The sequence below is a fragment of the Pseudomonas sp. FME51 genome, assembly GCF_014897305.1.
On the sequence record NZ_JABUYN010000006.1, the window covers coordinates 115343 to 173013 of the forward strand.

Consider the following 57671-nt stretch of genomic DNA (forward strand, 5'->3'; position numbering starts at 1 on the left):
TTGCCAGCGGGGTCGTTTTCATCGGTCAGAGTGCCACCGCGCCAGCTCTGCACCTGATCACCATCGGCGGGCTGGGCACCCTGTCTACCGGGGTGATGCTGCGGCTGTATTTCCAGCGCAGCAGCAAAACACCGCCAAGTACCGGCTGGATCTGGAGCATTACCGGGTTGATCGCCACCGCCGCAATACTGCGTTATATCAGCGGCCCGGCGGCCTTTGCCCAGCCGCTGTTACTGAGCCTGGCCGCGGCCAGCTGGACGCTGGCCTATCTGGCCCTGGCGGTGAAAATGCTCAGGCTGGGCCGCACCCTCTGACCCCAGTCAGTCCGCTGCGCCAGGCGTTTCGGCGCGGGTCCAGGTAGAGGTACGGCCAAAAATGGGCGCGCCGACAAAGCCGCGCAGCTTGAGCACGTCAACCCCATCCAGGGTGATCTTGCCCTGATAGGTCTTACCGCTTTCCGGATCGTATACCTTGCCGTTGTCCCAGGTCTTGCCGTCGCCGGTCGGCTCCATATCCCACAGAATGCGCAAACCCTGCACCGGGCGATCACGCAGGGTCTCGTCGGGGTTGTGCTGATCCAACTTGGGTTGTCCGCTGCTGTCCATGGGCTCGGCCAGCCACACCAGCTCGCCACACAGCTTGTCGCCACAGGGGCTGACTTGCACCTGCCCCTGGTTGTCTTCGGTATTCCATAACCCAACCGGCTGCGCCAGCGCCTGAGTCGAACCCAGCACTCCGGCAACCATGACGGACGCGCCCAGAATCTGCAGTAGACCTTTCATGAATCGGTTCCTTTGCTGTCGAACGGCCATTCTACGACAGGATGACCAGCCGGTTGGGCAACTCATTGCGCTCATGGGTGGCCGGCACCACCTGACGCAGCTCCGCACCACAGGCCTCAATGCAGACCAGAAAGCCCTCCAGCGTTTTTCCCTGGCGCACATGGGTGGTGAAGTCGGCGATGATCGACTCCCAGACGCTGTCATCGATCCGTTGGGAGATGCCCCGGTCCACGATGATTTCCACATAGCGCTCAGCTTCGGAAACGAAGATCAGCATGCCCGTCGCATCGCTGGTGTGGTGCAGCCCCAACTCGATGAACTGCCGGTGCGCCAGGTTGCTGGCCCGCCAGTGCCGCACCGCGCGCGGAATCAACCGGGTAGTAACACCCGGACTGCGAAACACCAGCGCCAGCACGATGAAGGTCAGCCACTGGGCCAGCAACAGCCAGCCGCTGCTCAACCAGCCGGTCAGCACCACCACAATACCCGGCAGCAATAACGCCGCCAGCCCGGCCCACAGCAGTGGAATGTAATGGTAGTCATCCGCTTGCGCGGCCAGCACCGTCACCACCTCGGCATCGGTATGCTGCTCGATGCGGTCGATGGCTTCCGCGACCTGTTGCTGTTGTTCCTGCGTGAGAAGTGTCATTGCCTGTCCCTTGTCTGCATCACCAGCCACCCGAAGCGCCGCCGCCACCAAAACCGCCACCACCGCCGCCGAAACCACCCCCGCCACCGCCCATGCCGCCACCGCGGCCCATACCACCGAGCAGGGCGCCGGCCAGCACTGCGCGACCGAAACGTCCCCGGCCGCCACGACCACCACCGATGAGAAACAGGATGATCATGAAAAAGAAAGTCAGGCCACCGATCAGGGGCGCCGGAGGACGATCACCCGTCGCCCCGGTCGACGAGCGCAATGGGTCGCCGCCCAGCACCTGAATCATGGCTTGGGTGCCGGCAACGATCCCACCCTCGAAGTCACCCCGGCGAAACGCCGGAGTCAGAATCTGATTGATGATGATCGAGGACTGGGCATCAGTCAGGCGCCCTTCCAGCCCATAACCGACCTCGATCCGCATGCGCCGGTCATCCCGGGCGACAATCAGCAGCGCGCCATTGTCCTCGCCCTGCTGACCTATGCCCCACTCGCGGCCCAGTTGTACACCGAACTCCTCAATGCTGCGCCCCTGCAGATCGGGCACCGTGACCACCACCACCTGCTCGGTGGTGGCCTGTTCATGGCCGGCCAGCATCTGGGTCAATTGCGCTTCCACCGGCGCGCTGAGCAGCTCCGCCTGGTCAACCACCCGGCCAGTCAAGGTCGGCAGTGTCAGTTCCGCGGATGCCTGCTGAGCCGATGCACCCGCAGCCCAGCACAGCGCCCCCAGCGCCAGCAGCCGGAACCACCTCATTCGAACTGCACCTGCGGCGCCTGCTCGGCGTTCTCCGTGGTGGCTTCGAAGTTTTCCCGGATCGGCATATCGCTGTACATCAGGCTATGCCAGATTCTGCCCGGGAAAGTGCGGATCTCGGTGTTGTATTGCTGCACGGCACCGATGTAATCGCGGCGGGCCACGGCGATGCGGTTTTCCGTGCCTTCGAGCTGCGACTGCAGCGCCAGAAAGTTCTGGTTGGATTTGAGATCAGGGTAGCGCTCGGATACCGCCATCAACCGGCTCAGTGCACCGGTCAGCTGCGCCTGAGCCTGTTCGAAGGCTTGCATCTTGGCCGGGTCATCCAGGTCATCCACCGACACCTGAATTGACGTTGCGCGCGCCCGCGCCTCGACTACGGCGGTTAGCGTCTCCTGTTCCTGCCGGGCAAAGCCCTTCACCGTTTCCACCAGGTTGGGGATCAGGTCGGCACGGCGCTGATACTGGTTCTCCACCTGCGCCCAGGCGGACTTCACCTGTTCGTCATAACGGGGGATATTGTTGATGCCACAACCGGCCACCAGGCTGCTGAGCAGCACCAGAACAGCTACCTGCCAGATACCGCGAAATGATGTAGAAACCATGTTCTTTTCCATCCATTGACGTTGTACAAGTGACATGCAGGCGATACGGGAGTTCAGTACCGCCTCAACCCGGTTTCACCACCCACTCCGGATCTTCAAACTCACCGATGGGGCGGATTTCGCAGAAGGGGGCCGCGCTCTTGATGATCGCCGCGACTGTCGGATCATGCCGCCCTTCCATCGCATCCCGCTGCGCTTTGCTGTCCCAGCTGGCGATCGCAATCAGGGTATCAGAATCGTCGATCTTGCGATGCAGCTCGGTCCCGCGCGCGCCCGGTGCCTGCTGGATGATTTCACTCGCCCGCACCCAGGCATCGGCGTAGTCCTCGGCCCGATAGCCCTCCTTGATGTGAACTTCGAAAATATATTTCATGCTGCACTCCAACTGAACTCGCCCTGCAAGTGTAGGCATACCCAGCAATCCATGCTCGACTCTGCGCAGAAGCTGCTAATCTGTCGAAGCAGTACAACCATAATGCGCAAGGAGATACACATGGGTTTTTTCAGCAAGATCCTGAACAAGTTGGGCATGGGCTCTGCCGAGGCAGCACCGGCCGACTCCACCGCTGCGCAAGCACAGGCAGCAGAGGTACCGGCAACCGCGCCAGCATCGGCCAGCGTTCAACCCGTCTCACAGGTGGATGTAATGGCTAAACTGGAGCAGCAGGCCGCCGCCAACCCACAGAAGCTGAACTGGAAAACTTCCATTGTCGACCTGCTGAAACTGCTGGATATCGACAGCAGCCTTGCCGCACGCAAGGAGTTAGCTGCCGAACTGGGTTGCCCGGCGGAGCTGATGGGCGACTCGGCGCAGATGAACATGTGGCTACATAAGGAAGTATTGAAAAAAATTGCCGCAAATGGCGGAAATATTCCGGCTGAATTGCTGAACTGATAAACATCCGTTATACGAGGAGCATGACAATGGGTTGGATAATTTCTCTGATCATTGGCGGTATCGTTGGCTGGCTGGCCAGCATCATCATGAAAACCAATGCCCAGATGGGCATCATTGCCAACGTGCTGGTGGGTATCGTCGGCTCCTGGCTCGGCTTCTGGATCGCCGGCCTGCTGGGCCTGGCCGGAGACGGCTTGATCATCCGGCTCATCATCGGCATCGCCGGCGCGGTGCTGCTGATCTTCATCCTCAGGGCGCTTGGCTTCTTCAAACGAGCCTGACTCCCAACTCACACGCGGGCTTGGCATAACACCCAGCCCGCGCTCGCCTTTCGGGGTGTAGCGCCCTGGTCCGCAATCGGGCCCGCCTGTGGCCCCGCGACAACCCAACCCATCCCATCTGATGACCTACCCCCGCCAAACAGGTACAATTACCGGCTTTGACCCGTTTACCAATAGAAGCCGAGTCCCATGTCCAGCAACGCCAATTCCCGCCAGATCCTCGTTACCAGCGCCCTGCCCTATGCCAACGGTTCGATCCATCTGGGGCACATGCTTGAATATATTCAGACCGACATCTGGGTACGCTTCCAGAAGCTGCGCGGTAACCAGTGCGTGTATGTCTGCGCGGACGATGCCCATGGCTCGGCGATCATGTTGCGGGCCGAGAAGGAAGGCATTACCCCCGAGCAGTTGATCGACAACGTCAAGGCGGAACATACCGCCGACTTCGCCGACTTCATGGTGGACTTCGACAACTATCATTCGACTCACTCGGATGAGAACCGCGAACTGTCCGAGCTGATCTACAACCGACTCAATGCCGCCGGCCACATCAATACCCGTTCAGTCACTCAGTACTTCGACCCGGAAAAGGGCATGTTCCTGGCCGACCGCTTCATCAAGGGCACCTGCCCCAAGTGCGCGGCAGAAGATCAGTACGGCGACAACTGCGAAAAGTGCGGCGCCACCTACGAGCCCACCGAGCTGAAGAACCCGCGCTCGGCCATCTCCGGCGCCACGCCGATCCTGAAGGACTCCAAGCACTTCTTCTTCGCCCTGCCCGCCTTCCAGGACATGCTCAAGGAATGGACCCGCAGCGGCACCTTGCAGGACGCCGTGGCCAACAAGATCGCCGAATGGCTGGACTCGGGGCTGCAAGAGTGGGACATCAGCCGTGATGCGCCCTACTTCGGCTTCGAGATTCCCGGTGAGCCGGGCAAGTATTTCTACGTCTGGCTGGATGCGCCGGTCGGCTACATGGCCAGCTTCAAGAACCTCTGCGCCCGTCGCCCGGAACTGGATTTCGATACCTTCTGGGGCAAGGATTCCACCGCCGAGCTGTATCACTTCATCGGCAAGGACATCATCAACTTCCATACGCTGTTCTGGCCCGCGATGCTCGAAGGCGCCGGTTTCCGCAAGCCGACTGCGGTCAACGTGCATGGCTATCTCACCGTCAATGGCCAGAAGATGTCCAAATCCCGCGGCACCTTCATCAAGGCGCGCACCTACCTGGATCACCTGTCGCCGGAATACCTGCGCTACTACTACGCTGCCAAACTGGGCCGCGGCGTCGAAGATCTGGACCTGAACCTGGAAGACTTCGTGCAGAAGGTCAATTCCGATCTGGTCGGCAAGGTGGTCAACATCGCCAGCCGCTGCGCGGGCTTCATCCACAAGGGCAACGTCGGCGTGATGGTCGCGGCCAACCCCGCACCGGAACTGACTGACGCTTTCATCAGCGCCACCCCGTCCATTGCCGAGGCCTACGAAAAACGCGACTTCTCCCGTGCCATGCGAGAAATCATGGCCCTGGCCGACAAGGCCAACGCCTGGATCGCCGACAAGGCCCCCTGGGCGCTGAACAAGCAGGACGGCAAGCAGGACGAAGTGCAGGCGATCTGCTCGCTGGGCATCAACCTGTTCCGCCAGCTGGTCATCCTGCTCAAACCGGTGTTGCCGACCCTCGCCGCCGATGCCGAAGCCTTCCTGAATGTCGAGCCGCTGTGCTGGGATGACTTGGGCAGCATGCTTGCCGACCATCAGCTCAACGCCTTCAAGCCCCTGCTGACCCGCATCGAGCCGGCCAAGATCGAGGCCATGGTCGAGTCGTCCAAGGAAGATCTGGCGGCAGCTGCCACCGATACCGGCACTGCCCCCACTGGCAATGGCGAGCTGGAAAAAGACCCGCTGGCTGACGAGATCGACTTCAACACCTTCGCTGCGGTCGACCTGCGCGTGGCATTGATCGAGAAGGCCGAATTCGTGGAAGGGGCGGACAAACTGCTGCGCCTGACGTTGAACATCGGCGATGCTACCCGCAACGTGTTCTCCGGCATCAAGAGCGCCTACCCTGATCCGAGCAAGCTCGAAGGTCGGCTGACCTTGTATGTGGCCAACCTGGCGGCGCGCAAGATGAAATTCGGGGTATCCGAGGGCATGGTGTTGGCGGCCGGACCGGGCGGGAAAGAGATCTATCTGCTGAGCCCGGACGAAGGGGCCAAGCCGGGCCAGCGGGTACGCTAGAACGGGACCACCCATGACTGAATTCATCCTGATCCTGCTCAGCACCATCCTGGTAAACAACTTCGTGCTGGTGCAGTTCCTCGGGCTGTGTCCCTTCATGGGTGTTTCCGGCAAGCTGGAAACCGCCATCGGCATGTCCATGGCCACCACCTTCGTGCTGACCCTGGCCTCAATCCTCAGCTATCTGACCTACCAGTACATCCTGCTGCCCTTCGAGCTGGAATTCCTGCGCACCATTTCCTTCATCCTGGTGATCGCCGTGGTGGTGCAGTTCACTGAGATGGTGGTGCACAAGACCAGCCCGCTACTGTACCGGGTGCTGGGCATCTTTCTGCCACTGATCACCACCAACTGCGCGGTGCTGGGTGTCGCCTTGCTGAACACCAACCGTACCGAGCAGACCTTCCTCAAGGCTGCCACCTACGGCCTGGGCGCGGCGCTGGGCTTTTCCATGGTGCTGATCCTGTTCGCCGGGCTGCGTGAGCGGCTGGCCATTGCCGATGTACCCGCTCCCTTCCGTGGCGCGGCCATCGGCATGATCACTGCCGGACTCATGTCCCTGGCCTTCATGGGTTTCACCGGGCTGATCAGGATCTGAGCATGTCGATCATCCTTACCGCTGTGCTTATCCTGCTGGTACTCGCGCTGATCTTCGGCGCGCTGCTGGGCTATGCCGCGATCCGCTTCCGGGTCGAGGGCGATCCCATTGTCGAGCAGATCAACGCCCTGCTGCCCCAGACCCAATGCGGCCAATGCGGCCACCCCGGTTGCAAACCCTACGCCGAAGCCATCGCCAACGGCGAACCGATCAACAAATGCCCGCCGGGCGGTGAAACCACCATCCAGGCCCTGGCCGACCTGCTCGATGTGGAAGCCCTGCCACTGGATGGCGAACACGGCGAAGAAAAGCCACGCACTGTGGCGTTCATCCGCGAGGCCGAATGCATCGGCTGCACCAAGTGCATCCAGGCCTGCCCGGTGGATGCCATCCTGGGCTCGGCCAAGCATATGCACACCGTTATCGTTGATGAATGCACCGGTTGCGATCTGTGTGTGGAGCCCTGCCCGGTGGATTGCATCGACATGCTGCCCGTCGCCGTCACCCCGCAGAACTGGGGCTGGGACTTCCCGCACCCGGCGCACCAGCTGATTGCCACCGATGCTCAGCGAGGCGCTGCCTGATGACTGCCCAACCGCGCACCTGGGATATCCCCGGCGGCATTCACCCGCCGCAGAACAAGGCGCAATCCACCGCCCGCGGACTGGAGCACATGCCGTTGCCAGCCCGACTGATACTGCCGCTACTGCAGCACATCGGCAACCGGGCCGTCCCCGTGGTGCAGGTCGGTGAGCGAGTGCTCAAGGGCCAACTGATCGCCGAGGCCAACGGGCCGATCAGTTGCCCGGTGCATGCGCCGACCTCCGGCATCGTCCGCGCCATCGAGCCCGCACCCTACCCGCACGCCTCAGGGCTGGCCGAACTGGCGATCATGCTGGAAAGCGACGGGCAGGATGAGTGGACCGAATTACAGCCGCTGCCCGATTACCGCAAGCTGCAGCCCCTCGAACTGCTCGAGCGTATCCGCGCGGCCGGCATCAGCGGCCTCGGCGGTGCGGGTTTCCCCACGGCAGCCAAACTCGCCTCGCGCCCGGATCACCACATCGACACCCTGATCATCAACGGCACCGAGTGCGAGCCCTATATCACCGCCGACGACATGACCATGCGCCACCGGGCGCCACAAGTCGTGGCTGGTATCGACGTACTGATGCACATCATCAAGCCGGATCAGGTGCTGATCGGTATCGAGGACAACAAGCCCGAGGCCATCGCCGCCATGCGCGAGGCGGTGGGCGATCGGCCGATGCAGGTGGTGGTGTTCCCCACCAAATACCCATCGGGCGGCGAAAAGCAGTTGATCCAGATCCTCACCGGCAAGGAAGTACCCAGCGGCGGCCTGCCGGCGGAAATCGGCATCCTCTGCCAGAACATCGGCACCGCCCTGGCCGTGCATGATGCCGTGTTGCTCGGCCAGCCCATGATCAGCCGCATCACCACCCTGACTGGCGATGCACTGGAGCGCCAGACCAACGTTGAAGCGCTGATCGGCACCCCCATAGCGGAGCTGTTGGCCTTTGCCGGCCTGCGTCAGGAGCGGCTGTACCGCCTGGTCATCGGCGGCCCGATGATGGGCTTTGCCCTGCTCGACAGCAGCGCGCCCATCATCAGGACCAGCAACTGCCTGCTGGCCGGCACCATCGACGAGCTGCCCCCACCGCCGCCAGCGCTACCCTGCATCCGCTGCGGTCTGTGTGCCGAAGCCTGTCCAGCGGAGCTGCTGCCCCAGCAACTGCACTGGTTCGCCATAGGCAAGGATTACGAGCAGCTGCAGCGCCAGAATCTGTTCGACTGCATCGAATGCGGTGCCTGCGCCTATGTCTGTCCCAGCAGCATCCCGTTGGTACAGTATTTCCGCGCCGGCAAGTCGGATATTCGCACCATCGAACTGCAACAGACCCGCGCAGAACACTCCCGGCAACGCTTCGAGCAGCGTCATGAGCGACTGGAACGTGAGGCTGAACAGAGGGAACTGGAGCGCCAGGCACGCGCCGAGAAGGCCGCCCGCGCAAAAGCCGCCCGGGAAGCACAGGCAGCTCAGCAGCAGACCGAACAGAACGAGCAAACCACCGAACCCAAGCCCGCCGAGCCGGATCTGGCACGCATCCAGTCGCGCAAGGTCAGCACCCTGAGCGCCGAGCAGAAACAGCTGAAAATCGCTGCTGCCACCGCCCGTATGGCATTGCAACGGGCGCAGAAGCAGTTGGCCGCCAACCCGGACAACGCCGATCTGCAGGCGCAGATCCCAGCCTTGGAGCAGGCCTTCGCCCAGGCGCAACAGGCGTTCGATGAGCAGATGTCCGACCAGGAGAAACAGTAATGGCGACCCCCATGAGTTCGCCTCACGCCCAGGGCAGCAACCGCACCCGGACCATCATGCTCCAGGTACTGGGTGCGACCCTGCCGGGTATCGCACTGATGACCTGGTTCTTCGGCTGGGGCACGCTGATCAATATCCTGCTGGCCAGCGCCTGCGCCATCGGCTTCGAGGCCGCCATACTGCGGTTGCGTCGCCGTCCGGTCGGCTTCTACCTCAACGACGGCAGCGCTCTGGTCACCGCCTGGCTGCTGGCCCTGGCCCTGCCGCCCTACTCGCCCTGGTGGCTGGTACTGGTCGCCACCGGTTTTGCCATCACCTTCGGCAAGCACCTGTATGGCGGTCTCGGCCAGAACCCGTTCAATCCGGCCATGCTCGGCTACGCCATGGTACTGGTGTCCTTCCCCATGGAGATGACCAGCTGGCCAGTATGGCGCGGCGTCGAACAACTGCAACCGGCGTTCTCCCCCACCCTGGGTCTGATCGAAGGGCTGCAGCGCGTATTCACACCCGGCAGTGTGCCGGCAGATGGCTGGGCCACCGCCACCGCGCTCGACCTGCTGAAGAACAATACTGCACTGACCATGGCCGAGCTGCAGCAAGCACAGCCGGCCTTCGGCAGCATGGCCGGTCGCGCCTGGGAATGGGTCGCCCTCGCCTATCTGGCCGGCGGCCTGTATCTGCTCTACAAGCGCATCTACAGTTGGCACGCACCGGTGGGTATGCTCAGTGGGCTGGCAGTAATGAGTCTGCTGTTCTGGAACGGCTCCGGCTCCGGCTCCAATGGCTCGCCGCTGTTTCACCTGCTGGGCGGCGCGACCATGCTCGGCGCATTCTTCATCGCCACTGATCCGGTCTCCAGCGCCACCAGCAACCGCGGGCGTCTGATATTCGGCATCGGCATCGGCGTGCTGGTCTACGTGATCCGCGTGTGGGGCAACTATCCCGATGCGGTGGCCTTCGCCGTGCTGCTGATGAACCTCTGCGCGCCGACCATCGATTACTACACCACGCCGCGCACCTACGGCCACCGCAAGGCCAAGCGCGGCCTGGGCAAGGGAGCGGAATGACATGGATTCTGTAACGACGCCCAGTCGCTCGGTACTGCGCAACAGCTTAATTCTCGGCCTGTTCGCCATCTTCACCGTCGGCCTGATCGCCGTGATCCAGCAGAGCACCGAGCAACGGATCATCGCCGAGCAACAGCGCATGCAGATGCGCGCCCTGAATGAGATACTGCCGGACGACCAGCATGACAACGAACTGCTGGACGATGCTTTCAGTCTCGATGATCGCACCCATCTGGGCCTGCCCGGCCCCACTACTGCCTGGCGTGCTCGACAGGCTGGCCAGGTGTCGGCGGTAATCCTGCCAGTGGTGACCATGGACGGCTACAGCGGCCGCATCGACCTGCTGGTGGGCATTCGCGCCGATGGCGAGCTGGCCGGCGTGCGGGTGGTCAATCACCGGGAAACCCCCGGCTTGGGCGACAAGCTGGAACTGGCCAAGACCGACTGGATTCTCAGCTTCAACGGCAAGAGCCTGACCTTGCCCGCGCCTGAGGGCTGGGCGGTGCGCAAGGATGGCGGCGACTTCGACCAGTTCACTGGCGCCACCATCACCCCGCGCGCCGTGGTGCAGGCGGTACACAAGGCGCTCATTTATTTCAGCGAGCACCGCGACACCTTGCTGCAACTGACGCCAGAGGAGCCTGCCCATGGCTGACAAGAAGCTCTCCGAACTGACCGCCGATGGCCTCTGGCACAACAACCCCGGGCTGGTACAGCTGCTCGGGCTCTGCCCTTTGCTCGGCGTCAGCAGCACTGCAGTCAACGCCCTGGGCCTCGGCATCGCCACCATTCTGGTACTGGTCAGCTCCAACGTCGCCGTATCACTGATCCGCAGCGCGGTGACCGACGCCGTGCGCCTGCCCGCCTTCGTCATGATCATCGCCTCGGTCACCACCTGCATCGAGCTGCTGATGCAGGCCTACACCTATGAACTGTTCCTGATTCTCGGCATCTTCATTCCGCTGATCGTCACCAACTGCGTCATCCTGGGCCGCGCCGACGGCTTCGCCGCGAAGAACCCGGTCCTGCCCTCAGCGGTCGACGGTTTCATGATGGGCCTGGGCTTCGCCCTGGTGCTGCTGGTACTGGGCATGCTGCGCGAGCTGATCGGCCAGGGCACCTTGTTCGCCGACATGCACCTGCTGCTCGGCCCGATTGCCGCCGACTGGACCCTGGTGGTCTTCCCCAATTACAAGGAAGTGCTGTTCGTCATCCTGCCGCCCGGCGCCTTCCTGGTCATGGGGCTGCTGATTGCCCTGAAGAATGTCATCGATGCGCAGATCAAGGCCCGCGCCGCCACCCGGGACGACACACCCGTGGCCGCCGGCAGCAAGCGCGTGCGCGTTACCGGAACCATCAACTGATCATGAACAAAGAAAAACGCTACGAAATCTTCCGCCGCCTGCGCGAGGATAATCCGCACCCGACCACCGAGCTGAATTTCAACTCGCCGTTCGAATTGCTGATCGCCGTCATCCTCTCGGCCCAGTCCACCGATGTCGGCGTCAACAAGGCCACCGACAAGCTGTTCCCGGTGGCCAATACCCCCGAGGCGATCTACGCGCTGGGTGTCGAGGGCCTGTCGGGCTACATCAAGACCATCGGCCTATTCAATAGCAAGGCCAGAAACGTCATCGAAACCTGTCGCATGCTGGTCGAACTGCATGGCAGCCAGGTACCCGATAGCCGCGAAGCACTCGAGGCATTGCCCGGCGTCGGCCGCAAGACCGCCAACGTGGTGCTCAACACCGCGTTCGGCCATCCGGTCATGGCCGTGGACACGCATATCTTCCGCGTCAGCAACCGCACTGGTATCGCGCCAGGCAAGACGGTACTGGAGGTTGAGAAAAAGCTGATGCGCCATGTGCCCCGGGAGTTTCTGGTTGATGCGCACCACTGGCTGATCCTGCATGGGCGTTATGTATGTCGAGCCAGAACCCCGCAGTGCGGTAGCTGCAGAATAGAAGACCTCTGTGAATACCGGCACAAAACATCAGACTGATATAAAAAATCTATTTCCGCTTATCCTCTACTCCCGCTATAAGGTGCGCCCATGGCATCTTCAATAGTGGAGTGGAGTTATGGCCAAAGCAAAAACCGATATTGAACTTGATGATGATTTCGTCGCTGAAGATGATGACGCGCCTGAAACCGAAACATCGAATAATAAAGCCAGCCTTACCAGGCGCCGACAAATCGACAACATGCTCGAAGAACGACGGCTGCAGAAGCAGTTGTCGGAATATGATTTCGACCTCGATTGACTGATTGAAACTTCTGATCAGGCCAATTGACAGGGTTTGGTTCAGAGTAAGGCATGGCGCACGTAGGATAGCGGAACAGCAATGAGTCCCGTCTGGAGTGCGCCATGACCAAAACCTTCACCTTCGCAGTAATGCATTTCGCCATCGCTTTCGGTGTGGTCTATGCCATGACCGGCAGCATGCTGCTCGGTGGTGCCGTGGCGCTGATCGAACCAGCCGTAAACACCATCGCATTTCACTTCCATGAAAAATTCTGGAAACGCCTGGAACGGCGCCGGGTAGTTCAGCCCGGTCTCAATCTGCCACCGGTATTTCGAGCATAAACTGGCACAATGCCGTGCTGCGAGGAACTAAACACCGCCGACTTGGGTATAGTTCATGAAGCCAACCGGGAATGTGCTCATGAATCGATGCCTGCTGTACTGCCTTATGATGTTTCCCCTGCTGGGTAACATCGCCCATGCGGATGATTTCGTCTACCCCATAGAGAATGCTTTCCTGGCGACCATTGCCGGTACGCCTGCCGCTCTCGCAGCGCCGGTGCCCGCTGAGGTCGATGTTCGTCAAACCGATCTTGCAGTCACTGTTATACCCGAACGCAAACTGCCGCCGGTACTATCGCGCTATCGCCAGCTGCATTACCGCCTGGCCTGGCAGAACGAGCCCGCGCCGCTGGTGTTTCTCATCGCCGGGACAGGGTCGGGCTATGACAGCCCCAACCTGAACTACCTGAAGCGGGTGTTCTGGCAGGCGGGTATGCATGTCATCGTGCTGTCTTCACCAACCAACCACGACTTCATCGCTGCTGCCTCGCGCAGCGGCTTGCCAGGTCTGGGCCTCAGTGATGCTCGAGACCTGCATAGCGCCATGTCGATTGCGGCGGAACATGCCCAAGACAGCAAGAACCTGGCTATCACCGAATATCGCCTCGCCGGCTTCAGTCTCGGCGCACTCAACGCAGCCTTCGTCGCTCATCTGGATCAGGACCTGCAGCAATTCGATTTCACCCGCACTCTGCTGCTCAACCCCCCCGTGGACCTCTACGCATCGGTCAGACGCCTGGACGCATTGTCACGCACTCAAATCGATGGCGTCAGCAGTGGTAACAGCTTCTATGAGCATATATTCCAGAAGTTGGCTCGCCACTTCGAGAGCGGCGTGACCGACATCGAGAGCAGTCTTTTCGCAGATATCCAGCATTCTGACAATGCGCTGACCGATCCGGAACTGGCCATGTTGATCGGCGCGGTATTTCGCTTCGCCGCAGCCGATCTCAACTTCATGGCCGATGTCATCACCGAGGGCGGACGCTATGCACCTGTGGGTAAAGAGCTCAAGGTCAGCACTTCGCTCACGCCTTATCTGCGCCGCGCGCTGTTCTGTGACTTCGGTTGCTATCTGAAAACCCAGCTGTGGCCGGTATGGAGTAGCAATAACGAAGGTAAAACCATGGAAGACATGGCTTGGGACACCAGTCTTTACAGCATCGGTTCCTTTCTCAAAAACGATCCGAATATCGCTGCCCTGACCAATGCTGACGATTTCATTCTCACCGAGGAAAACTATCAGTTCATCGCCGATACCTTCGGTGAACGCGCCTTCCTGTATCCCCGCGGCGGCCATGGCGGCAACCTGCAGCACCGGGATGTGGTCACGCAGATACTGACATTCATGGGAGGGAACGCACAATGACCCGACTCAGCACCGGCCTGTTTGCCGCCTGCACGCTGCTGGCCAACGCAGCAACTCACGCCCAGCCCACCGATCCGATACCTGAATATCACGACGCGCTGGAGAACCTGACCCTCAGCACCGAAGGCACCAACTACCAGTTCGAACGCTCCAGCCTGGAGGCATTGAAAATCCACGACCCAATTGAAGGTTTCAACCGGCGGGTCTATCGTTTCAATGGTCAGTTCGACGATTATGTCTACCTGCCGGTGGTGGACGCTTATGAGTGGGCGACCCCGCGTTTCGTACGCACCGGGGTCTCCAACGTCTTCGCCAACCTAGCCGACGTGCCGAACCTGGCCAACAGTCTGGCCCAGGGCAAACTGCAGAAAGGCGCACGAACTACCGCCCGGCTGCTGTTCAATACCACCCTTGGTGTGCTCGGCCTGTTCGACGTGGCCAAGGCCATGGGTCTGCCCCAGGAGCCGGAAGACTTCGGCCAGACCCTGGGCTTTTATGGGGTACCCACCGGGCCTTACCTAGTCCTGCCTCTGCTCGGCCCTTCAACCCTACGAGATGCGTCTGGCAAAGCAGTGGATTGGTCCATTGAGGATGCTGCAGAGTTTCTCGACAACCGTCACTACATGAACCAGAACCCCTGGTCCTACGGCCTCTACGCCATCAACCTGCGCTACATCAACGACTTCCGCTACGGCTCACTGGACAGCCCGTTCGAATATGATCAGATCCGCTACTTCTACATCAAATTGCGGGAGTTGCAGATTCGCCAATAACATCACACCCGAAAGATGATGTGTTCTTCCCAGTCATCCTCAGCCACACTGCCCTCAGCCAGCATACGCCCGGCCTGGGAAATACCGGATTTGTGGACCGCCTGGGGATCACCACACATCAGGTGATGCCATGGTGGCAGATCCTCACCCTCGGCTACCAACCGATAGCCGCAGGTGGGTGGCAACCAGGCAAACTCCTCGGCCGTGGCCGGGGTCAGTTGCACGCAGTCGGGTACCTGCTTGCGGCGGTTGGGGTAGTCGCTGCAACGACAAGTCTTCAGATCCAGCAGCTTGCAGGCCACCCGGGTGTAATAGATGGATTTTGCATCATCTTCATCTTCCAGTTTCTGCAGGCAACACAAGCCGCAGCCATCACACAGCGACTCCCACTCCTGCTGATCCATCTGGTCCAGCGTCTTGCGCTTCCAGAATTCCGTTACTCTCTGCGCCATGCTCAACCCTCCTCGCCAGTAGCGTCGGCCAGCCAGTCCAGCAACTGGCCGAGATCAAAAGGCCAATCCAGCTCGGCTCCCGTGTCGTCGCGGCGCAGTACAGGTATCCGCAGCTGATAGCGCTCCAGCAACTCGGGAGAGTCAACAATGTCTACTTGCCGTACAACAATGCCATTCCCTTCCAGCGGTCGGGTCAGATGCAGGCATTCTTCACACAGATGGCAGGCGGTGGTTCCAAACAGGGTCAACGTCAGTGAGGCAGTCATTAATATTCCGAAACGTGCGAGACAGCGTCTATTCTACCTCGGAACCGGAAATCAGGTAGAGGCCGCGACGCTTGGCAGCCTGACGGCATTGCCACATACTCGAACGATCTGATCGGAGGATATATGGATTGGCAAACACTGTTGTGTCGCGAAAGGCTGGGTAAACCCATCGCCAGCACCGAAGAACTTGGCCGCACGCCCTTTCACAAGGACCACGACCGGGTGATATTCTCCGGCGCCTTTCGTCGCCTGGGCAAGAAAACCCAGGTGCACCCGGTGTCCAGCAACGACCATATCCATACACGTCTGACCCACAGTCTGGAGGTTGGCTGTGTTGGTCGCTCGCTGGGCATGCGCGTCGGCGAGATGCTGCGCGACGAACTGCCGAGCTGGTGCGAACCGGCCGACCTCGGCGTCATCGTACAGGCCGCCTGTCTGGCCCATGACATCGGTAACCCGCCTTACGGGCATTCCGGCGAAGACGCCATTCGTCACTGGTTCCACAAGGCTGCCAATGCTGGATGGCTCGACGGCATGAGCGATGCTCAGCGGCATGATTTTCTCAATTTCGAGGGCAACGCCCAGGGTTTCCGGGTGCTGACCCAGCTCGAATATCACCAGTTCGACGGCGGCATGCGCCTGACCTACGCCACACTCGGTGCCTACCTGAAATACCCCTGGACATCGCAGCACGCCGACAGCATCGGTTACAAGAAACACAAGTTCGGCTGCTATCAGGCCGAGTACCCGTTGCTGGCACAGATCACCGATAAGCTCGGCCTGCCATTGCAAAGCGACCAATGCTGGGCCCGCAGTCCGCTGGTATATCTGGTCGAGGCTGCAGACGACATCTGCTATGCGCTGATTGACCTTGAAGACGGCATGGAGATGGAGTTGCTCAGCTACAGTGAGATCGAGCGGCTGCTGTTGGATCTGGTGGGGGATGATCTGCCGGAAACCTACCGCCAACTCGGCCCACGTGACTCCACCCGACGCAAATTGGCGATCCTGCGCGGCAAGGCCATCGAACACCTGGTCAACGCCGCCGCCGAAACATTCATCAGCCAGCAACCCGCCCTGCTCGCCGGTACTCTACCGGGCGATCTGGTCAGCCATATGCCGGACGCAGCGCAACGTTGTGTACTGGAAGCAAAAAGCATTGCCCGGCAACGCATTTTTCAGGACAAGCGCAAGACACTGCATGAGATTGGCGCCTACAGCACCCTGGAAACCCTGCTGGAAGCATTCTGCGGTGCAATCAATGAACAACAGGCAGGACAGAATCTAAGCTTCAAACATAGGCGCATTCTGGATCTGCTGGGCAATAATGCACCACGGGAAGAGTGGGATCTGTATTCCAGCTATATGCGCGTAACCGACTTCATTGCCGGCATGACAGATTTGTATGCGGCGGATATGTCTGCCCGGATTCGGGGCATCCATCCCAGCTGATCAGCCTCCCCCATTCGCGGACAAGCCCGCTCCCACAGGTAGTAACCCACCTGTGGGAGCGGCGACTATCTATCGTTGAGAGACTGACTCAATCCCCGCGGCTGGGCGACAGCAGCTCGATCTTGTAACCATCCGGATCTTCGACGAAAGCCAGAATACTGGATCCGTGCATCATCGGACCGGCCTCTCTTACCACCTTGCCACCGCTGGACTTGATCTGCTCGCAGGCTTTGTACACGTCGTTCACTTCGATGGCGATGTGACCGTAACCATTGCCCAGATCATAGCTGGGCGTATCCCAGTTATGCGTCAGCTCCAGCACCGAGTTCTCCGCCTCATTACCGTAACCGACGAAGGCCAGGGTGAAACGCCCATCGGGATAATCCTTGCGACGCAGCAGGGTCATGCCCAGCACTTCGGTATAGAACGCAATGGATTTCTCCAGATCGCCCACACGGAGCATGGTATGCAGTAAACGCATGATGGTTCTCCTCAGGTTGTAATACGACAGTGCCCGGTCGGCCGATGTATCACATCAAACCGAACGGGCACTCTATCGCGGGTCAGATAGGCTGGCAGCCAATCAGATCAGCGTGCGACCCTTGTTGGCAGCAATGCGCAACCGCAGCGCATTGAGCTTGATGAAGCCAGCCGCATCGGCCTGATCATAGGCACCGGCATCATCTTCGAAGGTAGCGATGTTGGCATCGAACAGCGAGTCATCCGACTTGCGGCCGACAACAATCACATTGCCCTTGTACAGCTTCAGCCGCACCACACCGTTCACATTCAGCTGAGACGCGTTGATCATTTCCTGCAGCATGGCGCGCTCAGGGCTCCACCAGAAGCCGTTGTAGATCAGCTCGGCGTATTTCGGCATCAAGCTGTCTTTCAGGTGGGCCACTTCACGGTCCAGGGTAATCGACTCGATGGCGCGGTGACCTTTGAGCATGATGGTCCCACCGGGGGTTTCGTAGCAGCCACGGGACTTCATGCCGACAAAGCGGTTCTCGACGATATCGGTGCGACCGATGCCATTCTCGCCACCCACCTTGTTGAGATAGGCCAGTACCGTTGCAGGCGACATGTCCTGACCATCGATGGCAACGATGTCACCGTTGCGATAGCTCAGCTCGATGTAGGTGGCCACGTCTGGAGCGGTTTCCGGCGACTTGGTCCAGCGCCACATGTCTTCTTCATGCTCGGCCCAGGTATCTTCCAGCACACCGCCTTCATAGGAAATGTGCAGCAGGTTGGCGTCCATGGAATACGGCGACTTCTTCTTGCCGTGACGCTCGATCGGAATGTCATGCTTGGCGGCATAATCCATCAGCTTCTCGCGGGACAGCAGGTCCCACTCGCGCCAGGGCGCAATCACTTTCACACCGGGCTTGAGCGCATAAGCACCCAGTTCAAAACGCACCTGGTCGTTACCCTTGCCGGTGGCGCCATGGGAAATGGCATCGGCACCGGTTTCATTGGCGATCTCGATCAGGCGCTTGGCGATCAACGGACGGGCAATGGAGGTACCGAGCAGGTATTCGCCTTCATAGACGGTATTGGCGCGAAACATGGGGAATACGAAGTCACGCACGAACTCTTCGCGCAGATCGTCGATGTAAATTTCCTTTACGCCCATGGCCTGAGCCTTGGCACGTGCTGGCTCGACTTCCTCACCCTGACCCAGGTCAGCAGTGAAGGTGACCACTTCGCAGCCGTAGGTATCTTCCAGCCACTTGAGGATTACCGAGGTATCCAGACCGCCGGAATAGGCCAGGACGACTTTTTTCACATCAGTCATTACGCGCTCCATTGATGAAGGTTACCGGCGCGACTATAGGCACCAGCCAAAGGCGCCATTCTACCGCTCGGAGATGAGTAATTACAGGGGCTGAGGGAGAAACTGGGCGAATAGCTGCTGCGTCGACAGCCCTCAGTTCTTTTCCAGACGCAAGGTGACGCGGCGGTTCATGGATCGGCCATCAGCGCTGTTATTCGCCGCCACCGGATAGCGCTCTCCATGAAAACGGGTGTTGATCAGGCTTTCGTCCACTCCACGCTCAATCAGATAAGCCTGTATCGCCAGTACGCGCTGACGGGACAGTTCACGGTTGCTCAGGCGGTCACCAACATTGTCCGAGTGGCCATCCAGCTGAATCCTGCTGATATCCGAATCGGCCTCGATATAGGCCAATGCAACATCCAGCCTCCGCCGCGCCTCTGCATCCAGCTTCGAACCACCTGTGGGGAAGCCGATGGCACTGCGGGATATCTGATCGATATTCATCGGCAACAACCCGCTGGCACAGGCCTGAAAGTCATCCCAGGCCTGTCGGTAACCGACGCTGGAGACCACCACGGTGATCTGCCCGGCATCACTGATGCTGCTGCGCTGAATGGTGGGCTGCAATCCGGCCGAGAGACCAGCCAGCATCTGCCCCGCTTGCTGGTGAGGTAGCTGGAGCACCGTGGGACCGGCGCTTACCGTGCCCGACCCAAGCACCTGCGCTGCGGTACCGGGACGCCACGGTGGCGCATCATTGAACAGTCGTGCGGGTCCCGGCCGCATCAGATCGCTCCACGCCGACAGCTGAAACACCGGCCGCTCGCCTGCCCGCCGTACAAACATGGCCTCACCATAGCCGTCAACCTGCTGACTGAGACGGCATTCAAACTGATCTCCGTCCACCGCCCACTGCACACTCTCCATGCGGGTCTGGAACGTCATGGCCTGGGCAGGCAAAGCGAGACCCAGAAGCAAGGCAAGAGGCAGGCGCGGCAAAGGAAGTTCTCCCCGATTCAACAGTTACAGGAAACTGAATCGGCGGGAGGCGAGAAAACTTTAAGGGCCAGGCTGAATCAATCAGCCTGAAAATCGTGTTACGGAAAATGGCGCCATGTCGATCGCCGGCGCCTCTCCTTCCATCATCTGCGCCAGCAACTCACCGGTCGCCGGCCCCAGAGTAAAGCCCTGATGACCATGCCCGAACGCCAGCCACAGCCCTGGTTTTCCCGGTGCCGGCCCAATGACTGGCTTCATATCCGGCATGCACGGCCGTGCGCCCTTCCAGGGTTCAGCATCGCGCCGTTTGCCCAGCGGGAACAGCTGGCGCGCGGCACGCTCGGCTGCCGCCAGCTGCTTATACTTGGGAGGTGCATCCAGATCGGCCAGCTCCGCGCCAGTCGTCAGGCGAATCCCGGCACGCATGGGCTCGAGCAGAAAACCCTTCTCGGCATCCATCACCCAATGGTTGAGCACGGCTCCCTGTTCCGTCGAATAGTGCATGTGATAACCACGTTTGACGAACAGCGGTACCTTGATGCCGAGGCTCGACATCAGCTTCGCCGACCAGGGGCCCATCGCCACCACCACCTGCTCCGTTTCCAGTGTTTCTTCGCTGGTCATCACACGCCAGCCGTCATCCGCCTGAATCACCTCCTCGATACTGGCCCGCAACAGACGGCCACCCTGCTCTTCGAAGTTACGCGCATAGGCTTGCACCAGCGCGCCCGGATCCGACACCATCCACGGCTGAGTCCAGTGAATGGCCCCCACCAGACCCTCTCCTAGATGCGGTTCCACGGCACGCAACTCTGCGGCGTTGAGCACCTGATATTCCACCCCGAAGCGCCCCCGATCCTCATCTGCCTGGGCAAGCCGCTCATCCAGTGCCTTCTGCGTTCGATACAGCTCCAGCCAACCACCCTTGCGCACCAACGCCTCGGCCCCGGCGGCTTCGATCATCGGCGCATGGGCGTCCTGGCAACGCATGATCAGCGACGCCCACTCCTTCACGATACGCTCATAACGCGCCCCACCGGAATTGAGCCAATACTGCAACAGTGGACCAGCCGCATTGGCCATGCCCGTTGGCCGATAGCGGATATCCACCTCACGGTTGGGCAGCACGCGCAGCAGAGTTCCTAAATCGCGCGGAAAAGCATAAGGGCGCACCGCCTCGCGCTGGATGATGCCAGCGTTGCCGAAGGAGGTCTCACGCCCCGGCTCACGGCGATCCACCAGCGTCACGGTATGGCCGCGACGCACCAGATGCCAGGCTACGGAAACGCCGATCATACCGGCGCCAAGAACAGTGATATTACGCGACATGACGGTCTCCCCGGTGGTGCATCAAAAAGCCTTCTGTAACAAGGCAAGCATGGCAGAGAGTCTAGCCTGATCTCAACAGCGTGGCGGCAACGTCTTGTCTGCGGAATGCGCTGACGTTTGAAACCACCCATGCTCCAGCACTTTACCAGTCAGCCACCTATCCAGCGTGTACCCCATGCCCTTTTCCGGTAGCATAGCGGCTATTGCAATAGCCTGGAATTCATCCCCATGACCGATCGCATTACCCTGATCCGGCCTGACGACTGGCACATTCACCTTCGTGACGGCGCGGCTTTGCCGCACACGGTTGCCGATGCTGCCCGGCACTTTGCTCGCGCCATCATCATGCCCAACCTGGTACCGCCGGTGCGCGATGGACAGCAGGCCGATGAGTACAAGTCACGCATTCTTGCCGCCCGCCCCCAGGACAGTCAGTTTGATCCACTGATGGTGCTGTATCTGACCGATCAGACATCACCCGATATCATTCGGCAGGCATGGCAGCAGCGCCAGGCGATTGCCGCCAAATTGTATCCCGCCGGTGCCACGACCAACTCGGATTCCGGCGTGACTGCGCTGGAAAAGATCTATCCCGCTCTGGAGATCATGGCCGAGGTAGGCATGCCGCTGCTGGTGCACGGTGAGGTGACCCATGCCGAGGTGGACATCTTCGATCGGGAAAAGGCTTTTATCGACCAGCAGCTGGTGGCCCTGACCGAGCGCTTCCCGACACTGAAAGTCGTGTTCGAGCACATCACCACCGCCGATGCCGTGGATTTCGTGCGCAGCGCCTCCGACCACGTCGGCGCAACCATTACTGCCCATCACCTGCTGTATAACCGCAACCACATGCTGGTTGGTGGTATTCGTCCGCATTTTTATTGCCTGCCGATTCTCAAGCGCCAGCGCCATCAGCAAGCGTTGGGCGATGCCGTTGTGTCCGGCTCCAGCAAGTTCTTCCTCGGTACCGATTCGGCCCCCCATGCCCGCCACGCCAAAGAAGCCGCTTGCGGCTGCGCTGGCTGCTACAGTGCCCATGCGGCAGTCGAGCTGTACGCTGATGCCTTCGATGACCTGGGGGCGCTGGACAAGCTGGAAGGCTTCGCCAGTCTGCACGGCCCGGACTTCTATGGTCTGCCGCGCAATACCGACAGTATTACCCTGGCGCGTGAGCCTTGGACCGTACCTGCCACCCTGCAGCTCGGCGAGCAGGAGCTGGTACCGCTGCGTGCGGGTGAAACCATCCAATGGCGGGTCGTTTGACCCCCTTTCGAATTAAGGACGCTGTGTGAGCGAGTTTGATTACGACAACGATGCAATGGACGATGCGCCTTATGCCGGCAGCAACAAGCCGCCAATGGCCTATCGGTTTCGCGGCTTTCTGCCAGTAGTGGTAGATGTGGAAACCGGTGGTTTCAACTCGGCGACCGACGCCCTGCTGGAGATTGCCGCCACGCCGATTCTGATGGATGACGATGGACAGGTTTATCCGGACCAGACGCACTTTTTCCGCGTTGAGCCTTTTGAAGGCGCCAATGTCGAGCAGGCCGCCCTGGAGTTCACTGGCATCAAGCTTGATCACCCGCTACGCATGGCGGTAAGCGAAAGCCATGCGCTGACGGAAATCTTCAAGCATGTGCGCAAGGCGGTGAAATCCGCTGGTTGCAAACGCGCCGTCCTGGTCGGGCACAATGCCTTTTTTGATCTTGGCTTCCTGAATGCTGCGGTTGAGCGCACCGAGATCAAACGCAACCCCTTCCACCCTTTCTCCTGTTTCGACACCGCAACCCTCGGCGGTCTTGCCTATGGCCAGACCGTGCTGGCCAAGGCGTGCAGTGCCGCCGATATAGAGTTTGATGGTCGCGAAGCCCATTCGGCACGTTACGACACCGAAAAGACCGCCGAACTGTTCTGCACCATCGTCAATCGCTGGCGTGACATGGGTGGCTGGCCGCTGGTCTAAGTCCTTGTACCTGCCGGCCGGATAATTTCATTCCAGTCGGCTACACTCTAGAGCGACAGGCCAATGGCTGCTCTGCAAACCCCGGAACCGGCGCCTTCAAGGCAGACTGGTGGGCATAAGAATAAGGAATAATTCCAATGAAAATCAAAGCACTCTCGTATATCTTCTCCGCCGCATTAGGCTACGCCGCTGTAGCGGCTACGCCCGCTGTCGCCCAGCAGAACTTCATCACTATAGGTACAGGTGGTCAGACTGGTGTCTATTATGTTGTCGGCCAGTCGATGTGCCGTCTGGTCAACCGCAACAGCAATGACCATGGCATTCGTTGCAACGCACCTTCCAGCGGCGGCTCGGTAGCCAACGTCAACGCCATTCGTGGTGGCGAGATGGACATGGGCGTGGTGCAGTCCGACATTCAATATAAGGCCTATGAAGGCATCGAGAACTTTGCCGATGCCGGTGAATTCAAGGAGATGCGCGCAGTATTCGCCCTGCATGGCGAGCCCCTGACTATCGTCGCCCGCCGCGACGCGGACATTGAGCACGTCAAGGATCTCAAGGGTAAGCGTTTCAATATCGGCAACCCTGGCTCCGGCCAACGCGACACCATGGATGTGGTCATGGACGCACTGGGCTGGACCATCAAGGACTTTGCTCTGGCATCCCAACTGTCCGCCTCGGAGCAGGCAGCCGCCCTCGGCGACAATAATATTGACGCCATGGTCTACGTGGCTGGCCACCCCAACGGCTCGATCCAGGAGGCCACTACCACCGTGGACTCGGTGATCGTTGCGGTAAATGGCGAGGAAATCGACGGCATCATTGCCGCACAGCCTTATTACGCAAAAGCCATCATCCCCGGCGGCATGTATCGCGGCAATGACGAAGATATTGAAACCTTCGGTGTGCGCGCCACCATGGTGACCTCCACCAAGGTGCCGGATGAAACCGTATACCAGACCGTCAAGGCCGTATTCGATAACTTCGATCGGTTCAAGCGCCTGCACCCGGCCTTTGCTACCCTGGACGAACAGGAAATGATCAAGGAAGGCCTGTCCATTCCATTGCATGATGGCGCCGTGCGTTATTACAAGGAGCGTGGCTGGATGTAATCCTCCATTCCGGGTTTGCCTATTGCAGCAAGCCCGGAATTCTCGCCGATATAGAGCACAGGGACTAGTCAATGACCGACTCTGCCAAACGCGATGATCTGCTTACCGAGCTGGATGATCTGGTCGCCACAAGCGACACCGGTGCACGTAAACCCCAAGGTTTTACCGGAAAACTGCTGCTATCCGTAGCTGCCTGCTGGTCGCTGTTTCAACTCTGGATCGCTTCTCCACTGCCTTATATAGCCGGATTCGGCGTATTCAACAGTACCGAAGCCCGCTCCATCCACCTGGCGCTGGCGGTTTTTCTGGGTTTCATGGCCTTCCCGGCTTTTCGTCGCTCGCCACGTGATCACGTGCCCCTGACGGACTGGGCGATGGCCCTGGTTGGTGCTTTCTGCGCCGCCTATATCTACATATTCTATGCAGCGCTGGCCGAACGCCCCGGTAGCCCTACCACAATCGATGTGGTCGTCGCCCTGGTGGGTCTGGTGCTGTTGCTGGAAGCGACCCGCCGCGCCTTGGGCCCTCCGCTGATGATCGTGGCGTTGGTATTCATGGTCTATTCCGTCGCTGGCCCTTACATGCCGGGAATGCTTGCCCACCGCGGTGTCAGCCTCACTTCCCTGGCCAACCATCAATGGTTGAGCACCCAGGGCGTATTCGGCATTGCCCTGGGTGTGTCCACCAGCTTCGTATTCCTGTTCGTGCTGTTCGGTTCACTCCTGGACAAGGCCGGTGCGGGTAATTATTTCATCAAGCTGGCCTTTTCTCTGCTCGGCCACTATCGCGGCGGCCCAGCCAAGGCAGCCGTCGCCGCTTCGGGCATGACCGGCCTGATCTCCGGCTCCTCCATTGCCAATACGGTGACCACCGGCACCTTCACCATTCCGATGATGAAACGCGTCGGTTATACCGCTGAACAGGCTGGTGCAGTAGAAGTGTCGGCATCGGTGAATGGCCAGATCATGCCACCGGTGATGGGCGCTGCGGCCTTTCTGATGGTTGAGTATGTCGGTATTTCCTATACTGACGTCATCAAGCATGCCTTCCTGCCGGCAATGATTTCCTATATTGCCTTGTTCTACATCGTGCATCTGGCTGCATTGAAGGCCGGTATGCAGGGACTCGAGAGCAGCAACCCAGAGCGTCCCTTCGCACGCAAGATGCTCGGCTTCCTTACCGGTCTGCTGCTGATCATGGGCTTGTCCCTCGCCGTGTATTATGGTCTTGGTTGGCTGAAGCCCGTACTGGGTGCTTATGCCTCCTGGGTGATCGCCGCCGGGCTCGCTATCGCCTACATCGCCCTGCTTCGGGTGGGCTCACGCTATCCGGATCTTGATTTGGATGACCCGAACTCACCTGTGATGTCCATGCCCCAAACCAGGCCAACCTTGATGACCGGGCTGCATTTCATCTTGCCGGTGATCGTGCTGGTCTGGTGCCTGATGGTCGAGCGCCTTTCACCCGGTCTGTCGGCGTTCTGGGCCACTGTACTCATGATTGTCATCATGCTTACTCAGCACCCACTCATTGCCTTGTTTCGCAAGGAGCGGGACCTGGGGCATAACATCCGTCGCGGTTTCTGCGATTTCTGGGAGGGTCTGGTTGCCGGCGCGCGTAACATGATCGGCATTGGGATCGCGACTGCCACCGCGGGGATCATTGTCGGTGCCGTTTCGCAGACCGGCGTCGGCCTGGTTCTGGCAGACCTGGTGGAAGTGCTGTCCATGGGCAACCTGCTGTTGATGCTGGCGCTCACCGCAGTGCTCAGCCTGATACTCGGTATGGGACTGCCCACGACGGCCAACTATATCGTGGTATCCGCCCTGCTTGCCCCAGTGATTGTCACCCTGGGCCAGCAAAACGGCTTGATTGTGCCGCTGATCGCCGTCCACCTGTTCGTGTTCTATTTCGGCATCATGGCGGACGTCACACCGCCTGTCGGTCTGGCCTCGTTTGCCGCCGCGGCTATCTCCGGCGGGGACCCGATCCGTACCGGCTTCCAGGCGTTCTATTACAGTCTGCGTACTGCTGCGCTGCCCTTCCTGTTCATATTCAATACCGACCTGCTGCTGATCGATGTGAGTTTCACCTACGGGCTGATCATCTTCGTGGTGGCAACCCTGGCCATGCTTATCTTCGCTGCAGCCACCCAGGGTTGGATGATCACCCGCAGCCGCTGGTATGAAAGTGCACTGCTCCTGCTGGTAGCCTTCACGTTGTTCCGCCCTGGGTTCTGGATGGATATCGTGCATGATCCTTACCGCTCCATACCGCCGACCGAGATAACCCAGGCGCTGGATCGGATGGACGACGACAGCAACCTTCGGATGCAGATCAGTGGCCTGGATGACATCGGCAACCCAACCACCTTCTACCTGCTCGTGCCGATTCCGGATGGTGCGACCGGCGAAGAGAAACTGGAGAACCTGGGGCTCACACTGATGCATGAGGGCGATCGCACGCTGGTGGACCTGGTGACCTATGGCAGTCTGGCATCGGAGCTGGGTTTTGACTTTGATCAGGAAGTCATCGAGGTGCTGGCACCGGTTGATCGCTATCGCAAGGAATGGATGTGGATTCCTGCCCTGCTGATATTCGCTCTGGTTGTGTGTCTACAGTGGCGTCGCCGCCCTGCAGTCACCACTACTCTGGCCTGAAAAGGAGCTCGTCATGTACAAGGTGATATTGGTACCCGTTGATATCAATCACAAGGCATCTTGGGCCAAGTCATTGCCCACCGCGATACAGCTGTGCCAGACCTATGGCGCATCACTGCATCTGGTCAGCATTCTGCCTGTCATCGGCATGCCGATGGTGGATGGGTTCTTTCCCAAGGAATTCACTGCTACGGCAAAAAAGACCATGAAGGAGGCGCTGCGGGAGTTTGCTGCCAAGCAGGTGCCTGCCGACATGAAGGCGAATTTGATCGTGGCGGATGGCAAAGCTTATGAAGGGATCCTGCGCGTGGCCAAGAAAATCAATGCCGACCTGATCGTCATGTCCACGCATAAACGCAAGCGTATCGAGGACTATCTGGTCGGCACCAACGCCATGCGCGTGCTGCAGCAGTCAAAGGTATCGGTATTGGTAGTGCGCTGAACTGATGGAACCAGCACTACGCAGGCGTGCTCACGCGGAGTATGGAAATACTCCGCGTGAGCTGTTTCCACGTTGTACGCCGGTTAACTCCGACGCTTCGGTGGCGCCAGGCCGTCCGGGCTGACGATGACCTGACCTTTGGGCGCTGCCGGTTTGCGCTTGGCCGCCGGCTTTGGCGTTTTCGGGCGTTTGACCTTCTTCTTGTCTTCCTTTTTCTTCTTCGCTCCAACCGGCTTACCGGAAGCCTTGAGCTTTTTCGGGCCCTTGAAGCTGCCTGCCAACTCTTTGATCACTCGTCGCTCGAACTGACGGCGCAGGTAGCGCTCGATGCTCGACATCAAACTCCATTCGTGCGGTGCCACCAGGGATATGGCAACACCTTCCGCACCCGCCCTGCCGGTACGTCCCACACGGTGCAGGTAGTCGTCACCACTGCGCGGCATGTCGAAGTTGATCACCAGATCGAGTTCACTGATGTCCAGTCCTCGCGCGGCAACATCGGTCGCCACCAGCACCCCCTTGCCGACCTCCTTGAAACGCTCGATGGCAAGTTTGCGGTCCTTCTGATCCTTTTCGCCGTGCAGCACGTACACACGCAAGGCTTCCACCGTCCGCAACACGCCATTCAGACGGTCTGCCATGACCCGGGTATTGGTAAAGACAATCGCCTTGCCCGGGCACTCATTGAGCAGCAACCATTTGACCAGTGCCTCGCGGTGCGCGTTGTCATCAACGGCAATCACCTGCTGACGGATCGCCGGGGTGTCGTCGCGTACACTGTCCAGCTCCAGCCATCGTGGCTCGTTCAATACCTCAGCGATAATGCGCTTGATCCCGGCATTACCCGTTGTGGCAGAGAACAACATGGTCTGGCGCTCACTCGGACAGGCCGCAGCAATGGCCAGCACATCTTCGCTGAAGCCCATGTCCAGCATGCGGTCCGCTTCATCAATCACCAAGGTCTGAACCGCCGACAGGTCAAGTCCGGCGGCACTCAGCTGCTCCAGGGTCCGGCCGGGCGTCGCCACCACGATATCGGGGTTCTTGCGCAGCTTGGCTGCCTGAACCTTGAAGTCTTCGCCGCCGATGACCAATTCGGCCTTGAGGAAGGTGAACCGCGCCAGCTCCTGGATATCCTTGTGGATCTGACGGGCCAGCTCGCGGGTCGGAGACAGAATCAATGCGCGCGGTGACAGCGGCTGACTCTCGTCATCCAGCAGGCGCTGAAGAATCGGCAGGACGTAGGCGGCCGTCTTGCCACTGCCGGTCTGGGCGATGACATACAGATCATCACCGGCAACTGCCGGAGGAATCGCAGCAGCCTGAACGTCGGTGGGCTTCTCGAAGGACAGTGCAGTCAATGCCTTGAGCAGGCGTTCATTCAGGGACAATTCGGTAAACACGGGCTTTCCTTCTGGAAAAAACAATGCGAAATGCCCGCCAGTGTACCACTGCGTGGGAGAAATTCCGGTATGGAGTTTCCCCAGATCAGCTGGCATAACCCGTTGCGGCTTTCATGATAGAATCGCTCCCCTTCCGAGCTTCGGCTGGCTTTACGCATACGCAGGAACCCCATGGCAATAATCATCCGCCCCGGCCCATCCCGCCGCTTTTCCATCGCGCCGATGATGGATTGGACTGATACCCACTACCGCTACTTTGCCCGTCTCATCAGCCGGCATGCCTTGTTGTACACCGAGATGGTGACCACCGGCGCGGTGCTGCATGGCGACCGCTCACGCTTGCTCGGCTACAGCGCCCAGGAGCAGCCGCTGGCCTTGCAACTGGGTGGCAGCAATGTGCAGGAACTCGCGGAGTGCGCTCAGCTGGCTGAACAGGCCGGTTTTGCCGAGGTGAATCTGAATGTCGGCTGCCCCAGCGACCGCGTGCAGAACAATCTGATCGGCGCTTGCCTGATGGGCCATCCCGAACTGGTAGCTGATGGGGTCAAGGCGATGCTGGATCATTGCAGCCTGCCGGTCACAGTAAAACATCGGATCGGTATCAATGGCCGCGACAGCTATGGAGAGCTGTGTGATTTTATCGGTCAGGTTCAGGAAGCAGGCTGTGATACTTTTATCGTGCATGCCCGTATCGCCATTCTCGAAGGCTTGTCACCCAAGGAAAACCGCGACATCCCGCCGTTACGCTACGAGGTAGTGCATCAGTTGAAGGCCGACTTCCCACAGCTTGAGATCATTCTCAATGGCGGACTGACCGATCTGGATGTCATGCAAGAGCACTTGCAGGTGCTGGACGGCGTGATGGTGGGCCGCGAGGCCTATCACAACCCCTATTTGATGGCCGAAGTGGATCGACGCTTCTATGCGGATGAAGCGCCCGAACTCAGTCGTATCCAGGTGCTTGAAGCACTGCGGCCCTACATTGCTGCACATATCGCGCAAGGCGGCGTCATGCACCACGTTACCCGGCATATACTCGGACTGTTTCAGGGCCTTCCGGGCGCGCGGTATTTCCGCCGGCAACTGAGTACCGAAATCCACCGCACCGACCAGCCACTTGAACTGTATGACCGATTGGTCATAGAGATGGCCGCTCGCATGCAACCCCAGGATTGCTCACCGCAACAGGCTTGAGGTAAGGTCGAAGGCACTTTCTTCGCAACCTCCGCAGGCCATCATGACAAGCAAACTGGACAGCCTTCGTCAGCACACGCTGATTGTTGCCGACACCGGCGATATCGATGCCATTCGCACTCTGCAACCGGTGGATGCCACCACCAACCCTTCGCTCCTGCTGAAGGCGGCGCAACAGGCCGATTACGCTCATTTACTGGATCAGGCCTTGCAACAAGCATCCGGTAGCTACCAGCAGATCCCTGACGCCTGCGACCACTTTGCCGTGGCCGTCGGCAGCGAAATCATCAAACTGGTGCCAGGCCGGGTATCCACGGAAGTCGACGCACGTCTATCTTTCGATCGCGCCGCAACCCTCGACAAGGCGCGCAAACTGATCACACTCTATGAGCAAGCTGGCGTGACCCGTGACCGAGTATTGATCAAGATTGCTGCCACCTGGGAGGGCATCCAGGCCGCCGCGGAGCTCGAGCGCGAAGGTATCCAGTGCAACCTCACACTGCTGTTCTCCTTTGCTCAAGCCCAGGCCTGTGCCGATGCCGGTGTGTTTCTCATTTCGCCCTTCGTCGGCCGAATCTATGACTGGCACAAACAACGCGATGGCGTAGATTACCAAGGTGCTGACGACCCTGGCGTGCAATCAGTGGCACGCATTTTCCGTTACTACAAGCAGCATATGTACGCCACCGTGGTGATGGGAGCCAGCTTCCGCAATATTGGGCAGATCGAGTCGCTGTGCGGCTGTGATCGTCTGACCATCAGCCTCGCGCTGCTGCAGCAGTTATCTGAAGAGTCCGGCACACTTACCCCGTCCGGCCTGCTGACCAACCCATCAGAAGATCCGCGGCACGTACTGGATGAGCCTGCGTTTCGTTGGGCGCACAATGAGGATGCCATGGCCACGGAAAAGCTGGCCGAAGGCATTCACGCTTTTGCCGCAGACCAACTCAAACTGGAGGCATTACTGTCTGACCGGGCGGCGTCAACAGCCTGATTCGAGGGTGCCGACCAGGTCGGTGAAGGCCGCGCGGTTATGCTCGTTGAGGTCCATCAGAATACGATGCGCCTCCAACACCCGGTCCTTCACCTGATCCTCGGACAACATCTGTCCGGGCAGATCATGCAGCTCGGTATCAGTAGGCGTGGATTCAGCCACTATGTTGAAAATCTGATCAAAACCCATGCTCTGCAGCAGCCGGTTCATGTCGTCATGGGTTGAAACCAGCGTCGGCAACAGCCCGACCCGATTGTTGGAAAGGATTGACAGCTTGGCCAGCAGGCCCAGTGAGGTACTGTCGATTCCATGGGTTTCGGTCAAGTCAATGACGATGGACTCAAAGGTCAAAGCACTGAAGATCTTTTCGATATAGGCATCAAGAGCCGCGCACAGGGTAAGGCGCACATCGCCAATGAATTTGAGAACAAAAGTGCCTTCGGATTCAGCGAACTGAATCCTGCCTGTGGTCATCATTCCGGTGTCCTGCTCAACAACAATACAGAGATGTCATCCGGCATTACCTTGGCCTGTTCAAGCCCAAGTAACTGCATAAAGGTCTGCATATCACCTCCTGCCTGCCCAACCAGCATGGGCAACCGGTCTTCCTTTTCTTTCAGCGTAGCCCCTTCGATGCAATCAAGCACACCATCGGAGCACAGCGTCAGAGAGAATTGGGGCGGCAAGGGTATCTCGTGGTTTTCATATTCCGCCTCGACAAACAGCCCTACCGGGCGCCCCTTGCCTTGCAGATACTCCGCCTTGCCGTCCACGCACAGGACCGGTAGCGGCAAATGACCACCGATACTGTAGGTCAGCGTCTGTTGCGCCTCATCAATCACCCCGCCAAGCATGGTCACATGTTTGCCAAGGTTGCAGCTGATCAGGTTGCGATTGATATGCCCCAGTACATCGGAGGGCTGAAAGTCAATCGCCCCCTGCCCGCGCTGTTTACGTTGTTCGTACAGCAGGCGGACAGTCATGAATTTGAGTAGTACGGTGACAAAAGCCGATGAGGCACCATGTCCGGATACATCGGCCAGGTAGAAGGCCAACTGGGTTTCAGATACACGGAAGTAATCGACAAAGTCACCGGAGAGATACAGCGAAGGGATGATGCGGTGTTCGAACAGGTATTCGTTACTTTCCCAGGGCGTAGCCGGCAGCATATTGAGCTGAACCTGGCGCCCTGCCGTCTGGTCGTCCCGGAGCTCGCGAAGATGATTCTCCAGCTCACGGTTGGCCAGCTCGAGGCGTTCGCGGATACGCTGGTTCTCATTACGTAGATGGGCGCGATCCAGGGAGCGGCGCACCGCATGCTCCAGCACTTCCAGATCAGCCTGAGGCTTGATCAGATAGTCGCTGGCACCCAGACGCAGCGCCTCGACCACATCGCTCATGACGCCGTCATCGGAGATAACCACGACGGGGGTATCCGGTGCCTGCTCGACAATCTGCGCGAGAAGCTCGAACCCAGTCATGTCTGACATGAACAGATCGCACAGCACCAGTTCGGGAGCATGGGAGGCAACAAGTGCCAATCCTTCCCGGGCATAACTGGCCTGCAGTACTTCGAAGCCACACTGTTCAAGATGAATCGCGATGCTTTGACGAACCATGTCGTCATCATCAATAACCAGCAAGGTAATGCCAGGAAGCTGCATATTTTCCCTACGTCATTGCCAAGAAGCCAGGCAGAACTTCTCAACCACAGGGGTGTATTCGAGTCAGAACGAGCCTGACGCCATCAAGGGGCAGACATTACTCCCATCCGCCCTTGCAGGCAACCATAGGCAAGAGCCGAGGGACGACTAGAAGTCGTCCTCCACCTGCCCATCCATGACCTTGTACTCACGATTCTGTAGCCAGGCATTGCGGATGAAACGGTATTTGTCGCCGCGAATGAGCTTTTCCTGCGATAGCAGGCCTGCACGCGTATCGACAATATCCACCCCAACCGCGGTGTTGCGGCTTGGCACATGGTCCATCTGACTGCCATAGCTGTAGCCGGCAAACCCTTCAGCAGCAAAGGCGCTGCCGTCACGCAGGGTGCTCGGACCGAAGAAAGGCAACATGACATAAGGGCCGCTTTCCACACCCCAGCTACCCAAGGTCTGGCCGAAGTCTTCATCATTGCGGCGCAGCCCCATGCGGGTCGCCACATCAAACACGCCAACGACCCCGAGAGTGGTATTCATCAGAAACCGCGACAGGTCCACGCTGGCGTCATGAAATTTGCCCTGCAGCAGATTATTGACCAGGTTCTTCGGTTCGCCGAGATTATTGAAGACGTTGGTTACACCGTCATTCAACGGGGTCGGCATGACCCAGTCATAGCCCTTGGCGACCGGCTTCAGCGCATAGGTATCCAGCGTATCGTTAAACCGGAAAACCACGCGATTGACAGGTTCCCACGGGTCTGGATTGGGGTATTCAGCAGCGTAATCACCATCACCGTCCTGCGCCGAAGCCGGGACGATCAATGACAATGAGAGCGCTCCGGCCAGCAGACCGCAGGCAGTGGCATTCATCAGGTTCATCAGTGCTTACTCTCCATTCATGCCGTTCATGGCGGCGTCTCCGACATCGGACGGCGCGTATGAGGCTCATTGTAATTCAAACCAACAGGCAACTCAGTGAATTTCGTAATACTCTGCAAGAAGTCGATCTCGGGGAGACGCTGACATCGCGCAGGGCTATAGTGTGTCCAAGACCTTTTCGTTAATAAAGGAGTGGCTCATGGCCGAAGAACAACTGCAAGCCCAGCTCGAATCCCTGCAGCAGACCTTGAACGACCCGGACATCATTCTGACTGCAGAAGAGCGTATTTCGTTACAGGCGCTGGCGGATAATCTCGAAGCACGCTTGCTGGTCAGCGAGAGCAATGAGGAATCGCTCGCCGACCCCAGCCTGGTAGATGGGGTCAACCTGATGATCGAAGAATTTTCAGAACGCCACCCAACACTGGCCGCCACCTTGCAAAACGTCGTGCAAAGCCTGTCGAATATGGGTATCTGAACGCTTACTGGCGTGCCAGGCGCAGATTGTCCGGCACGCCTGCCTTGGTCGAACGCCAGGGATTGATATCCAGCCCGCCCCGGCGCAAATACCGGGCATATACCGTCAATTCACAATCGTCACCCAGCAGCCGATGCAGATCGAGAAATATCCTCTCGACGCATTGCTCATGGAAATCTGCGTGTTGCCGAAAGGACACCAGATAGCGCAGCAGACTGGCCTTGTCGATCGCCGGTCCGGCATAGCTGATCATCACGCTGCCCCAGTCAGGCTGACCGGTAACTGGACAATTGGATTTGAGCAGGTGACTGTGCAATGTCTCCCGCGCCCAGCCACCACCGGCAACCTGTTGCAGCAACGACGGCGAGTACTCGTAAGTATCGACGGACACATCCAGATCATCCAGGCATTCGCCCGGCAGTCGTCCGATACCTTCCTGCTGCAGGCGCCCCATATTCAACAACCGCACCATAACCGGCGCCTGAGCCGTCACACTCAGGTCGGATTCAAGGGTACGCAGCACATCCGAACGATCGCTGAAGACGGTCTGATTGAGCGAGTTGAGATACAGCTTGAAGGATTTTGACTCGACGATGCGCGCATTGGCAGTCACCGGGAAGATGAACTCCACCGCTGCGACTTCCGGCTTGCCCGAGGGCGTCAGCCACGAAACCTCATAACTGTTCCACACATCCACACCATGGAATGGCAACTTTTCCGGGTCCAGTCCCAGCCCGTGCCAGATAGGTTGGCGCGGGATCGGATACAACAGTGACGGCGTATAAATACCGTTGTAGCTGGTGGTTTTTCCAAGGGGCGATTGTTCTGCCGGATGCATCTGCGGGTCTCCTTCAATGAGACCCGCAAGCATACCTGTGGAGGGCAGTACAGGCCAATAATCAATAACTACTGGCGCAGGCCCGTGCCGCGTACCAACAGTCGATAACTGAAGAAATAGAGCATCACCACGAACAGCACCATCAACATCAGGGCAGTGCCTATATGGATGTCCGATACCCCGAGAATGCCATAGCGGAACGCATTGACCATATGCAGAATCGGATTGATCAGCGATACCTTTTGCCAGAACTCCGGCAAAAGACTGATCGAGTAGAACACCCCGCCAAGGTAGGTCAGCGGCGTCAGCACGAAGGTCGGCACTATGGATATGTCATCAAAGTTTCTGGCAAATACCGCATTGATGAAACCGCCAAGGGCAAATACCAGCGAGGTGAGAAACACCACACCAATAGTCAGCCCGATGTGCTGCACCTGCAGCCGGGTAAAGAACAGCGACATCAAGGTCACGATCAACCCCACCGCCAGCCCGCGCGCTACGCCACCCAAGGTATAACCCAGCAGAATCACGTGGGGCGAAACGGGAGCCACCATCAACTCTTCAATGGAGCGCTGGAACTTGGTACTGAAAAAGCTCGATACCACGTTGGAATAGCTGTTGGTGATCACCGACATCATGATCAGCCCCGGCACTATGTAATCGATATAGGAAAAACCATCCATTTCACCGATACGGCCGCCAATCAGGTTGCCGAAAATAACAAAGTACAGCGCCATGGTGATACCCGGCGGCAGCAGCGTCTGCGGCCAAATCCGGGAGAACCGACGTATCTCCTTGAACAGGATGGTCAGAAAGGCGATCCAGCCGTTGCGCCAGTAATGCATATTCATGCCACTCCCTTATCCGCATTGCCATCCACCAGGTTGAGAAACAATTCCTCAAGCCGGTTGCTCTTGTTGCGCAAACTCAACACATCAATGCCCTGCCCGGCCAGCTCGACAAACAGGCCGTTCATACCCTGCTCCTTGTCGACCTGCACTTCCAGGGTGTGGTCGTCCACCAGTGTGCAGGGATAGCCATTCAATACCGGCGCCACTGCCACTGCGTTGCGACAATCCAGCAGAAAGGTTTCGACGTGCAGCTCCTTCAACAACTCACGCATCCCGGTGTGGTGAATGATCTGCCCACCGTCAATGATCGCGATGTTGCGGCACAGCTGCTCCGCCTCTTCCAGATAATGCGTGGTCAGGATAATGGTGACACCCTGGGCATTGATCTCCTCCAGGAACTGCCACATGGAACGGCGGATTTCGATATCCACGCCAGCGGTCGGCTCATCAAGAATCAGCAGTTTCGGCTCGTGAATCAATGCGCGAGCGATCATCAACCGACGCTTCATGCCACCGGACAGCATGCGCGAGGCTACGTCGCGCTTGTCCCACAAGCTCAAGCGGCGAAGGAAATGTTCGGACCGCTCCCGCGCCTCTTTGGCCGGAATGCCATAGTAGCCGGCCTGGTTGATCAGAATATCCTGAGTCTTCTCGAACTGGCTGAAGTTGAACTCCTGCGGCACCACACCGATACAGCGCTTGGCTGCCATGAGGTCGGTATCCAGATCATGGCCGAAGATGCTCACCTTGCCGGCGCTCTTGTTGATCAGCGATGACAGAATGCCGATAGTCGTGGATTTGCCGGCGCCATTGGGGCCGAGCAGCGCAAAGAAATCGCCCTGCGCCACATCAAGATCCAGACCTCTGAGAGCACGCATGCCATTGGGATAGGTTTTTTCAAGCCCGCGAATCGTGATTGCTGCCGTCATGCATACGCCTTTAATTCATGGAACAGCCCCTCGATATGGGGATGAAATCGCCAGATTCAAGCGGCACGGGTCCTTCGCCAGGAATTACAAAACCGCTACAAATGTGACTACCCGGTCGATTGTGGTCAGAAGTGCCCGACCGTATGCTTCTGTCTGACAAAAATAATCACACATCACGGAGATTTTCCATGTCCCAATTGCCAGAAGCATCGGCAAATGCCAAGGACGACTTTGTCAGCCGCATTACCCCGGCCTATCGTCGTTACGCGTTGTTCATTCTGGTACTGGCCTATACCTCGAGCCACGTCGACCGCAATATCGTCGGCATTCTGATCGAGCCACTCAAGGCCGATCTGCTATTGTCGGACACCCAGCTCGGCTTCCTGTCGGGTATTGCCTTCGCCTTGTTCTATGCCACCCTGGGCATCCCGATCGCGGTATGGGCCGATCGCTCCAACCGCCGTAACATCATCGCCTGGGCTATTGCCATCTGGAGTCTGATGACCGCCGTATGTGGTCTGGCCCAGAATTTCTGGCAACTGGCTGCCGCCCGTATCGGCGTCGGTATTGGTGAAGCCGGCTCCAGCCCGCCATCACACTCGATGCTGTCCGATCTCTATCCGAAGGAACAGCGCTCCAGCGCCATGGCTCTGTATTCCCTGGGGGTGTACTTCGGCATCATGATCGGCTTCATTGTCGGCGGATTCGTCGCCGATGCCTGGGGCTGGCGTGCGGCCTTCTTCGTGGTCGGTATCCCCGGTCTGTTGATCGCATTGCTGGTACGCTTCACCATGATCGAACCGCCACGCGGCTTCGCCGACGGCGTACCGCCACCACCGCGCGGCAAGGTCAGCGTCAAGGCCGGCATGGCAGTCCTGTGGCGCGTGCGTACTACCCGTCACGTGGTGACCGGCGTTACGCTGACCGCACTGGTCGGCTATGGCACCATCGTCTGGAACCCGGCCTTCCTCATGCGCAGTCACGGTATGACCGCAGGCGAAGTCGGCATGTTGCTCGGCCCGCTGATGGGCATCGTCGGGGGCCTGGGCGTTTGGATCGGTGGCCTTCTCGCCGATAAGCTGACAGCGCGCAACCAGAGCTGGAACGCGTGGATTGTCGGTTTGGCCAAGCTCATGGCCATCCCGTTCATCATCGCCTTCTATACCATTGAAAACACCACTCTGGCACTGATCGCCTATATGCCAGCGGTGTTCCTGGGTGCCTTCTATCTCGGGCCAAGCTTCGCCATGATCCAGAGCCTGACACCGTTGCGCAGCCGCGCGCTGGCCTCGGCCGTCATGCTGCTGATCCTCAACCTGTTCGGCCTCGGTTTCGGTCCGCAGCTGATCGGTCTGGCCAGCGACCTGATGAACAGCTCCTATGGTGCGGACAGCCTGCGCTATGCGCTGATCGCCGCATCGCTCATTAATATCTGGGCCTGTTTCCATTATTACCTCGCGGGCAAGACCATTAAACACGATACAGCCCATATCGACCACTGATCCTGATGTACTGAGACAGGGTACTGCGCATGCCGCAGTTACCCTGCTCTCACCCCGCCCCATCCCCTCTGGTCATTTTGCCCCGCTGCACTTCTCGCAGTGATATCCCGTTACAGTTCGATCGGTACACGCACTACCTGGTCATGACGCAGTGCATCGGCAGAACAGCTATGCTCAGTAGTGGATACACCTAACCAAGGAGTGCTTCATGCTGACCCTGCTCTGGCTGCTGGGCCTTATTTTCTGCGTTGTCATTCTCGCCTGGGTACGCATCGGCCTGCTGAACAGTTGCCTGGTTGTCGGCGCCTATCTGCTGGCAATGACCCTGCTGAGCCCAGTCCACTGGCTGCTCGATGTCATCCTGTGGGCCCTGTTTCTCGGCATCGCCGTCCCGCTGAACATGACCAAATGGCGTCGTAAAAACATAACTACACCGCTGTTTCATTGGTTCAAGAAGGTGTTGCCACCGATTTCCGACACCGAACAGGAAGCGCTGGACGCCGGCACCGTCTGGTGGGATGGCGAGATCTTCAGCGGTCGTCCCGATTGGGACACACTGCACAGCTACCCCCAACCGACGCTGACAGCGGAAGAACAGGCATTTCTTGATGGTCCGGTGGAAGAACTCTGCCGTATGACCAATGAATGGGAAGTCACCACACAATTGCAGGACCTCCCGGAGCCGGTCTGGAGCTTCATCAAGAACAACGGCTTTTTCGGCCTGATCATTCCAAAGGATTTCGGCGGCAAGGGGTTTTCTGCTTATGCCCACTCGCAGATCGCCATGAAACTGGCCAGTCGCAGCGGGGATCTGGGCTCTACCGTGATGGTGCCCAACTCCCTGGGCCCCGCTGAGCTTTTGCTGCAATACGGTACCGATGAACAGAAGCAGCATTATCTGCCGCGCCTGGCCGCCGGCCAAGAGGTACCCTGCTTCGCCCTGACCTCTCCCGAAGCCGGCTCAGATGCCGGAGGTATGCCCGACCGAGGCACTGTCTGCCGCGGTCAGTGGCAAGGTGAAGAGGTGTTGGGCCTGAGTGTCACCTGGGAGAAACGCTACATCACTCTCGGGCCGGTAGCCACGTTGCTGGGCCTGGCGTTCAAGGTTTACGACCCCGACGGTCTGTTGGGTGATCAGGAAGACTTGGGCATCACCCTGGCATTGATTCCCACGGATACCGAGGGCGTAGAAATCGGCCGCCGCCACTTCCCACTCAATGCGGCGTTCATGAACGGACCCAACTCCGGCAAGGACGTATTCATCCCGATGGAATATCTGATCGGCGGCCAACCGATGATCGGCCATGGCTGGAAGATGCTGATGAACTGCCTGGCCGTCGGGCGCTCCATTTCCCTGCCCGCTGGCAGCACTGGTGCGGCCAAGATGGCCAGCATGGCCACCGGTGCCTATGCGCGTATACGTCAACAATTCAACCTGCCCATCGGCGAGTTCGAAGGCGTACAGGAAGCCCTCGCCCGTATCGGCGGCAATACCTATGTCATGGACGCCGCCCGCACCATGACCGCCGGCGCCGTGGACCTCGGCGAAAAACCCGCAGTGCTGTCCGGCGTGGTCAAATACCACCTCACCGAACGCATGCGCCAATGTATGAACGACGCCATGGATGTGCATGGCGGCAAGGGTATCTGCATGGGGCCGAAGAATTATCTGGGCCGCGGCTATCAGTCAGTGCCGATTTCCATCACCGTGGAAGGTGCCAACATCCTGACCCGCAGCATGATGATCTTCGGCCAGGGTGCGGTTCGCTGTCATCCGTACGTACTAAAAGAAATGCAGGCCACCCAGGACCCGGATCAGGATCGTGCCATCGCGCGCTTCGATGGGTTGCTGTTCGAGCATATCGGGCATGCACTGGGTAATGCCGCTGGCAGCTTGCTGCTGGGGCTGACCGCCGGGGCGCTGGTCAGAACACCGGGCAACGCTCACACACGCGGTTATTATCGACAGCTGTCACGCCTCAGCGCCGCCTTCGCTGCGCTCACCGATACCACGATGCTGATGCTCGGCGGCGAGCTGAAGCGCCGCGAGCGATTGTCGGCCCGGCTCGGTGATGTACTCAGCTTCATTTATCTGGCCAGCGCCACGCTCAAGCACTATCACGACCAGGGGTCACCGGAAGAGGATCTGCCGCTGCTGCGGTGGGGCGTCGAGGATCTGTTGGCCAAGACCGAGCAGGCCATGCACGAGATCCTGCTCAACTTCCCGGATCGTTGCATGGGTATTGCCCTGCGAGTACTGATCTTCCCCTTGGGCCGCCGCCTCAAGCCGCCATCCGACCTTACCAGCGGAGAGATTGCACGCCAGCTGATGACACCCAGTGCGTCGCGTGACCGGCTGTTGGCAGGCTGTTATCGCAGCAACGACCCGGAAGATGTTACCGGGCTGCTCAACACGGCATTGGACAAGGTGATCCTGGCTGATCCCATCGAGCTGCGCCTGAGAAAAGCGATCCGCTCCGGGGAGCTGGAGCATGACAGCGACGCAGACGTCCTGGCCGTCGCGGCCGAAAGCGGCGTCATCAGCCCCGACGAAGCGCAGAAGGTCCGCGATGCCCGGCTGGCACGCCGCGCGGTTATCGAGGTGGATGATTTCTCGCAGGAGGAAATGCGGCCGGAGTGAGGCGCGTATTGCAGATGGCTCCCATGCTCCGTCTGGGAGCCTGCGTCCGAACCTGCAGCCTGTTACGTTAAGCCTCGGACTCCCCTTCACTGTTGCGCAGTTGCTCTGCCCACAAACGGGCGTAGGCTCCGCCTGCCGCCAGCAGTTGCTGATGATTGCCTTGCTCCACTACCCGCCCCTGATCCAACACCAGAATCTGCTCGGCGTGGGTGATGGTGGATAATCGGTGGGCGATGGCCAGTGTGGTGCGCCGCTGCGCTACCAGGTTGATTGAATCAAGAATTCGCCGTTCGGAATGGGTATCCAGAGATGATGTGGCTTCGTCCAGAATCAGCAATTGCGGATCCTTGAGCAATACCCGCGCGATGGCTATACGCTGCTTCTCGCCGCCGGACAGTTTCAGCCCCCGCTCACCCACCTGGGTATCCAGCCCCTCGGGCAGCCGTGCGACGAAATCCTCCAACTGCGCCATGCGCAGTGCATTCCAGATCTCCTCGTCGCTGGCACCGGGTTTGCCGTAGGCGATGTTGTAACCGATGCTGTCATTGAACAGCACGGTATCCTGCGGCACCACCCCAATAGCCTGGCGCAGACTGTGCTGGCTGACGCTGCGGATATCCTGCCCGTCGATACTGATGCTGCCACTGCTGACGTCATAGAAACGAAACAACAAGCGCGCCAACGTGGATTTACCGGCGCCGCTGGGGCCGACCACAGCCAACGTCTGACCGGCAGCAATGGTGAAGCTGACATCCTCAAGGATCGGCCGCTCCGCAGTATAAGCGTGGCTGACCTTGTCGAACCGCACCGCACCGCCGCTGATTTCCAGCGCTGGGGCTGCATCCGCATCCACCACCTTGAGCGGTGCTTCCAGCAGGCCGAACAGACGCTCGATATTGATCAACGCCTCACGAATTTCCCGGTAGATGAAGCCGAGGAAGTTCAACGGGATGAACAGCTGGATCATGTAGGCATTGATCATCACCAGCTCACCCAGGGTCATGCTGCCCGCCGAGACCTGTCGCGCCGCCAGTACCATCATCAGCGTCACCGAGCCGGCAATAATCAGCGCCTGACCTGAATTCAGCGCCGCCAATGACAACCGGGTCTTCATTCGCGCTGCTTCCCAGCCCGCCAGATGCTCGTCGTATTGCCGAGCTTCAAACTCTTCGTTACCGAAGTATTTCACCGTTTCGTAGTTCAGCAGGCTGTCTATCGCCCGGGTATTGGAGCGGTTATCCAGCTGATTGCTTTCCCGTACGAAGCGATTGCGCCATTCGGTGAAGACGATGGTGAACAGCCCATAGACAATCACCGCACCCAGCACCGTCAATGCGTACACCGGACTGAAGTTGGCCAGCAGGATGACTGCGATCAGACCGATTTCCAGCAAGGTCGGCAGGATATTGAAGACCATGAAGCGCAGCAGAAAACTGATACCGCTGGTGCCACGCTCGATATCCCGTGCCAGCCCACCGGTGCGACGTGACAGGTGGAAGCCCAGATCCAGCCGGTGCAGGTGCTCGAATACCTTGAGTGATATGCGCCGCATGGCCCGCTCGGCCACCCGGGCGAATACCGCGTCCCGCAGCTCCGAGAACAGCACTGTGGAGAAACGCAGCAACCCATAGGCTGCGAGCAAGGCGACCGGCACCAGGATCAGTACGTCTGTCGTCGACTCATAATGCTCGACGATCAGTTTGAGCACCCAGGGCACAGCCACGCCGGCGATCTTGGCCAGCAGCAGGCATGCCATCGCGAGGGTTACACGGCCGCGAAATTCGCTCAGGTAGGGAACAAGACTGCGGATGATCCGCCAATTGACCGGACCACCGGCATAGGAACTGTCACTTCTGGGTCGCAATGCAAGAGCCTCGGGATGAATGTGCCAAAGCGGCAGTCTATCACCCCGAGGCTCGCTGATCCTCGCTCAGCCTTCCGCCTCCAGCTTGGTGGCCACCGGAGCGGGCACCGGACCTGGCGCCGGGGCATCATGCTCCTTGGGAATCGGCTCGATGCTCCGATCCCAACCCACCAGCAGCAGGGTCGTCAATACGCCGAACAGCAGACCAACCCAGGGCTCGAAGAACGCCAGGCCAGCACCGATCATCAGCACTGCGCCACGTGACGCATTATTCGTCGGAATAGCCATGGCGATATAGGCACAAGCAAAGCCGGTCAGCACCAGTGTCAGCGACAGGGCAATACCCAACAGCGGTTGTAGACCGGTCACCAGCGGTAGCGTGAAAAACAGGAAGGGAATGCCCATACCGTAATAGGAGATCAAGCCACTGTGCAGACTGTCCATGGTCTGCTTGCCCTGCTTCCAACGCTGGATGATGATCACATGCACGCCGGTCCACATCGGCCCCTGTGTCGGAAAAAAGGGCGCACTGATGCCCATCAACGCGTTACGGATGGCCAGCGCGAAGTGCGAACGGGTCGGGTTAATGTCGATATGCTCATCGTTGCGCTCTTTCAGACCCTCACGAATCACCTCGTTGCCAGTGACCAGATCACCGAACAGGATGACGTAGGTGATGATGGCCAGCGGCATGGCCTGGATCATCAGGCTCAGGCTGGGGAAACCAATGGAGAACGGCGACATCTTGACCCACATGTCACCTACCGGCGGGACCATGAAGCCCCATTGAATGTCATAGGAGACCTCGCCCACCATGGGCCCGACAATGGCGGCAATCAGAAAGCCCGGCAACAGTCCCAACGCCGCAACCCTGGCCACCCACCGATACTTTTCCTTGAGCTTCTGCATTGGCAACGAGAAAGCGAAGATCAGACAGACTGCGCAGGCCAGTGTGGTAGCTATAGGTTGTTGCAGCAGAAAACGTTCCGCGTCGTCGATGAAAACCCGTTTGAGCGCCGCCAGTGCTGCGCCCAGGATAATCCCGGCCTTGAGTGTATCCGGCAGCCAGATGACAAACTTCTTGCCCAGGCCGGTAATACCCAGCAGCAACAGCAACAAGGCAAAGTTCAGCGACAGGGCCGTCATGGCCTGCAAGCGCAGCACCGGATCATCCCCGGCACCAATGGCAAAGGCCAGCGCCAACGGCAGCGCCGGTGTGAGCCAGCCCGGCGCATAGGGTTCGCCGAACACAATCAACGCCGTGCTGATGAGAATGGAATGGATCATCGAGGCGGCTACGGCCTCTTCGAAAGTCAGACCGAAGAACATGATCATCAGGGGCACGAGCGACAGACCCGTTGCAGCTGCGATGAAAAGCCCCTGAAACAGCTCTGGCCAATACAGCCGGGTGTGATAAAACGGCAAACGGAAGGTAAAGGGTCCCCAGCGCCAGCCGGGCAGTTCAGGTCGGGACATAGATCCATCTCCATGGTTATTTATTATTTGTTTTGCCGCGATTGCGCCTTACCTGGCCTTCGCGTGGACTACTTTCATTATCGACGGGCATCCGGTGAATCTCTAGCCGTCAGCCCTTCTATCACCCCTCTGAATATCACCTGTTATGGTGACACTCTCCTCTGCTTCCAGTTGCCGCTGAAGAGCATTGGGCGAACCTGTCTTGCGTGCCAGCAGACTGTACAGCACGGGAATCAGAATCAAGGTGACCGGCATCGATACTCCGACGCCCCAGACCACCACTATGCCGATCACTTCCCGGGTTTCGGCCCCCGCCCCGGCTGAGAAGATCAGCGGCAATGCTCCGGCAATGGTGGTCACTCCCGTCATCAGAATCGGGCGCAGGCGCAGCACGCTGGCCTCGACCAGCGCCTCATCGAAGGAACGACCAGCGTCACGCAGCTGATTGGCGAACTCGACAATGAGAATCCCGTTCTTGGCCGCCAGCCCGATCAGCATTACCAAGGCAATCTGACTGTACAAGTTGAGACTGTGGCCGGCGAACCACAGGCCGATCAGTCCTCCCCCGATGGCCATGGGTACCCCGAGCATGATGACCAGTGGATGCACGAAGCTTTCGAACAGAGCAGCCAGCACCAGAAAAATCACCACCGCACCCAGCGCGAACACGAACATGATCGAGCCCCCGGCGTTGCGCAGATCCAACGATTGGCCCTTGTAGTCGATCACCAGCGTTTCCGGAAGATTGTCCCGGGCCAGTTGCTCGACATGATCCAGCGCATCACCCAGCGCCAACCCGGGCAACATGGAGGCATCAATGGTGATGGCACGGTTGCGGTTGTAGCGGTTGAGGTTGGTCGAGCCCGCATACTCCTCGATGGTGATCAGGTTCGACAGTGGAATCAGCTCGCCGCTGGTGGCCGCGCGTACGTAGATATTCTCCATGCTGGAGGGCGTTCGCTTGTCGAGTTTCTCGGCTTCGAGGATCACATCGTACTCCTCACCCTCATCCAGATAGGTGGTGACGCGGCGCGAACCAAGCATGGTTTCCAGGGTGCGACCAATGGTGCTGACATTGACGCCAAGCACAGCGGCACGGTCATAGTCGATATGTACCTCCAGCTGTGGCTGGGTTTCCTTATAGTCGGTGTCGATATTGATCAGGCCAGGGTTATCCTGCTCGAGTTGCTCCAGCAGAATATCTCGCCACTGTGCCAACTCATCGTAGGTGCCGGCGCCGCCGATCACCAACTGAAAGGGCTGGTCGCGCCCGGCCCCGAAGCCCTGGCGCATGATCGGGATGATGCGCACTCCGCTCAGGTCCACCATCCGACCGCGCAGCTCCTCGATAATCTCGGTTGCCGGACGGCGGTCGGCCCAATCGTTCAGCACCACGTTGACCATGCCGCTATTGAAGGTAGTGACGGCACCGAAGGAGCGCGGAGCTCTTACCATGATGCGTGACACTTCGCCGGATTCAACCAGATCCAGAACCCGTGATTCGATCTCATCCATGTAATCGACCATGTAATCGTAGGTCGCGCCCTCCGGACCATTGACCATGATCATGAACACGCCGCGATCTTCGATGGGCGTGTACTCGTTGGGCAGCAAGGTGATCAGCCAGATACTCAGCACGGACAGTCCAGCGAACAGCAACACGGTGAGCCAGCGCAGGCGCAGCGCCTGCAATAGCACCGTGCGGTAGACTGCCCGACTGCGGCGCAGAACCGACTCAACGGCACGCATCAGCCGATTGTTGCTGTCGCTGGGGCGCAATATCTTGGAGGCCAGTGCCGGTGACAATGTCAACGCGACAAAGCTGGAAAATACCACGGCCGCCGCCATGGTCAGGGCAAACTCGGAAAACAACTTGCCAACATCACCTTGCAGGAAGGCAATAGGTACGAATACCGCGATCAGCACCAGGGTGGTGGAGACCACCGCAAAGCCAACCTGTCGCGCACCGCGATAGGCGGCCACCAACGGCGTCTCGCCCTCCTCGTCCATACGTCTGCGGATGTTTTCCAGAACAATGATGGCATCATCCACCACCAGCGAGATCGCCAGCACCAAGGCCAATAGTGTCAGCAGGTTGATGGTAAAACCGAACATCATCAGCGCGATAAAGGTCGCCGTCATCGACACCGGTAAGGTCACCGCCGGGACCAGTACGGCCCGAGGGCTGCCGAGAAACAGGAAGATGGCCAACACTACCAGCATCAGCGCGATCACCAGGGTGCGGTAGACCTCCGAGATCGCGCCTTCGATAAAGATCGAACTGTCAAAACTGGGGCTCAATTGCATGCCGTCGGGTAGTGTCGGGTTGAGCTGTTCGACCAGCTCGGCCGCCGCTCGGGAGATCTCCAGAGTATTGGCAGTGGATTGACGTTCCAGGCCGACGCCGACCATGGGCACCCCATTGCCACGAAACAGGCTGCGCTGCTCCTCGGTGCCGCGCTCAACCCGCGCCACATCACCAAGGCGCACCAGGTAATTGTCATCACCCCGCGCCACCACCAGCCGGGAGAAATCCTCGGGCGTACTGAAAGCACGCTGCACACGTACCGTGAACTGGCGATCAAACGATTCGATACTGCCGGCAGGCAATTCGACGTTCTCGTCTCGCAACGCCTGTTCGACGTCCTCCACCGTGAGGTTATGCGCGGCGAGCAGCTCTGCATCCAGCCAGACACGCATGGCCCAGGGCTGCGCCCCACCAACCCGGACTCTGGCCACACCGGTGATATTGGAGAAGCGGTCGACCAGATAGCGGTCGGCGTAGTCGGTCAGTTCGGGAACCGAGAGACGGTCGCTATTGAGGTTCCACCAGACCACCACATCCTGGTTGGCATCCTGTTTCTCAATCTCGGGTGGGTCCGCTTCCACCGGCAGATCGGGCAGGATTCTCGAGACGCGATCACGCACATCGTTGGCCGCCTCACTGACATCTCGGTCTATGGAGAAGCGCACGGTGATCTGTGAACGCCCGTCCTGACTTCTCGATTCGATGAACTCGACACCTTCGATACCGGCGATATTTTCTTCGATGATCTGGGTGACCTGCGAGTCGATGATGCTCGCTGATGCGCCGCGGTAAGTGGTGTCAATGCTGACAATAGGGGGATCGATGTCCGGGTATTCACGCAGCGGCAATGTCTGGAAGGCCACCAGCCCGAAGATGATCAGCAGCAACGACAAAACCGTGGCGAAGACCGGGCGCTTTACCGAGACATCGGAAAGAATCACGGGCGGACTTCCTCGACCACCTTGACCTCAACCGGCTGGCCGGGACTGACTCGGAAGTTGCCATGGGTAATCACCTGCTGATCCCTGACCAACCCTTCGAGCACCTCGACCATGCCCGCGGTACGCTCGCCAATCTGTACCTGCAACCGCCCAGCGACGGTCTCGCCGTCCCGCTCGGTCACCCCCATGACAAATTGTTGCTTGCCCAACGGCAGCAGTGCTCCCTCGGGGATCACCAGTGCCTGGCGCGGTTCACTTTCCACGTATACCGTCATCAACATACCTGGACGTAACAACCCTTGCTCGTTGGGAATCAGCGCGCGTACACGGATCGAGCGGGTGACCGCGTCCACTTCATTGTCCAGTACCGCGATCTCACCCTCAAAAACGTGCTCGGGAAACGCGCGACTGCGGGCAGTGATCGGCTGGCCCGGATGAATGTCCGCCAACTTCACTTCCGGTACGCTGAAGTCCAGCTTCATGATGCTGTCATCGTGCAAGGTCGCAACCGTCATGCCCGGCGACAACAAGGTACCGACACTTACTTCACGCAGGCCCACCACACTATCGAAGGGCGCACGGATCAGCCGATCGGCGAGCCGCGCCTCCACCGCCCGTAACCGGGCCTTGGCGATATTGAACTCACGGGTGCGATTATCCAGTTCCTGGCGGGAAAGGTACTTGCTCTCGATCAGCTGCCTGGCGCGCTGCAACTGTTGCTCGGCATCGGTTACGCCAGTGCGTGCCTCATCCAGTTGTGCCAGCTGTTCGCGGTTGGTCAGCGCCACCAGGATATCCCCGGCCTTGACTCGTTGCCCGTCGCTGAAATTGACTTCGGAGATGGTTTCCGTAAGGTTGGCAGCGAGTACCGCAGTCTCGTTGGCATAGAGCGTGCCCAACGCCTTGATCTGGCTGGCGATGCGAATTTCCCGGACCGGTTCGACCGTCACCTGCAGCAGCGCCGTTTCTGCAGCCTGTACCAGGGAAAGAGACAGGGGAAAACAACAGGCCGCGCACCAGAACACAACACGCTGCCCGTTCTTCATCAGCTTCATCATCCAATGATTCCTTCGGAGGTATACGGCTTCGATCAGTCATCATACCGACCGAAAGCAGCCCGAAGTGTGACAAAACCAGTATCAATCAGCCAGCGTTTCATTGAAAAACATTCGCATTTGCGAGAGTGCCCGTTCAGCTACCCGTGGATTGTATTCCGCCTGCCCTTTCACTTTGGCCGTGGGATCGGTGAATGAGTGCACCGCTCCCCCGTAGCTGAGTAACTGCCAGTCACTTACCTCAGCACTGCGCATTTCCTGCTCGAATGCCGCAACCTGCTCCGGCGGTACATAAGGGTCATCCGCACCGTGCAGTACCAGGAGCGGCATGCCTATGGCTTTCGCATCTTCGGGGTTTGGTGTGTCCAGGTTTCCGTGAAAAGACACCGCACCACCGATCTCGGTACCTGAGCGTGCCAGCTCCAGCACCGCTGTGCCGCCAAAACAGAAACCGATGGCACCCAGCCTAGCCGCATCCAACGCTACCTTGTCCACCTGCGCCTTGAATACATCCAGCGCCGCATTGACCCGCTCGCGCATCAATGTCCGGTCTGAACGTACTACTGATGCAGCGGCGCCCGCCGCTTTGGCGTCGGCAGGCCGAATATCTTTGCCGTATAGATCGGCGACAAACACGATGTAGTCAGAGCCTCCGGCGCGGAATGCCTTCTTCGCTGCGTGCTCGGTGACACCCATCCAGTTCGGCACCATCAACAAACCCGGCCGCTGCTCGGTCACCGCATCGTCATATACCAGCAATCCTTGATAGGGCTGGCCATCGATCTCGTAATCCACCGTTTGAGTAATCATATCCGCCTGCGCCAGCCCGACCGCACCGGTCATCATCAGAGAGGTAAAAATCTTTTTCATGCAGTTGTCCCCTGCAAGAGTATTGAGTAAGCAGAATAGTCGAGAGAAATGAAGAATCCACAAACCGGATAGAACAGGCAGCCGTCCGGTGGAGCGCCAGGGCAGTTGACGTACCCCACCCCAGAAGCTCTGGAGTGGGGGAACCATCGGATAGCGAGTGCTGGCCTCAGACCAGATCGTTCCCATGCTCCAGCGTGGGAATGCATGTTGGGATGCTCTGCGTCCCGGTTCTGGCGCCGTGCAAGCAGCCGGGCCAGACACAGAACACGGGAAGTATCGCGCACACAAAAACGCCCGGCGCGGTATTCCGGGCCGGGCGTGGGTGTTGCTCTGTGGTTTACTTACTCAATTCCACCAACAGGGCGTTCAGGCGGCGTACATAGCTGCCTGGATCTTGCAGGGCTTCGCCAGCGGCGAGTGCGGCCTGGTCGAAGAGGATGTGGGTGAGGTCAGCAAAGCGCGCCTCATCCTGCTCCTGGTCGAGCTTGTCCAGTAACGGATGCGCCGGGTTGATCTCCAGGATCGGCTTGCTTTCCGGGGCCTTCTGGCCGGTAGCTTCGAGGATCTTGCGCATCTGCAGACCCATGCCGTCCTCGGTAACCACCAGTACCGCCGGGGAGTCGGTCAGACGGTGGGACACCTTGACCTCATCCACGTCGTCCTTGAGCACATCCTTGACGCGCTGTACCAGGTCCGCCTTGGCCTTGGCCACTTCGTCCTGCGCCTGCTTGTCTTCTTCGCCTTCCAGCTGACCGAGATCCAGATCACCACGCGCCACATCGACAAACTGCTTGCCCTTGTACTCGCTCAGGTGGCTCATCAGCCACTCATCGATACGGTCGGTCAGCAGCAGCACTTCGATACCTTTCTTGCGGAAGATCTCCAGGTGCGGGCTGTTCCTCACCTGGCTGTAGCGCTCGCCAGTGAGGTAGTAGATCTTGTCCTGACCTTCCTGCATGCGCTCGATGTACGCGTCGAGGCCGACCACTTCGCTGTCGTCGTTCTGCGCAGTGGAAGCGAAGCGCAGCAAGCCGGCAATCTTCTCGCGGTTGGCAAAGTCTTCTGCCGGACCTTCCTTCAGGACGCTACCGAACGCATTCCAGAAGCTGGTATATTTTTCGGCATCTTTCTTGGCCAACTTCTCCAGCATGTCGAGCACCCGCTTGGTCAGTGCCGACTTCATGCTGTCGATAGCCGGATCCTTCTGCAGGATCTCCCGAGAAACGTTCAGCGACAGGTCGTTGGAGTCGACCACGCCTTTGATGAAGCGCAGGTACAACGGCAGGAACTGTTCGGCATCGTCCATGATGAACACGCGCTGCACATAGAGCTTCAACCCGCGAGGTGCTTCGCGCTGGTACAGATCGAAGGGTGCACGGGCAGGCACGTACAGCAGACTGGTGTATTCCAGTTTGCCTTCGACCTTGTTGTGACTCCAGCTCAGCGGGTTGTCGAAGTCGTGCGAGACATGCTTGTAGAACTCCTGATATTCCTCGTCCTTCACCTCGGTACGCGAACGAGTCCACAGCGCACTGGCGCGGTTAACGCTCTCCCATTCCGGCTCGGTGGGCTGCTCCTGCTCTTCACCCGTATTCTGCTTGGGCAGTTCGATCGGCAGGGAGATATGGTCGGAGTATTTCTTGATGACGTTGCGCAGACGCCAGCCATCGGCAAACTCGCTTTCATCCGCTTTGAGATGCAGTACGATGCGAGTACCGCGCTCAGGCTTATCGATGTTCTCGATGGTGAAGTCACCCTCGCCCGCCGATTCCCAGCGCACCCCTTCGGCGGTATCAGCACCGGCGCGACGGGTAAACACCTCTACTTTGTCTGCGACGATGAAAGCACTGTAGAAACCCACACCGAACTGACCGATCAGACTGGCGTCCTTCTTCTGGTCGCCTGTCAGCTGCTGCATGAAAGCGGCGGTGCCCGATTTGGCGATAGTACCCAGATGGCTGATCACTTCTTCGCGGGACATGCCGATACCGTTGTCCTCGATGGTCAGGGTATTGGCTTGTTCGTCGGCGCTGATGCGAATCCGCAGATTGGGCTCGCCTTCCAGCAGCTCAGGCTTGGCGATGGCTTCGAAACGCAATTTATCCGAGGCATCCGAGGCGTTGGAAATCAGCTCGCGGAGAAAGATCTCCTTGTTCGAGTACATCGAGTGGATCATCAGGTGCAGCAGCTGCTTCACCTCAGTCTGAAATCCAAGCGTTTCCTTTTGGGCTTCCACGGTCATGTTTGCAGTATCTCCATGTTTCACAAGGGACTTTGCCCGACACTCGCGGGCGGATGAGTCCTTGATGGGGACGCTGCGGGGCAATTTCAAGGCGCGACTCAGAGGTCGTTGCGCGCCTCGACCTTACGGATGTCCAGCATGTGAAAGTGCAACTCGATCTGATGCGGCCCCCGAGCCTGTGCCAGGATCAGCCGCTCTTCCTCGCTGAGTTCTTTAAAGATGCCCAGATGGGTGCGGCCTGACCAGGTCGTCAAGCGTACCCTGGAGCCGGAGAACAGCTGTGGCTCGTCCATCAAGGCCAGCAGACTCAATTCCTGCCACTGCAGCGGCGGGTTCTTCTCTTTCGTTGCGTCAGCTGCTGCTTGCTCGGCGACTTTATGCAGCTCAAGCTGTTCCAACTGTTCGGTCTTCACGCGCTCCTGCAACCATGCGGGAGCTGAAGACAATTCGATGCGGCCAGTGAGCCAGGTGCTGTAGATCGTCGGCAAATGCAGATGTATGCGCCCCTCGACACGACCGTCAACCGGTTCGGCAAGATCCAGACTCAGACTGTAACCCTCTGTCACTTTGCGCAGCCCCGGTGCGCTCAGGGCGCCGGTGTACCATTGCAGAATGAGTTCCGGCCAGGCGCCGTCATCGCTGGGCAGGCGTTCGATGGTTGGCTCGCGCAACAAGTCCTGAGCAGCGCCAAAGCGGATGGTCAGCGCGCGTCGCACTCGATCCGCCGGCCCTTCCTCGAAGACCAGATCCTCACCACGCCAGACTATGCGCTCCGGCGCAAATGGCTGGCCCATGATAGTGCCCTGCAGATCGCTGGCAGCCGATGCACTCACTGCCCAGCGACCCGACAGCAGCTGGTCCAGGCGCTCCGGCTGATGCTGGTAGAGCTGCGTGGCACCGAGAAGGATGCCGAGAATGCCCAGCAATAACAGCAGGCGCGGCCATACCGGATAACCGCGGCCGCGGACCAATAGCGTGAGAGGAGCAGCCAGCAACGCAAACAACATGCGTCCGACCGACAGCCGAATGGCAGAGATGACCAGCCACACCCAGCCCAGCACCAACAAGACAGCACCAGCCAGTATCAACAAGGCTTCCATGTCCTGAATATCTCCTATTCCTTTAGGGCACGTGCAGGATGCGTGCTCAGTCCAATTTGAAGTGGGCCCGCGCTGTCGCCACCGGTTCGTCTGACCGGGTTTGCCATGCGGTAATCGCCACATTACCTACTCGCCGCCCCTGGCGCCATACCTGACAGGTAGCATAGGTATCTCGGGATAACCCAGCGCGCAGGTAATCCACGGAGAAATCGATGATCTTCGGGAAGTTCTGACTGTTCATGCTGACCATCAGGTGCAACATGGCAGCCTGCTCCATGAACCCGGCCAAGACGCCGCCATGCAACGCGGGCAGCATGGGATTGCCTATATTGTCTGCGTTAAGAGGCAGATGAAAGACCATTTCCTCGCCCAACCGCAGCACTTGCATTCCGAGCATCCGCGCATAGGGTATCTGCGCAATCAACGGCATGTAATCGCCTGAATTATGCGCGTCTCGTATCAGTTGCTCGATATCCATAGTCACTCTGCGGCTCCCTGAAGTATCTTCGCCTGCCCGGCGCTGAGTGCCGTTTTGCCCATACGCATAAACGTGCCTACGACGTGGGCAATAGGCTCTTCTCGGCTGTGCTGATAGGCCTCGCCTCGAGTGAAGATCACCGTCGGGGTCACTCTGTAGCATTCAGCGAAGCCGAAAATAGGTTTGCCCGGCTCGGCTGGATGCATGTAGTCGATACGCAGATCCAGCGTCGGGCATATCTCGAAGTCGTCCAGATAGCAGACTGTCGAGATGCCACAGCAGGTATCCATCAGCGTGGTGATGGCGCCACCATGAACCACACCAGTGACAGGATTGCCGATAATCAAATCGCTATAAGGCAACTGTATGACCAGGCCATCCTTGTCCGCCTGCTCTACCGTCATGCCAAGCATCTGGCAATGACGCAGCACTGAAAGAAAACTCCGTGCACGTTGTTCGATGGTCATAGAAAAATTCGGATCCGGTATGCAACAAAGTGGCGAATTCTAGCAGATCGCAACTGGCTGGCGAGAAAACGACGCACCTCGTGGCCATAGGTTTTAGCGAAGCGGGAACTTCTTTGCCCTGATGCAGGACTAACCTCCCGTGAATCATCACTTGGAGAATCAGATGAAAAAGCTTTGCTTAACGGCCGCCCTGGTGGCCAGTCTCGGATTGCTGGCAGCCTGCCAGGACGAGCCTGAAGACAAGATGGAATCGGCTCAGGAGTCGATGTCCGATGCGATGGACAGCATGGGTGATGCTGCCAAAGAAACCGGTGAAGCCATTGAACAGAAGGCCGACCAGACCTTCAACAATGAACCCACCACTGGGGAGCGGATTCAGGAAAATCTGGATGAAGCTGGTGACCAGGTTGCTGAAGCCTATGACGACACAACCGATTACCTGAAAGAGAAAGGTCAGCAGGCGCAGGATGCGGCGGTTGATGCGAAGAACGATCTCAAAGAGCGGGCCAACGGCGAATAACCTTTCAGGTTCTTGCTGTATCCCACGACATTACCGGCCGCTTATGCGGCCGGTAATGTTTTCGGCTCTTACTATTCGGGAGTTGCCGGCGCATCGCTCGAGGATTCGGGAAACTGTGCTGGTGTTGCCATCAGCACTTCCAGCACTGTGGAGCGAAACTCCCGCCGATACAACACATACACTACGCCCGTGGTGATGCAGATGAATGCCCAGGGGTTGATGAACCAGCTCAGCATTCCCAAAGCGAAGTAGTAGGAACGCAGCCCCAGGTTGAACGAATGCGCCGCCATGGAGAGAACCTTGGCCGCGCGACTGGCGAACGCCTTGCGCTCGATTTCGCTGACATGCTTCTCCCCCACTAACGGCGCCGAACCAAACAGGACCGAGGCGAAGTTGTATTGGCGCATGGCCCAAGAGAACGTGAAAAACGCATAGACAAAGATGCCGAGCATGATCAGCAGCTTCATTTCCGACATTTCACGACTGACCTGCGCCACGAACGGCAGATCACGCAGCAGACTCTGTGCCTGATCCGTCGCCCCCATGACCGTGATCAGACCCGCCAGAATCAGCAGCGTACTGGAAGCGAAGAACGACGTATTACGCTCCAGATTACTGATCAGGCTGGCGTCGGCGATACGTTGCTCCCGCAGCAGCAGCCTGCTCATCCAATCCTTGCGATACAGATGCAGAACGCTCGCCAGGCAGGGCGTATCCCGTCCCTTGTACCATGCATAGCGGGTATAGCCGATCCAGCAGAACATGAACCAGCAGAATGCGGCGAGATTCAGCCACAACGATCCAGCATCGGGTAAGGCGTTCATCCAGTTCCCTTCAACAAATTTGATCAGGCGCGCTGCACCCTGCCGTAACGCAGATGCTCGACAAGCAATGCCGCCGCCAACATGAGGATCGCCGGCACCAACCAGCCCAGCCCTTGGGAAGAGAACGGCATTGCGCTCATCCAGACGGTATCACGGGCCATGAAGCCAGCGGCCTTCAGGCCATCCATGATACCGAATACCAGAGCAACCAGCATGACAGGCCGCATTATGTTCTGCGGACGTGCCAGACTGCTCGAGAACAGCCCCAGACAGACCAGCACAATTGCCAAGGGGTACAGGCCAACCAGCACCGGGACGGAAATGCGGATCAGGCTATCCAGGCCTTGGTTGGAAACGGCCATGCAGAAAATAGTGAATACCCACACCACCTGCGTATAGCTGACCGGAAATTCCCGACTGAAAAATGCACCACAGGCAGAGATCAGCCCCACCGCTGTGGTCAGACAAGCCAGAGTAATCACCACCGCTAACAGCAAGCTACCTGCGGTACCGAAACGATACTGGACGAAGGCCGCCAGGATCTGCCCACCGTTGGCACCCTCACCGACCAGCGAACTGCTGGTTGAGCCGAGCTGGAACAGTGCCAGATACACCAGTGCCAACCCGATCGCGGCAATCACCGAGGCGATGATCGTATAGCGGGTGACGATATGGGTTTCCTGTACCTGCCGATCCCGAATCGCGCGGGTGATTACCACACCAAACACCAATGCACCCAACGCGTCCATGGTCAGATAACCCTGCAGAATACCTTCAACCACCGGACTCTGCTTATAGGCTGTGGCGGCCTCGCCCACCTCACCTGCGGGGAACAGCACAGCGGCAATACCCAGTGTCACCAATGCCAGCAGCAATACCGGGGTGATCAGCTTGCCGACATTATCCACCAGTCGCCCCGGCCTCAACGCCAGGAAAAGCACCACGGCGAAATACAGCAGCGAGTAAACCAGCAGCGTTTGCCAGCTCTCTCCCACCAGTCCCACTACGCCTACTTCATAGGACACCACAGCGGTTCTTGGGGTAGCGAACAGTGGCCCGATAGCCAGATAGACCAGTACAGCGAGAACCAGCCCCGGCAGCCGACCCAGCGGTGCGGTCAGATCCTGGATGCCGCCGCCTACCCGCGCCAGGGCAACCAGGGTGAGCAGCGGAAGACCTACCGCGGTAAGCAGAAAGCCCAACGCAGTGGGCCACATATTTTCCCCGGCTGACAGGCCAGCACTGGGAGGAAAGATGATATTGCCAGCTCCCAGAAACAGGGCGAATGTCATGAAACCGAGAGCCAGAATATTGGCCGGCGATAATGTTTTCATTGAAGTTCTTCTATCAGGACTGCCTGGTAGAGACAGCATTGCGGGCATTATAAACAAGCCGGTGGACAAATGGGGGGCTTGCGGTCATTTCGCGAACGCGAATAGCCGGTGCACAATGACAAAACCCCGCCGAAGCGGGGTTTTGTCTGACGTTCAATGAAGTATTACTTCATTGCCCAGCCAGTCAGCTCGGACAGTGCCTTGCCGATGTCGGCCAGCGAGCGAACGGTTTTGACGCCCGCGTCTTCCAGTGCAGCAAACTTCTCGTCGGCAGTACCCTTGCCGCCGGAGATGATTGCACCGGCATGGCCCATGCGCTTGCCTTCCGGCGCAGTAACACCCGCGATGTAGGACACCACCGGCTTGGTCACATTGGCCTTGATGTAGGCTGCTGCTTCTTCTTCCGCGCTACCGCCGATCTCGCCGATCATAACGATCGCTTCGGTCTGCGGATCATTCTGGAACAGCTCCAGAATGTCGATGAAGCTGGAACCCGGGATCGGGTCGCCACCGATACCAACACAGCTGGACTGACCGAAACCGGCGTCAGTCGTCTGCTTGACCGCTTCGTAGGTCAGGGTACCGGAGCGGGAAACGATGCCCACTTTGCCCGGCTGGTGGATGTGACCGGGCATGATGCCGATCTTGCATTGACCAGGGGTGATGACGCCCGGGCAGTTAGGCCCGATCAGGCGTACGCCCAGCTCGTCACACTTGACCTTGGCATCCAGCATGTCGAGGGTAGCGATACCTTCGGTGATGCAGACGATCAGCTTGATACCTGCGTTGGCGGCTTCAAGAATGGAGTCCTTGCAGAACGGAGCCGGAACGTAGATCACCGACGCTTCAGCGCCAGTCGCCTTGACCGCTTCTTCAACAGTGTTGAAGACCGGCAGGCCCAGATGCTCGGTACCGCCCTTACCCGGAGTAACACCACCGACCATTTTGGTGCCGTATTCGAGGGCTTGTTCGGTGTGGAAGGAACCCTGGGAACCAGTGATGCCCTGGCAGATTACCTTGGTGTTCTTGTCGATCAGGATGCTCATTACTTGCCCTCCGCCGCTTTCACGACCTGTACTGCAGCGTCGGTCAGACTGGTTGCTGCGATGATGTTCAGACCACTTTCAGCCAGTACCTTGGCGCCCAGTTCGGCATTGTTGCCTTCCAGACGTACCACGACCGGCACCTTGACGCCCACGTCCTTGACCGCACCGATGATGCCTTCGGCAATCATGTCGCAACGCACGATGCCGCCGAAGATATTGACCAGAACTGCGGCCACATTGCTGTCGGACAGGATGATTTTGAACGCTTCAGTAACGCGCTCTTTGGTAGCACCGCCGCCCACGTCGAGGAAGTTGGCTGGCTTGCCACCGTGCAGGTTGACGATGTCCATGGTAC

Annotated in this window: 57 protein-coding genes and 1 pseudogene (2 of these 58 running past the window's edge); 27 read left to right on the forward strand and 31 right to left on the reverse strand. The window is 58.9% G+C overall.

Annotated elements, in window-relative coordinates; translation table 11 throughout:
* Nucleotides 1–314 carry the 3' end of an NnrS family protein gene (locus tag INT39_RS12395; RefSeq protein WP_193074241.1) on the forward strand. Its footprint begins 838 nt before the window's first position, so the window shows 314 of its 1152 coding nt (coding positions 839–1152); its start codon lies beyond the left edge, outside the window; it ends in the stop codon at nt 312–314.
* A 6-nt stretch (nt 315–320) separates the two neighbouring features.
* Here INT39_RS12395 and INT39_RS12400 read toward each other — a convergent pair whose 3' ends face one another.
* From INT39_RS12400 to INT39_RS12420, 5 genes are all read right to left on the reverse strand, one after another.
* Nucleotides 321–782 carry a DUF2147 domain-containing protein gene (locus INT39_RS12400; RefSeq protein WP_193074242.1) on the reverse strand — a complete coding sequence of 154 codons (462 nt, stop codon included), beginning with the start codon at nt 780–782 and terminating at the stop codon, nt 321–323.
* Nucleotides 783–813: 31 nt separating this feature from the next.
* The gene (locus tag INT39_RS12405; protein ID WP_193074243.1) at nt 814–1431 is read right to left on the reverse strand and encodes a TPM domain-containing protein; all 618 of its coding nucleotides are present in this window, start codon (nt 1429–1431) and stop codon (nt 814–816) included.
* A 19-nt stretch (nt 1432–1450) separates the two neighbouring features.
* Nucleotides 1451–2197, reverse strand: a complete 747-nt coding sequence (locus INT39_RS12410; protein ID WP_193074244.1) for a TPM domain-containing protein — start codon at nt 2195–2197, stop codon at nt 1451–1453.
* Complete coding sequence (locus INT39_RS12415; RefSeq protein WP_136869573.1) at nt 2194–2802, reverse strand: LemA family protein; 609 nt, start codon at nt 2800–2802, stop codon at nt 2194–2196. Before INT39_RS12415 ends, INT39_RS12410 begins: the two co-directional genes overlap by 4 nt.
* Before the next feature lie 64 nt (nt 2803–2866).
* A complete protein-coding gene (locus tag INT39_RS12420; RefSeq protein ID WP_193074384.1) occupies nt 2867–3175 on the reverse strand; it encodes an antibiotic biosynthesis monooxygenase family protein in 309 nt (102 codons plus the stop codon).
* A 120-nt stretch (nt 3176–3295) separates the two neighbouring features.
* Here INT39_RS12420 and INT39_RS12425 point away from each other — a divergent pair, with 120 nt between their 5' ends.
* From INT39_RS12425 to INT39_RS12490, 14 genes and pseudogenes are all read left to right on the forward strand, one after another.
* On the forward strand, nt 3296–3697 hold the full coding sequence (locus INT39_RS12425; protein ID WP_193074245.1) for a DUF3597 domain-containing protein: 402 nt from the start codon (nt 3296–3298) through the stop codon (nt 3695–3697).
* A gap of 29 nt (nt 3698–3726) precedes the next feature.
* On the forward strand, nt 3727–3981 hold the full coding sequence (locus INT39_RS12430; RefSeq protein WP_193074246.1) for a GlsB/YeaQ/YmgE family stress response membrane protein: 255 nt from the start codon (nt 3727–3729) through the stop codon (nt 3979–3981).
* Nucleotides 3982–4170: 189 nt separating this feature from the next.
* A complete protein-coding gene (metG, locus tag INT39_RS12435) occupies nt 4171–6228 on the forward strand; it encodes a methionine--tRNA ligase (protein WP_193074247.1) in 2058 nt (685 codons plus the stop codon).
* Nucleotides 6229–6241: 13 nt separating this feature from the next.
* Nucleotides 6242–6826: an electron transport complex subunit RsxA gene (gene rsxA, locus INT39_RS12440; protein ID WP_193074248.1), complete on the forward strand. Its 585-nt coding sequence runs from the start codon at nt 6242–6244 to the stop codon at nt 6824–6826.
* A gap of 2 nt (nt 6827–6828) precedes the next feature.
* Entirely contained in the window at nt 6829–7410 is a 582-nt protein-coding gene (rsxB, locus tag INT39_RS12445) for an electron transport complex subunit RsxB (protein ID WP_193074249.1), read from the forward strand.
* Nucleotides 7410–9152, forward strand: a pseudogene (gene rsxC, locus INT39_RS12450) (electron transport complex subunit RsxC); the annotation flags it as partial. The gene rsxB and the pseudogene rsxC, both read left to right, overlap by 1 nt.
* 14 nt (nt 9153–9166) lie before the next feature.
* Nucleotides 9167–10234, forward strand: coding sequence for an electron transport complex subunit RsxD (rsxD, locus tag INT39_RS12455; protein WP_193074251.1), 1068 nt, complete (start codon nt 9167–9169; stop codon nt 10232–10234).
* A gap of 1 nt (nt 10235) precedes the next feature.
* A complete protein-coding gene (gene rsxG, locus INT39_RS12460) occupies nt 10236–10889 on the forward strand; it encodes an electron transport complex subunit RsxG (protein WP_193074252.1) in 654 nt (217 codons plus the stop codon).
* The gene (locus tag INT39_RS12465) at nt 10882–11598 is read left to right on the forward strand and encodes an electron transport complex subunit E (protein ID WP_193074253.1); all 717 of its coding nucleotides are present in this window, start codon (nt 10882–10884) and stop codon (nt 11596–11598) included. Before rsxG ends, INT39_RS12465 begins: the two co-directional genes overlap by 8 nt.
* Nucleotides 11599–11600: 2 nt before the next feature.
* Nucleotides 11601–12236 carry an endonuclease III gene (nth, locus tag INT39_RS12470; RefSeq protein WP_193074254.1) on the forward strand — a complete coding sequence of 212 codons (636 nt, stop codon included), beginning with the start codon at nt 11601–11603 and terminating at the stop codon, nt 12234–12236.
* Nucleotides 12237–12315: 79 nt separating this feature from the next.
* Entirely contained in the window at nt 12316–12498 is a 183-nt protein-coding gene (locus tag INT39_RS12475) for a PA3496 family putative envelope integrity protein (RefSeq protein WP_193074255.1), read from the forward strand.
* A 104-nt stretch (nt 12499–12602) separates the two neighbouring features.
* Complete coding sequence (locus INT39_RS12480; protein ID WP_193074256.1) at nt 12603–12821, forward strand: DUF2061 domain-containing protein; 219 nt, start codon at nt 12603–12605, stop codon at nt 12819–12821.
* 79 nt (nt 12822–12900) lie between these two features.
* Nucleotides 12901–14190 (forward strand): serine/threonine protein kinase, encoded by a 1290-nt coding sequence (locus INT39_RS12485; protein ID WP_193074257.1) that lies wholly within the window; start codon nt 12901–12903, stop codon nt 14188–14190.
* Nucleotides 14187–14963: a VacJ family lipoprotein gene (locus tag INT39_RS12490; protein WP_193074258.1), complete on the forward strand. Its 777-nt coding sequence runs from the start codon at nt 14187–14189 to the stop codon at nt 14961–14963. Before INT39_RS12485 ends, INT39_RS12490 begins: the two co-directional genes overlap by 4 nt.
* Before the next feature lie 2 nt (nt 14964–14965).
* Here the strand turns inward: INT39_RS12490 and INT39_RS12495 are convergent, their stop codons facing one another.
* Both INT39_RS12495 and INT39_RS12500 read right to left on the reverse strand, forming a co-directional pair.
* Nucleotides 14966–15415, reverse strand: coding sequence for a YcgN family cysteine cluster protein (locus tag INT39_RS12495; RefSeq protein WP_193074259.1), 450 nt, complete (start codon nt 15413–15415; stop codon nt 14966–14968).
* A gap of 2 nt (nt 15416–15417) precedes the next feature.
* Nucleotides 15418–15681, reverse strand: coding sequence for a glutaredoxin family protein (locus INT39_RS12500; RefSeq protein WP_193074260.1), 264 nt, complete (start codon nt 15679–15681; stop codon nt 15418–15420).
* Nucleotides 15682–15804: 123 nt separating this feature from the next.
* On the opposite strand from INT39_RS12500, the gene INT39_RS12505 reads away from it, so the two are divergent.
* Nucleotides 15805–17133, forward strand: a complete 1329-nt coding sequence (locus INT39_RS12505) for a deoxyguanosinetriphosphate triphosphohydrolase (protein ID WP_193074261.1) — start codon at nt 15805–15807, stop codon at nt 17131–17133.
* An 88-nt stretch (nt 17134–17221) separates the two neighbouring features.
* On the opposite strand, the gene gloA is transcribed toward INT39_RS12505, so the two are convergent.
* The 4 genes from gloA to INT39_RS12525 form a co-directional block, all read right to left on the reverse strand.
* Nucleotides 17222–17614, reverse strand: coding sequence for a lactoylglutathione lyase (gene gloA / locus INT39_RS12510; RefSeq protein ID WP_090272370.1), 393 nt, complete (start codon nt 17612–17614; stop codon nt 17222–17224).
* Nucleotides 17615–17716: 102 nt separating this feature from the next.
* The gene (locus tag INT39_RS12515; protein WP_193074262.1) at nt 17717–18934 is read right to left on the reverse strand and encodes an argininosuccinate synthase; all 1218 of its coding nucleotides are present in this window, start codon (nt 18932–18934) and stop codon (nt 17717–17719) included.
* 132 nt (nt 18935–19066) lie between these two features.
* Nucleotides 19067–19915 (reverse strand): flagellar protein MotY, encoded by an 849-nt coding sequence (locus INT39_RS12520; RefSeq protein ID WP_193074263.1) that lies wholly within the window; start codon nt 19913–19915, stop codon nt 19067–19069.
* An 81-nt stretch (nt 19916–19996) separates the two neighbouring features.
* Nucleotides 19997–21244: an NAD(P)/FAD-dependent oxidoreductase gene (locus INT39_RS12525; protein ID WP_193074264.1), complete on the reverse strand. Its 1248-nt coding sequence runs from the start codon at nt 21242–21244 to the stop codon at nt 19997–19999.
* Between the two features lie 228 nt (nt 21245–21472).
* Here INT39_RS12525 and pyrC point away from each other — a divergent pair, with 228 nt between their 5' ends.
* The 5 genes from pyrC (at nt 21473) to INT39_RS12550 (ending at nt 27421) form a co-directional block, all read left to right on the forward strand.
* Nucleotides 21473–22507 carry a dihydroorotase gene (gene pyrC, locus INT39_RS12530; RefSeq protein WP_193074265.1) on the forward strand — a complete coding sequence of 345 codons (1035 nt, stop codon included), beginning with the start codon at nt 21473–21475 and terminating at the stop codon, nt 22505–22507.
* Between the two features lie 55 nt (nt 22508–22562).
* Nucleotides 22563–23207, forward strand: a complete 645-nt coding sequence (gene rnt, locus INT39_RS12535) for a ribonuclease T (RefSeq protein ID WP_226944764.1) — start codon at nt 22563–22565, stop codon at nt 23205–23207.
* 137 nt (nt 23208–23344) lie between these two features.
* A complete protein-coding gene (locus tag INT39_RS12540; RefSeq protein WP_193074267.1) occupies nt 23345–24319 on the forward strand; it encodes a TAXI family TRAP transporter solute-binding subunit in 975 nt (324 codons plus the stop codon).
* A gap of 71 nt (nt 24320–24390) precedes the next feature.
* Entirely contained in the window at nt 24391–26979 is a 2589-nt protein-coding gene (locus tag INT39_RS12545; RefSeq protein WP_193074268.1) for a TRAP transporter permease, read from the forward strand.
* A 13-nt stretch (nt 26980–26992) separates the two neighbouring features.
* Nucleotides 26993–27421, forward strand: coding sequence for a universal stress protein (locus INT39_RS12550; RefSeq protein ID WP_193074269.1), 429 nt, complete (start codon nt 26993–26995; stop codon nt 27419–27421).
* Between the two features lie 83 nt (nt 27422–27504).
* Here INT39_RS12550 and INT39_RS12555 read toward each other — a convergent pair whose 3' ends face one another.
* The gene (locus INT39_RS12555) at nt 27505–28824 is read right to left on the reverse strand and encodes a DEAD/DEAH box helicase (protein ID WP_193074270.1); all 1320 of its coding nucleotides are present in this window, start codon (nt 28822–28824) and stop codon (nt 27505–27507) included.
* A gap of 171 nt (nt 28825–28995) precedes the next feature.
* Here INT39_RS12555 and dusA point away from each other — a divergent pair, with 171 nt between their 5' ends.
* A complete protein-coding gene (gene dusA, locus INT39_RS12560; protein WP_193074271.1) occupies nt 28996–30018 on the forward strand; it encodes a tRNA dihydrouridine(20/20a) synthase DusA in 1023 nt (340 codons plus the stop codon).
* A gap of 43 nt (nt 30019–30061) precedes the next feature.
* The gene (gene tal, locus INT39_RS12565; RefSeq protein ID WP_193074272.1) at nt 30062–31012 is read left to right on the forward strand and encodes a transaldolase; all 951 of its coding nucleotides are present in this window, start codon (nt 30062–30064) and stop codon (nt 31010–31012) included.
* On the opposite strand, the gene rssC is transcribed toward tal, so the two are convergent.
* The 3 genes from rssC to INT39_RS12580 form a co-directional block, all read right to left on the reverse strand.
* Nucleotides 31001–31486, reverse strand: a complete 486-nt coding sequence (gene rssC, locus INT39_RS12570) for an anti-sigma factor antagonist RssC (protein WP_193074386.1) — start codon at nt 31484–31486, stop codon at nt 31001–31003. The two genes, tal and rssC, sit on opposite strands and share 12 nt — an antisense overlap.
* The gene (locus INT39_RS12575; RefSeq protein ID WP_193074273.1) at nt 31486–32676 is read right to left on the reverse strand and encodes a SpoIIE family protein phosphatase; all 1191 of its coding nucleotides are present in this window, start codon (nt 32674–32676) and stop codon (nt 31486–31488) included. The genes rssC and INT39_RS12575 overlap by 1 nt, the downstream gene beginning before the upstream one ends.
* A 147-nt stretch (nt 32677–32823) precedes the next feature.
* Nucleotides 32824–33543 carry a VacJ family lipoprotein gene (locus tag INT39_RS12580; RefSeq protein WP_413468923.1) on the reverse strand — a complete coding sequence of 240 codons (720 nt, stop codon included), beginning with the start codon at nt 33541–33543 and terminating at the stop codon, nt 32824–32826.
* A gap of 208 nt (nt 33544–33751) precedes the next feature.
* On the opposite strand from INT39_RS12580, the gene INT39_RS12585 reads away from it, so the two are divergent.
* On the forward strand, nt 33752–34030 hold the full coding sequence (locus tag INT39_RS12585; protein ID WP_193074275.1) for a DUF4404 family protein: 279 nt from the start codon (nt 33752–33754) through the stop codon (nt 34028–34030).
* Between the two features lie 4 nt (nt 34031–34034).
* Here INT39_RS12585 and queF read toward each other — a convergent pair whose 3' ends face one another.
* From queF to INT39_RS12600, 3 genes are all read right to left on the reverse strand, one after another.
* Nucleotides 34035–34868 carry an NADPH-dependent 7-cyano-7-deazaguanine reductase QueF gene (queF, locus tag INT39_RS12590; RefSeq protein WP_193074276.1) on the reverse strand — a complete coding sequence of 278 codons (834 nt, stop codon included), beginning with the start codon at nt 34866–34868 and terminating at the stop codon, nt 34035–34037.
* Nucleotides 34869–34936: 68 nt separating this feature from the next.
* Complete coding sequence (locus tag INT39_RS12595; RefSeq protein WP_193074388.1) at nt 34937–35713, reverse strand: ABC transporter permease; 777 nt, start codon at nt 35711–35713, stop codon at nt 34937–34939.
* Nucleotides 35714–35715: 2 nt separating this feature from the next.
* The gene (locus tag INT39_RS12600; protein WP_193074277.1) at nt 35716–36648 is read right to left on the reverse strand and encodes an ABC transporter ATP-binding protein; all 933 of its coding nucleotides are present in this window, start codon (nt 36646–36648) and stop codon (nt 35716–35718) included.
* Nucleotides 36649–36836: 188 nt separating this feature from the next.
* Between INT39_RS12600 and INT39_RS12605 the strand changes: the two genes are divergently transcribed.
* Nucleotides 36837–38150: a spinster family MFS transporter gene (locus tag INT39_RS12605; protein WP_193074278.1), complete on the forward strand. Its 1314-nt coding sequence runs from the start codon at nt 36837–36839 to the stop codon at nt 38148–38150.
* Nucleotides 38151–38361: 211 nt separating this feature from the next.
* On the forward strand, nt 38362–40791 hold the full coding sequence (locus INT39_RS12610) for an acyl-CoA dehydrogenase (protein ID WP_193074390.1): 2430 nt from the start codon (nt 38362–38364) through the stop codon (nt 40789–40791).
* Between the two features lie 67 nt (nt 40792–40858).
* Here INT39_RS12610 and INT39_RS12615 read toward each other — a convergent pair whose 3' ends face one another.
* The 9 genes from INT39_RS12615 to INT39_RS12655 form a co-directional block, all read right to left on the reverse strand.
* Nucleotides 40859–42655 carry an ABCB family ABC transporter ATP-binding protein/permease gene (locus tag INT39_RS12615; protein WP_226944754.1) on the reverse strand — a complete coding sequence of 599 codons (1797 nt, stop codon included), beginning with the start codon at nt 42653–42655 and terminating at the stop codon, nt 40859–40861.
* 66 nt (nt 42656–42721) lie between these two features.
* Nucleotides 42722–44131, reverse strand: a complete 1410-nt coding sequence (locus INT39_RS12620) for a hypothetical protein (protein ID WP_193074279.1) — start codon at nt 44129–44131, stop codon at nt 42722–42724.
* Nucleotides 44132–44233: 102 nt separating this feature from the next.
* Entirely contained in the window at nt 44234–47380 is a 3147-nt protein-coding gene (locus INT39_RS12625) for an efflux RND transporter permease subunit (RefSeq protein ID WP_193074280.1), read from the reverse strand.
* The gene (locus INT39_RS12630) at nt 47377–48438 is read right to left on the reverse strand and encodes an efflux RND transporter periplasmic adaptor subunit (protein ID WP_193074281.1); all 1062 of its coding nucleotides are present in this window, start codon (nt 48436–48438) and stop codon (nt 47377–47379) included. Before INT39_RS12630 ends, INT39_RS12625 begins: the two co-directional genes overlap by 4 nt.
* A gap of 81 nt (nt 48439–48519) precedes the next feature.
* Nucleotides 48520–49305 carry a dienelactone hydrolase family protein gene (locus INT39_RS12635; RefSeq protein WP_193074282.1) on the reverse strand — a complete coding sequence of 262 codons (786 nt, stop codon included), beginning with the start codon at nt 49303–49305 and terminating at the stop codon, nt 48520–48522.
* Between the two features lie 337 nt (nt 49306–49642).
* Nucleotides 49643–51547, reverse strand: coding sequence for a molecular chaperone HtpG (htpG, locus tag INT39_RS12640; RefSeq protein WP_193074283.1), 1905 nt, complete (start codon nt 51545–51547; stop codon nt 49643–49645).
* A gap of 98 nt (nt 51548–51645) precedes the next feature.
* Entirely contained in the window at nt 51646–52647 is a 1002-nt protein-coding gene (locus INT39_RS12645; protein ID WP_193074284.1) for a hypothetical protein, read from the reverse strand.
* 46 nt (nt 52648–52693) lie between these two features.
* Nucleotides 52694–53125 carry a PaaI family thioesterase gene (locus INT39_RS12650; protein WP_193074394.1) on the reverse strand — a complete coding sequence of 144 codons (432 nt, stop codon included), beginning with the start codon at nt 53123–53125 and terminating at the stop codon, nt 52694–52696.
* Nucleotides 53126–53127: 2 nt separating this feature from the next.
* Nucleotides 53128–53592, reverse strand: a complete 465-nt coding sequence (locus INT39_RS12655) for a PaaI family thioesterase (protein ID WP_193074285.1) — start codon at nt 53590–53592, stop codon at nt 53128–53130.
* Between the two features lie 163 nt (nt 53593–53755).
* Between INT39_RS12655 and INT39_RS12660 the strand changes: the two genes are divergently transcribed.
* Complete coding sequence (locus tag INT39_RS12660) at nt 53756–54112, forward strand: hypothetical protein (RefSeq protein WP_193074286.1); 357 nt, start codon at nt 53756–53758, stop codon at nt 54110–54112.
* Between the two features lie 71 nt (nt 54113–54183).
* On the opposite strand, the gene INT39_RS12665 is transcribed toward INT39_RS12660, so the two are convergent.
* From INT39_RS12665 to sucC, 4 genes are all read right to left on the reverse strand, one after another.
* Nucleotides 54184–54936, reverse strand: a complete 753-nt coding sequence (locus INT39_RS12665; RefSeq protein WP_193074287.1) for a DUF599 domain-containing protein — start codon at nt 54934–54936, stop codon at nt 54184–54186.
* Nucleotides 54937–54959: 23 nt separating this feature from the next.
* Nucleotides 54960–56270 (reverse strand): branched-chain amino acid transport system II carrier protein, encoded by a 1311-nt coding sequence (gene brnQ / locus INT39_RS12670; RefSeq protein WP_193074288.1) that lies wholly within the window; start codon nt 56268–56270, stop codon nt 54960–54962.
* Nucleotides 56271–56434: 164 nt separating this feature from the next.
* On the reverse strand, nt 56435–57316 hold the full coding sequence (gene sucD / locus INT39_RS12675) for a succinate--CoA ligase subunit alpha (RefSeq protein ID WP_193074289.1): 882 nt from the start codon (nt 57314–57316) through the stop codon (nt 56435–56437).
* A protein-coding gene (gene sucC / locus INT39_RS12680; protein WP_193074290.1) for an ADP-forming succinate--CoA ligase subunit beta crosses the window boundary here: on the reverse strand, nt 57316–57671 show its 3' portion. Its footprint extends 811 nt past the window's final position; the window shows 356 of its 1167 coding nt (coding positions 812–1167); its start codon lies off the right edge, out of view; its stop codon occupies nt 57316–57318. The genes sucD and sucC overlap by 1 nt, the downstream gene beginning before the upstream one ends.

Coding starts and splice junctions, on each gene's coding strand:
- INT39_RS12400 (WP_193074242.1), bottom strand. CDS start 782: ATGAAAGGTCTACTGCAGATTCTGGGCGCGTCCGTCATGGTTGCCGGA.
- INT39_RS12405 (WP_193074243.1), bottom strand. CDS start 1,431: ATGACACTTCTCACGCAGGAACAACAGCAACAGGTCGCGGAAGCCATC.
- INT39_RS12410 (WP_193074244.1), bottom strand. CDS start 2,197: ATGAGGTGGTTCCGGCTGCTGGCGCTGGGGGCGCTGTGCTGGGCTGCG.
- INT39_RS12415 (WP_136869573.1), bottom strand. CDS start 2,802: ATGGTTTCTACATCATTTCGCGGTATCTGGCAGGTAGCTGTTCTGGTG.
- INT39_RS12420 (WP_193074384.1), bottom strand. CDS start 3,175: ATGAAATATATTTTCGAAGTTCACATCAAGGAGGGCTATCGGGCCGAG.
- INT39_RS12425 (WP_193074245.1), top strand. CDS start 3,296: ATGGGTTTTTTCAGCAAGATCCTGAACAAGTTGGGCATGGGCTCTGCC.
- INT39_RS12430 (WP_193074246.1), top strand. CDS start 3,727: ATGGGTTGGATAATTTCTCTGATCATTGGCGGTATCGTTGGCTGGCTG.
- metG (WP_193074247.1), top strand. CDS start 4,171: ATGTCCAGCAACGCCAATTCCCGCCAGATCCTCGTTACCAGCGCCCTG.
- rsxA (WP_193074248.1), top strand. CDS start 6,242: ATGACTGAATTCATCCTGATCCTGCTCAGCACCATCCTGGTAAACAAC.
- rsxB (WP_193074249.1), top strand. CDS start 6,829: ATGTCGATCATCCTTACCGCTGTGCTTATCCTGCTGGTACTCGCGCTG.
- rsxD (WP_193074251.1), top strand. CDS start 9,167: ATGGCGACCCCCATGAGTTCGCCTCACGCCCAGGGCAGCAACCGCACC.
- rsxG (WP_193074252.1), top strand. CDS start 10,236: ATGGATTCTGTAACGACGCCCAGTCGCTCGGTACTGCGCAACAGCTTA.
- INT39_RS12465 (WP_193074253.1), top strand. CDS start 10,882: ATGGCTGACAAGAAGCTCTCCGAACTGACCGCCGATGGCCTCTGGCAC.
- nth (WP_193074254.1), top strand. CDS start 11,601: ATGAACAAAGAAAAACGCTACGAAATCTTCCGCCGCCTGCGCGAGGAT.
- INT39_RS12475 (WP_193074255.1), top strand. CDS start 12,316: ATGGCCAAAGCAAAAACCGATATTGAACTTGATGATGATTTCGTCGCT.
- INT39_RS12480 (WP_193074256.1), top strand. CDS start 12,603: ATGACCAAAACCTTCACCTTCGCAGTAATGCATTTCGCCATCGCTTTC.
- INT39_RS12485 (WP_193074257.1), top strand. CDS start 12,901: ATGAATCGATGCCTGCTGTACTGCCTTATGATGTTTCCCCTGCTGGGT.
- INT39_RS12490 (WP_193074258.1), top strand. CDS start 14,187: ATGACCCGACTCAGCACCGGCCTGTTTGCCGCCTGCACGCTGCTGGCC.
- INT39_RS12495 (WP_193074259.1), bottom strand. CDS start 15,415: ATGGCGCAGAGAGTAACGGAATTCTGGAAGCGCAAGACGCTGGACCAG.
- INT39_RS12500 (WP_193074260.1), bottom strand. CDS start 15,681: ATGACTGCCTCACTGACGTTGACCCTGTTTGGAACCACCGCCTGCCAT.
- INT39_RS12505 (WP_193074261.1), top strand. CDS start 15,805: ATGGATTGGCAAACACTGTTGTGTCGCGAAAGGCTGGGTAAACCCATC.
- gloA (WP_090272370.1), bottom strand. CDS start 17,614: ATGCGTTTACTGCATACCATGCTCCGTGTGGGCGATCTGGAGAAATCC.
- INT39_RS12515 (WP_193074262.1), bottom strand. CDS start 18,934: ATGACTGATGTGAAAAAAGTCGTCCTGGCCTATTCCGGCGGTCTGGAT.
- INT39_RS12525 (WP_193074264.1), bottom strand. CDS start 21,244: ATGTCGCGTAATATCACTGTTCTTGGCGCCGGTATGATCGGCGTTTCC.
- pyrC (WP_193074265.1), top strand. CDS start 21,473: ATGACCGATCGCATTACCCTGATCCGGCCTGACGACTGGCACATTCAC.
- rnt (WP_226944764.1), top strand. CDS start 22,563: ATGGACGATGCGCCTTATGCCGGCAGCAACAAGCCGCCAATGGCCTAT.
- INT39_RS12540 (WP_193074267.1), top strand. CDS start 23,345: ATGAAAATCAAAGCACTCTCGTATATCTTCTCCGCCGCATTAGGCTAC.
- INT39_RS12545 (WP_193074268.1), top strand. CDS start 24,391: ATGACCGACTCTGCCAAACGCGATGATCTGCTTACCGAGCTGGATGAT.
- INT39_RS12550 (WP_193074269.1), top strand. CDS start 26,993: ATGTACAAGGTGATATTGGTACCCGTTGATATCAATCACAAGGCATCT.
- dusA (WP_193074271.1), top strand. CDS start 28,996: ATGGCAATAATCATCCGCCCCGGCCCATCCCGCCGCTTTTCCATCGCG.
- tal (WP_193074272.1), top strand. CDS start 30,062: ATGACAAGCAAACTGGACAGCCTTCGTCAGCACACGCTGATTGTTGCC.
- rssC (WP_193074386.1), bottom strand. CDS start 31,486: ATGACCACAGGCAGGATTCAGTTCGCTGAATCCGAAGGCACTTTTGTT.
- INT39_RS12575 (WP_193074273.1), bottom strand. CDS start 32,676: ATGCAGCTTCCTGGCATTACCTTGCTGGTTATTGATGATGACGACATG.
- INT39_RS12580 (WP_413468923.1), bottom strand. CDS start 33,543: ATGAATGCCACTGCCTGCGGTCTGCTGGCCGGAGCGCTCTCATTGTCA.
- INT39_RS12585 (WP_193074275.1), top strand. CDS start 33,752: ATGGCCGAAGAACAACTGCAAGCCCAGCTCGAATCCCTGCAGCAGACC.
- queF (WP_193074276.1), bottom strand. CDS start 34,868: ATGCATCCGGCAGAACAATCGCCCCTTGGAAAAACCACCAGCTACAAC.
- INT39_RS12595 (WP_193074388.1), bottom strand. CDS start 35,713: ATGCATTACTGGCGCAACGGCTGGATCGCCTTTCTGACCATCCTGTTC.
- INT39_RS12600 (WP_193074277.1), bottom strand. CDS start 36,648: ATGACGGCAGCAATCACGATTCGCGGGCTTGAAAAAACCTATCCCAAT.
- INT39_RS12605 (WP_193074278.1), top strand. CDS start 36,837: ATGTCCCAATTGCCAGAAGCATCGGCAAATGCCAAGGACGACTTTGTC.
- INT39_RS12620 (WP_193074279.1), bottom strand. CDS start 44,131: ATGTCCCGACCTGAACTGCCCGGCTGGCGCTGGGGACCCTTTACCTTC.
- INT39_RS12630 (WP_193074281.1), bottom strand. CDS start 48,438: ATGATGAAGCTGATGAAGAACGGGCAGCGTGTTGTGTTCTGGTGCGCG.
- INT39_RS12635 (WP_193074282.1), bottom strand. CDS start 49,305: ATGAAAAAGATTTTTACCTCTCTGATGATGACCGGTGCGGTCGGGCTG.
- htpG (WP_193074283.1), bottom strand. CDS start 51,547: ATGACCGTGGAAGCCCAAAAGGAAACGCTTGGATTTCAGACTGAGGTG.
- INT39_RS12645 (WP_193074284.1), bottom strand. CDS start 52,647: ATGGAAGCCTTGTTGATACTGGCTGGTGCTGTCTTGTTGGTGCTGGGC.
- INT39_RS12650 (WP_193074394.1), bottom strand. CDS start 53,125: ATGGATATCGAGCAACTGATACGAGACGCGCATAATTCAGGCGATTAC.
- INT39_RS12655 (WP_193074285.1), bottom strand. CDS start 53,592: ATGACCATCGAACAACGTGCACGGAGTTTTCTTTCAGTGCTGCGTCAT.
- INT39_RS12660 (WP_193074286.1), top strand. CDS start 53,756: ATGAAAAAGCTTTGCTTAACGGCCGCCCTGGTGGCCAGTCTCGGATTG.
- INT39_RS12665 (WP_193074287.1), bottom strand. CDS start 54,936: ATGAACGCCTTACCCGATGCTGGATCGTTGTGGCTGAATCTCGCCGCA.
- brnQ (WP_193074288.1), bottom strand. CDS start 56,270: ATGAAAACATTATCGCCGGCCAATATTCTGGCTCTCGGTTTCATGACA.
- sucD (WP_193074289.1), bottom strand. CDS start 57,316: ATGAGCATCCTGATCGACAAGAACACCAAGGTAATCTGCCAGGGCATC.